General features: G+C 69.8%; 36 protein-coding genes. 21 read left to right on the plus strand and 15 right to left on the minus strand.

Annotation, left to right across the window (positions count from 1 at the left end; genetic code table 11):
* Window positions 1–11: 11 nt before the first annotated feature.
* Window positions 12–803, minus strand: coding sequence for an aldo/keto reductase (locus ACFQ7F_RS25585; protein ID WP_383274482.1), 792 nt, complete (start codon window positions 801–803; stop codon window positions 12–14).
* A 372-nt stretch (window positions 804–1,175) separates the two neighbouring features.
* On the opposite strand from ACFQ7F_RS25585, the gene pqqA reads away from it, so the two are divergent.
* The 7 genes from pqqA (at window position 1,176) to ACFQ7F_RS25620 (ending at window position 6,626) form a co-directional block, all read left to right on the plus strand.
* The gene (gene pqqA, locus ACFQ7F_RS25590; RefSeq protein WP_383274377.1) at window positions 1,176–1,304 is read left to right on the plus strand and encodes a pyrroloquinoline quinone precursor peptide PqqA; all 129 of its coding nucleotides are present in this window, start codon (window positions 1,176–1,178) and stop codon (window positions 1,302–1,304) included.
* Window positions 1,305–1,314: 10 nt separating this feature from the next.
* Window positions 1,315–2,217 carry a pyrroloquinoline quinone biosynthesis protein PqqB gene (pqqB, locus tag ACFQ7F_RS25595; RefSeq protein ID WP_383274381.1) on the plus strand — a complete coding sequence of 301 codons (903 nt, stop codon included), beginning with the start codon at window positions 1,315–1,317 and terminating at the stop codon, window positions 2,215–2,217.
* Window positions 2,214–2,921, plus strand: coding sequence for a pyrroloquinoline-quinone synthase PqqC (gene pqqC, locus ACFQ7F_RS25600; protein ID WP_383274385.1), 708 nt, complete (start codon window positions 2,214–2,216; stop codon window positions 2,919–2,921). Before pqqB ends, pqqC begins: the two co-directional genes overlap by 4 nt.
* Window positions 2,912–3,223, plus strand: a complete 312-nt coding sequence (pqqD, locus tag ACFQ7F_RS25605; protein ID WP_383274388.1) for a pyrroloquinoline quinone biosynthesis peptide chaperone PqqD — start codon at window positions 2,912–2,914, stop codon at window positions 3,221–3,223. Before pqqC ends, pqqD begins: the two co-directional genes overlap by 10 nt.
* Window positions 3,224–3,234: 11 nt before the next feature.
* Window positions 3,235–4,344, plus strand: coding sequence for a pyrroloquinoline quinone biosynthesis protein PqqE (pqqE, locus tag ACFQ7F_RS25610; RefSeq protein WP_383274391.1), 1,110 nt, complete (start codon window positions 3,235–3,237; stop codon window positions 4,342–4,344).
* Window positions 4,345–4,481: 137 nt separating this feature from the next.
* Complete coding sequence (locus tag ACFQ7F_RS25615; RefSeq protein WP_383274394.1) at window positions 4,482–5,525, plus strand: chitinase; 1,044 nt, start codon at window positions 4,482–4,484, stop codon at window positions 5,523–5,525.
* Between the two features lie 3 nt (window positions 5,526–5,528).
* On the plus strand, window positions 5,529–6,626 hold the full coding sequence (locus tag ACFQ7F_RS25620) for a PQQ-dependent sugar dehydrogenase (protein ID WP_383274397.1): 1,098 nt from the start codon (window positions 5,529–5,531) through the stop codon (window positions 6,624–6,626).
* Window positions 6,627–6,636: 10 nt separating this feature from the next.
* On the opposite strand, the gene ACFQ7F_RS25625 is transcribed toward ACFQ7F_RS25620, so the two are convergent.
* From ACFQ7F_RS25625 to ACFQ7F_RS25645, 5 genes are all read right to left on the minus strand, one after another.
* Entirely contained in the window at window positions 6,637–7,437 is an 801-nt protein-coding gene (locus tag ACFQ7F_RS25625; RefSeq protein ID WP_383274400.1) for an ABC transporter ATP-binding protein, read from the minus strand.
* Window positions 7,434–10,223, minus strand: a complete 2,790-nt coding sequence (locus ACFQ7F_RS25630) for an ATP-binding cassette domain-containing protein (RefSeq protein ID WP_383274403.1) — start codon at window positions 10,221–10,223, stop codon at window positions 7,434–7,436. Before ACFQ7F_RS25630 ends, ACFQ7F_RS25625 begins: the two co-directional genes overlap by 4 nt.
* Before the next feature lie 15 nt (window positions 10,224–10,238).
* Window positions 10,239–11,513 carry an ABC transporter substrate-binding protein gene (locus ACFQ7F_RS25635; protein ID WP_383274406.1) on the minus strand — a complete coding sequence of 425 codons (1,275 nt, stop codon included), beginning with the start codon at window positions 11,511–11,513 and terminating at the stop codon, window positions 10,239–10,241.
* A 144-nt stretch (window positions 11,514–11,657) separates the two neighbouring features.
* A complete protein-coding gene (locus ACFQ7F_RS25640) occupies window positions 11,658–13,481 on the minus strand; it encodes an AMP-dependent synthetase/ligase (protein WP_383274409.1) in 1,824 nt (607 codons plus the stop codon).
* Window positions 13,482–13,685: 204 nt separating this feature from the next.
* On the minus strand, window positions 13,686–15,203 hold the full coding sequence (locus ACFQ7F_RS25645) for an MFS transporter (RefSeq protein ID WP_383274412.1): 1,518 nt from the start codon (window positions 15,201–15,203) through the stop codon (window positions 13,686–13,688).
* A 120-nt stretch (window positions 15,204–15,323) separates the two neighbouring features.
* On the opposite strand from ACFQ7F_RS25645, the gene ACFQ7F_RS25650 reads away from it, so the two are divergent.
* Complete coding sequence (locus ACFQ7F_RS25650; protein ID WP_383274415.1) at window positions 15,324–16,343, plus strand: Lrp/AsnC family transcriptional regulator; 1,020 nt, start codon at window positions 15,324–15,326, stop codon at window positions 16,341–16,343.
* 6 nt (window positions 16,344–16,349) lie between these two features.
* On the opposite strand, the gene ACFQ7F_RS25655 is transcribed toward ACFQ7F_RS25650, so the two are convergent.
* Window positions 16,350–17,225 (minus strand): LysR substrate-binding domain-containing protein, encoded by an 876-nt coding sequence (locus ACFQ7F_RS25655; protein ID WP_383274418.1) that lies wholly within the window; start codon window positions 17,223–17,225, stop codon window positions 16,350–16,352.
* A 127-nt stretch (window positions 17,226–17,352) separates the two neighbouring features.
* Between ACFQ7F_RS25655 and ACFQ7F_RS25660 the strand changes: the two genes are divergently transcribed.
* A complete protein-coding gene (locus ACFQ7F_RS25660) occupies window positions 17,353–18,402 on the plus strand; it encodes a bile acid:sodium symporter family protein (protein WP_383274420.1) in 1,050 nt (349 codons plus the stop codon).
* On the opposite strand, the gene ACFQ7F_RS25665 is transcribed toward ACFQ7F_RS25660, so the two are convergent.
* The 3 genes from ACFQ7F_RS25665 to ACFQ7F_RS25675 form a co-directional block, all read right to left on the minus strand.
* Window positions 18,338–19,594, minus strand: coding sequence for a DUF4185 domain-containing protein (locus ACFQ7F_RS25665; RefSeq protein WP_383274422.1), 1,257 nt, complete (start codon window positions 19,592–19,594; stop codon window positions 18,338–18,340). The genes ACFQ7F_RS25660 and ACFQ7F_RS25665 overlap by 65 nt on opposite strands.
* A 10-nt stretch (window positions 19,595–19,604) precedes the next feature.
* Window positions 19,605–21,503: an exo-alpha-sialidase gene (locus ACFQ7F_RS25670; RefSeq protein ID WP_383274425.1), complete on the minus strand. Its 1,899-nt coding sequence runs from the start codon at window positions 21,501–21,503 to the stop codon at window positions 19,605–19,607.
* Between the two features lie 134 nt (window positions 21,504–21,637).
* Complete coding sequence (locus ACFQ7F_RS25675) at window positions 21,638–22,573, minus strand: zinc-binding alcohol dehydrogenase family protein (RefSeq protein WP_383274428.1); 936 nt, start codon at window positions 22,571–22,573, stop codon at window positions 21,638–21,640.
* 91 nt (window positions 22,574–22,664) lie between these two features.
* Between ACFQ7F_RS25675 and ACFQ7F_RS25680 the strand changes: the two genes are divergently transcribed.
* Window positions 22,665–23,108 carry a MarR family winged helix-turn-helix transcriptional regulator gene (locus tag ACFQ7F_RS25680; protein ID WP_383274431.1) on the plus strand — a complete coding sequence of 148 codons (444 nt, stop codon included), beginning with the start codon at window positions 22,665–22,667 and terminating at the stop codon, window positions 23,106–23,108.
* Window positions 23,109–23,228: 120 nt separating this feature from the next.
* Here the strand turns inward: ACFQ7F_RS25680 and fdhD are convergent, their stop codons facing one another.
* Genes fdhD through ACFQ7F_RS25705 form a run of 5 tightly spaced genes read right to left on the minus strand, consistent with a single transcriptional unit; the run spans window position 23,229 to window position 29,948 of the window.
* Window positions 23,229–24,092 (minus strand): formate dehydrogenase accessory sulfurtransferase FdhD, encoded by an 864-nt coding sequence (gene fdhD, locus ACFQ7F_RS25685; protein WP_383274434.1) that lies wholly within the window; start codon window positions 24,090–24,092, stop codon window positions 23,229–23,231.
* 5 nt (window positions 24,093–24,097) lie between these two features.
* Complete coding sequence (locus ACFQ7F_RS25690) at window positions 24,098–24,958, minus strand: 2Fe-2S iron-sulfur cluster-binding protein (RefSeq protein WP_383274437.1); 861 nt, start codon at window positions 24,956–24,958, stop codon at window positions 24,098–24,100.
* Window positions 24,955–26,994: an NADH-ubiquinone oxidoreductase-F iron-sulfur binding region domain-containing protein gene (locus ACFQ7F_RS25695; RefSeq protein WP_383274440.1), complete on the minus strand. Its 2,040-nt coding sequence runs from the start codon at window positions 26,992–26,994 to the stop codon at window positions 24,955–24,957. The genes ACFQ7F_RS25690 and ACFQ7F_RS25695 overlap by 4 nt, the downstream gene beginning before the upstream one ends.
* A 28-nt stretch (window positions 26,995–27,022) precedes the next feature.
* On the minus strand, window positions 27,023–28,948 hold the full coding sequence (locus tag ACFQ7F_RS25700; RefSeq protein ID WP_383274443.1) for a molybdopterin oxidoreductase family protein: 1,926 nt from the start codon (window positions 28,946–28,948) through the stop codon (window positions 27,023–27,025).
* A gap of 22 nt (window positions 28,949–28,970) precedes the next feature.
* A complete protein-coding gene (locus ACFQ7F_RS25705) occupies window positions 28,971–29,948 on the minus strand; it encodes a 2-dehydropantoate 2-reductase (protein WP_383274446.1) in 978 nt (325 codons plus the stop codon).
* 231 nt (window positions 29,949–30,179) lie between these two features.
* Here ACFQ7F_RS25705 and ACFQ7F_RS25710 point away from each other — a divergent pair, with 231 nt between their 5' ends.
* The 11 genes from ACFQ7F_RS25710 to ACFQ7F_RS25760 all read left to right on the plus strand — a co-directional run.
* Window positions 30,180–31,514, plus strand: coding sequence for an OFA family MFS transporter (locus ACFQ7F_RS25710; protein WP_383274449.1), 1,335 nt, complete (start codon window positions 30,180–30,182; stop codon window positions 31,512–31,514).
* Window positions 31,515–31,748: 234 nt separating this feature from the next.
* Window positions 31,749–32,696, plus strand: coding sequence for a beta-ketoacyl-ACP synthase III (locus ACFQ7F_RS25715; protein WP_383274452.1), 948 nt, complete (start codon window positions 31,749–31,751; stop codon window positions 32,694–32,696).
* Window positions 32,697–32,783: 87 nt separating this feature from the next.
* The gene (locus ACFQ7F_RS25720) at window positions 32,784–33,464 is read left to right on the plus strand and encodes a GntR family transcriptional regulator (RefSeq protein WP_383274455.1); all 681 of its coding nucleotides are present in this window, start codon (window positions 32,784–32,786) and stop codon (window positions 33,462–33,464) included.
* A 229-nt stretch (window positions 33,465–33,693) separates the two neighbouring features.
* A complete protein-coding gene (locus ACFQ7F_RS25725) occupies window positions 33,694–34,875 on the plus strand; it encodes an ROK family protein (RefSeq protein WP_383274458.1) in 1,182 nt (393 codons plus the stop codon).
* A 196-nt stretch (window positions 34,876–35,071) separates the two neighbouring features.
* Window positions 35,072–36,589, plus strand: a complete 1,518-nt coding sequence (locus ACFQ7F_RS25730) for a sugar ABC transporter ATP-binding protein (RefSeq protein WP_383274461.1) — start codon at window positions 35,072–35,074, stop codon at window positions 36,587–36,589.
* Window positions 36,586–37,605 carry an ABC transporter permease gene (locus ACFQ7F_RS25735; protein WP_383274464.1) on the plus strand — a complete coding sequence of 340 codons (1,020 nt, stop codon included), beginning with the start codon at window positions 36,586–36,588 and terminating at the stop codon, window positions 37,603–37,605. Before ACFQ7F_RS25730 ends, ACFQ7F_RS25735 begins: the two co-directional genes overlap by 4 nt.
* 26 nt (window positions 37,606–37,631) lie before the next feature.
* Window positions 37,632–38,672, plus strand: coding sequence for a substrate-binding domain-containing protein (locus tag ACFQ7F_RS25740; RefSeq protein WP_383274467.1), 1,041 nt, complete (start codon window positions 37,632–37,634; stop codon window positions 38,670–38,672).
* Between the two features lie 48 nt (window positions 38,673–38,720).
* On the plus strand, window positions 38,721–39,938 hold the full coding sequence (locus ACFQ7F_RS25745) for a Gfo/Idh/MocA family protein (RefSeq protein WP_383274470.1): 1,218 nt from the start codon (window positions 38,721–38,723) through the stop codon (window positions 39,936–39,938).
* Between the two features lie 12 nt (window positions 39,939–39,950).
* A complete protein-coding gene (locus ACFQ7F_RS25750; protein ID WP_383274473.1) occupies window positions 39,951–40,952 on the plus strand; it encodes a sugar phosphate isomerase/epimerase family protein in 1,002 nt (333 codons plus the stop codon).
* A gap of 329 nt (window positions 40,953–41,281) precedes the next feature.
* Entirely contained in the window at window positions 41,282–43,774 is a 2,493-nt protein-coding gene (locus tag ACFQ7F_RS25755; protein ID WP_383274476.1) for a PQQ-dependent sugar dehydrogenase, read from the plus strand.
* A gap of 18 nt (window positions 43,775–43,792) precedes the next feature.
* Window positions 43,793–44,979: ThuA domain-containing protein (locus ACFQ7F_RS25760; RefSeq protein ID WP_383274479.1), on the plus strand; the 1,187-nt coding region annotated here is incomplete at its 3' end.

Raw genomic sequence — 44,979 nt, forward strand, 5'->3', positions numbered from 1 at the left:
GGGTGACCGCCTCAGACCACGTCGAACTCGGCCGGGTCTGCTCCCAGCCGCCGGTCCTCGTTCAGCGCGCTGATCGCCGCCATGTCCTCGGGGTCGAGCTCGAAGCCGAAGACGTCGATGTTCTCCTTGATCCGCGACGGCGTCACGGACTTGGGGATCACCACGTTGCCCAGCTGGATGTGCCAGCGCAGGACGACCTGTGCGGGCGTGCGCCCGTGCTTGCGGGCGATCGCGACGATCGCCGGGACGTCCAGGAGGCCCTTGCCCTGGCCGAGCGGGGACCAGGCTTCCGTGGCGATGCCCTGTTCCGCGTGGAACTCGCGGGAGACGCGCTGCTGGAGGTGCGGGTGGAGCTCGATCTGGTTGACCGCCGGGACGACCGATGTCTCGGCGAGCAGCTGCTCCAGGTGCTCGGGCAGGAAGTTCGAGACGCCGATGGCCTTGGCGCGGCCGTCGGCGTGGATCTTCTCGAGCGCCTTGTACGTGTCGACGGCGAGGCCCTTGGAGGGCAGCGGCCAGTGGATCAGGTAGAGGTCCACATGGTCGAGGCCGAGCTTCTCCAGGGACACGTCGAAGGCGCGGAGCGTCGAGTCGTGGCCCTGGTCGGCGTTCCAGAGCTTCGTCGTGACGAAGAGCTCTTCGCGGGCGATGCCGGAAGCGGCGATGGCCTTGCCGGTGCCCTCTTCGTTGCCGTAGATGGTCGCGGTGTCGATGCTGCGGTACCCGGCCTCCAGCGCCGTCGCGACCGCCGACTCGGCCTCGTCGTCCGGCACCTGCCAGACGCCGAAACCGAGCTGCGGCATCTCGACGCCATTGTTCAGGATGATCGGGGGGACCTTGCTCACGAGCTCTCGATCCTTAAGTCGTCGGGTGGTACTTCCATGGTCAACGATCAGATGCGGTACTGCATTCCTGGACCACTCCCGAGTGAAGTCCGGGCGTTTTTTGGTCCGCACCATTGACCGCGTTCCGTCATGCCGCGACTCTATTGCACGTCACTGAACGCAGAACACTCATGTGAACGCCTGGTGAACACCCCGATGCACCCGCGTCATCCCTCGTCACGGGGGCCTCACGGGTATCTCACGGGGCCCTCACCGGAGCGGGCACCGGGCCACTCCGCGCACGGTGACTCCTGAATAACCCCCATTCTTCAGGAAGGCAGCCACACGCCCATGAACGATGACCAGAACCCCACCACGCCCGGAGTGGCGGAAGCCGTCACCACCGTATGGCAGACGCCCGAATACGAGGTCGTGGAGACGGCACTCGAAGTGACCGCGTACCGCAGCGCCGACCGGTAGACCCGCCGCCATGCTGCTGCAGGTGCTCGGCACCGCGGCGGGCGGCGGGCTGCCCCAGTGGAATTGCGCGTGTCCCGGGTGCACCGGGGCACGCGCCCACCCGGAGCGCCGCCGTCGGCACGCCTCACTCGCCGTTCGCGCGGGGGAGGGGCGGTGGTACGTCGTCAACGCCACCCCCGACATCGGTGAACAGATCGAGGGGGCGGCCGAACTCCGTCCCGGGCCCGGCGCCCGGCAGACCCCCGTCGCCGGCGTCGTCCTGACCGACGCCGAACTCGACCACACCCTCGGCATCGCCCGACTCCGTGAAGCGCACGACGGCGTCGACGTCCTCGCGACCCCGCCCGTCCTCGACGCCGTCCGGGAAGGGCTGCGGCTCGATGCCGTCCTCGGTCCGTACACGCAGGTGCGGTGGCGCGAGCTGACCACCGACGCCGGGTGCCCGCTGGACGGGGAATCCGGTCTCACCGTGAGCGCCGTCCCCCTCTCGGCCAAGAAACCCCGGTACGCCGCCAACTCGGCCGACCAGAGCAGCAGTTGGTCAGTCGCCCTTCGTCTGCACGATCCCGGCACCGGCCGGACCCTCCTCTACGCCCCCGCCCTCGCCCTATGGTCCGACGCCTTCGACGAAGCCGCGCGCGACGCCGACTGCGTCTTCGTCGACGGCACCTTCTGGGACGACGACGAACCCCTGCGCTCCGGCTTCTCCACCCGCACCGCGACCGGCATGGGCCATCTGCCCGTCGCCGGGCCCGGCGGCACCGCACACCGGCTCGCGCGACTGCCGGGCCGCTGCCTCTACACCCACCTCAACAACACCAACCCGCTCGGGAACCCGCACGCCGAACAGCACAAGCTCCTCGCGGAGTGGGGAATCGAAGTCGCGGCAGAACGGATGGTGATCGAGCTGTGACGGACCCCGGATCCACTCCATGGACACCCGGCGAGTTCACCGAGCGGCTGCGCGCCGTCTCGGCCGAGCGCTATCACGACCGGCACCCCTTCAACGTACGCATGCACGAAGGCGCCCTCACCCGCGAGGAGTTGCGCCGCTGGATCGTGAACCGGTTCCACTACCAGCGCCACATCCCCGTCAAAGACGCGCTGATCCTCGCCAAGTTCGACGAGCCGTCGCTGCGCCGCGGCTGGGTGCGCAGGATCCAGGACCACGACGGGGAGAAGGAGGGGGACGGCGGCATCGATCGGTGGCTGCGGCTCGGCGAGGCCGCCGGGATCGAGCGCGGCGAGCTCCTCGACGCCTCGCGGGTGCTGCCCGGTGTGCGGCTCGCGGTCGACGGATACGTCAACTTCTGCCGTCTGCGGCCCCTGCTCGACGCCGTCGCCGCCTCGCTCACCGAGCTGTCCGCGCCGGATCTCATGCGGACCAGGATCGACGCGTTCGAGCGGCACTACCCGTGGATCGACACGGAGGGCCTCGCGTACTTCCGCACCCGCGTGGAGCAGGGCAGCCGTGACGGTCAGGAGGCGCTCGGGCTCGTCCTGGAATGGGCGCGCACCCGGGAGGAGCAAGGGCGGGCCGTAGCGGCGCTCGGCTTCAAGTGCGACGTGCTGTGGACGCTGCTCGACGCGGTCGACCGGGGGCCGGTGTGCGGTTGACGGCGGAGGAGGCGGCGGCAGGTCCGGCAGACGGTGCCTTACGTCCTGACTGGCGGCCCGCGTTGGTGCGCTCGGTGCTCCTGCGGCACGACCGGGTGCGCGGAGTCGACCTCCTTGTGCTGCCCGAGCGTGTGGTCGTGCTGCGCGGGTCCGCCGGGAGCATCGTGGAGCTGTGCGACGGGGAGCGTGAAGTCGGCGTCATCGTCGAGGAGTTGGAACGTCGGAATCCTGGCTCGGCAGCGGTGGCCGAAGACGTGCCGCGGTTCCTCGCCGCGCTGCGGGCAGAGGGGTGGCTTCGATGACGGTGGCCTCGATGACGGAATCCCCTCGCCCCGCGCAGCCGCCCTGGGCCCTTCTCGCCGAGCTCACGCACGGGTGCCCGCTCCGGTGTGCCTACTGTTCCAACCCGACCGAACTGGTGGCGCGGAACGAGGAGTTGAGCGCCGAGCAGTGGAGTGACGTCATGCGCCAGGCTGCTGACATCGGCGTCGTGCAGACGCATCTGTCCGGCGGGGAGCCACTCCTGCGCCGCGACCTCGCCGAGATCGTCACGGCCGCCGACTCCGCCGGGATCCATACGCAGCTCGTGACCAGCGGCGTCGGCCTGCACGAAGCGCGCCTCAAGGCCCTCGTCGGTGCGGGCCTGCGCAGCGTCCAGCTGTCCGTGCAGCACGCAGACGCGGACAAGGCCGAACTCATCGCCGGAGCAAGGGCGTTCACCGCCAAGGAACGGGCGGCCGCGCTCGTGCGGGCGGCGGATCTGCCGCTCGGACTCAACGCCGTGCTGCACCGCGCCAACCTCGACGCGCTGGACGGAATCGTGGAGCTGGGCCTCGCCTGGGGCGCCGACCGGGTCGAGCTGGCCAACACCCAGTTCTACGGCTGGGCGCTGCGCAACCGGAGCGCGCTGCTCCCGGACCGCGCCCAGGTCGCGAGGGCCCGAGAGCGCGTCGAGCGGTGGCGGGAGCGCCTCGCGGGGCGCATGGAGCTGGTGTGGGTGGCGCCCGATTACGTGGACGGCATCGCGAAGCCCTGCATGGGCGGCTGGGGCGCCGTCTCGCTGACCGTCGCCCCGGACGGCACGGTGCTTCCGTGCCCCGCCGCCGGTGAACTCCTCGGGCGCGACGCGCCGAACGTCAAGGACCACCAACTGGGCTGGATCTGGCGGGAGTCGACGGCCTTCAACCGCTACCGGGGTGAGGGCTGGATGCGTGAGCCCTGCCGCAGCTGCGCACTGCGGACCGTGGACTTCGGCGGCTGCCGCTGCCAGGCGTACGCCCTGACCGGCGACGCGTCCCGCACGGATCCCGCCTGCCACCGCTCACCGGACAACGGGGCGGTGCGCGCTCTCGTCGACGCCGGGGGAGGCGCGACGGCAGCAACGGCGGGCGACTTCGCCTACCGGGCGTCCCCGAAGACGTAACCCCTCCTCTCGGCGCGGGACGTCATCCCACTCCTGCGTCCAAAGATCGTTAGGAACCCTTCCTAACAGCCCTAACAGCCCTAACAGCTCCTATCGACCCCTATCGGCTCCTGACAACGCAAAGGAGAACACCCCCCATGTCTCACACCCCCCGCAGAACGGCCACCGCGCTGGCCGCGGCCGGAGTCCTCGCGACGACGGCGTCCCTCGCCCTGGCCGCGCAGTCGTCGGCCGCACCCCCGGAGGCAACGACCAAGGCGGCGACGGCCAAGGCACCGACGGTGCAGGCGTCCGGCACCATCCACGCGGCCCCGTACGAGTACCTCGGCTGGGGCAGCCCCCAGAAGCCCACCGACGTGATGGCCGCGACCGGCGTCAAGTGGTTCACGCTCGCCTTCATCCTGTCCGACGGCGGCTGCAACCCGGCCTGGGACGGCAACCGCCCACTGAAGGGCGGCTCCGACGAGTCCGCCATCAAGTCCATACGCGGCGCCGGCGGGGACATCGTCGTCTCCGTCGGCGGCTGGAGCGGCGCCAAGCTCGGCGAGAAGTGCACCAGCGCCACCGCGCTCGCCGGGGCGTACCAGAAGGTCATCGACGCCTACAAGCTCAAGGCGTTCGACATCGACATCGAGGACACCGAGTTCAGCAACGCGACCGTGCGCCAGCGCGTCGTCGACGCCTTGAAGATCGTGAAGCAGAAGAACCCGGGGATCGTCACCTACGTGACCATGGGGACGACCCCGAGCGGTCCCGACGCCACCGGCAAGGACCTCATCAAGCGCGGCGCCGCGGCCGGTCTCGACAACAACGCCTGGGTGATCATGCCGTTCGACTTCGGCAGCCACAGCGGTTCCATGGGGGACGCCTCGGTCAGTGCGCTTGAAGGCCTGAAGGGCGCGGTCAAGAGTGCTTACGGCTACAGCGACGCCGACGCGTACAAGCGCATCGGTGTCTCCTCGATGAACGGCAAGACCGACGTGGCGGGCGAGACCGTCACCACGGGCGACTTCAAAAAGATCCTCGCCTACGCGCAGCAGCACCACATCGCGCGGTTCTCCTTCTGGGCCGTCAACCGCGACCGGGACTGCTCGTCCGGCGGAGGCGCCGGGGACTCGTGCAGCGGCGTGTCGCAAGCCCCGTACGACTTCACCAAAATCGTTGCTCAGTACGGGGGTTGAGACATGAACATCGGCAAGAGGAGAGCGGCCGTGCTCGGCGCAGCGGCCCTGGTCGTCGGGCTCACGCAGTACGTCACGTCCGCGTCCGCTGCTCCGGACCAGCCGAAGGCGGCGGCCGGCGAACCGACGGACATCAAGACGATATCCACCGGCTGGACCATCCCATGGGGTACGTCCTGGACGCCCGACGGCGCGTCCGCCCTGGTCACCGAGCGCGATGACTTCCGCGTCCAGCTGGTCTCCAAGGACGGCAAGGACAAGAAGCAGATCGGCACCGTGCCCGAGTCCCAGACCACCGGCGGCGAGGGCGGGTTGATGGGTGTCGCCGTCGACCCGCAGTGGGACACGAACCGCTATGTGTACGTCATGCACACCTCGTCCGAGGGCAATCGCATCGCGCGCATGACGTACGACGGAACGAAGCTGACCGACTACAAGGTTCTGCTCAAGGGAATCAAGAAGAACAAGTACCACAACGGCGGCCGCCTGGCCTTCGGCCCCGACGGCTATCTGTACGCCACCACCGGCGACGCCCAGGACGGCGCCCTCGCGCAGGACAAGAACTCCCTCAACGGCAAGATCCTGCGCCTCACCAAGGACGGCGACGCGGCCCCCGGCAACCCCTTCGGCAACTACGCCTACAGCATGGGACACCGCAACCCGCAAGGCATCGCCTTCGACGCTCAAGGGCGGCTGTGGGAAGCCGAGTTGGGGCAGAACGCGAAGGACGAGCTGAACCTCATCAAGCCCGGCAAGAACTACGGCTGGCCCACCTGCGAAGGCACCTGTGACGTCTCCGGCATGACCAACCCCAAGACGACCTGGGGCGTCGCCGAGGCCTCGCCGAGCGGCGTCGCCGTCGTCGACGGCGCGGTCTACATGGCGGCGCTGAAGGGCGAGCGGCTCTGGCGCATACCCATCAACGCCGACAACGAGGACGTCGGGACGGCGAAGGCGTTCTACGTCGGTGAGTACGGACGCCTTCGCGCGGTCACGGCCGTACCGGGAGCCGACCAGCTCTGGCTCTCCACCACCAACGCCGACAACAACGGCGGGAAGCCCGACGGTTCGGACCAGATCTTCCGCGTGACCATCGGCTAGCGGAGCGGTCCTAGACCGTGGTGGTGCCGAGGTACGCGTCCCGCACCCTCGGGTCGGCGCGTACCTCGGACGCCGTGCCCTGGGCCAGGACCTTGCCCAGATCGAGGACGACCACGCGGGCGCAGAGCTCCATCACGAAGGCGACGTTGTGCTCGACGAGGAGCACGGCGCAGTCCTCCTCGTCCGCGAGGTGCCGGATGACGGCCGAAAGGCGGCCTCGCTCGTCGGCCGTCATGCCGGAGGCGGGCTCGTCCAGGAGCAGCACCCTGGGCGGGTCCGCCACCGCGCGCGCCAGTTCCACCATGCGGGCCCGGCCGACGGGGAGCGCGCCCGCGTAGTCTTCGGCCAAGTGCTGAAGTTCGCACTCACGCAGCACAGTTGAGGCGCGGGCCCGTCTCTCCTTCTCATGGGTACGCCGGGTGGGCGCCGCAAGGAGATCGGCGGCGAACCCGCCACCGCCGCCCCGCCACTCCTGCGCGACGAGCAGATTGTCGGCGACCGTGAGCTGCCCGAAGAGCTGCTGACGCTGGAAGGTGCGGCGCATGCCGTGCCGGGCACGCCAGACGGGGGAGCGGCGTGTGACGTCGACGCCGTCGAGCAGGACGCGCCCCTGGTCGGGGCGGCGGATGCCGGAGACGACGTCGAACAGCGTGGTCTTCCCTGCCCCGTTGGGGCCGATGAGGCCGCAGACCTCGCCTGCGCGCAGGCTCAGGTTCACGTCGGTCAGGGCGTGGATGCCGCCGAAGCGGACACCGATGCCGGTGGCTTCGAGCAGGTGGTCGCTGGAGGCTTCGGGTACGCGGTCGCTCATGGCAGGCCCGCTCCTTCGGTGTGGCCCGTCGCGGCTATGCCCAGATAGGCCTCGGTCAGCTGGTCCGTCCGGACCTCGGAGCGCGGGCCGCACCAGGAGACCCGGCCCTGCGCGAGGTAGGCGACGGTGTCGGCGATGCCGAGGATCTCGGCGGCCTTCTCCTCCACCAGGAGCAACCCCGTCCCGGAGTCGCGGAGTTCGGCGAGGAGACGGAAGACCTCGTCGACCACCCGGGGTGCGAGGCCGAGGGACGGCTCGTCCGCGATCAGTACCTTGGGCGGGCGCTGGAGGAGGGGCGCGAGGGCGAGCATCTGCTGCTCCCCTCCGGAGAGGGAGCCCGCGGTGACCTTCCGCCGTGCGGCGAGGCCGGGGAACCGGGCGTAGACGGCGTCGCGCGCGTCTCCCTCCGGGAGGCGCAGGGCGAGGTTCTCCTCGATGGTGAGCGAGGGGAAGATGCCGCGGCCTTCGGGGGCGAGGAGGACTCCGTCTCGGGAGCGGTGTACGGGGCCGGTGCGCGTGGCGTCCTGTCCGGCGATGTAGATCTGCCCCTGGGCAGGGGAGATCAGCCCTGCCGCGACTCGGCATGTCGTCGACTTGCCTGCCCCGTTGGGGCCGAGGAGGGCGAGGATCTCGCCCGGGTGGACGGTGAGGGTCACTCCGTGGAGGACGGGGGTGGTGTCGTATCCGGCGTGGACGTCACGTAGGGCTAGGGAGGGCGGGTTCTTTTCCCCAATCCCGCCCCTTCCCGAAAACCCGCTCGGCGCGGGGGCCTTAGTGGCCGTCATCACCGGCTTCGCCGAGTTCGTCCTCAAACGCCGGACGGGCTGTGGAGTGCCATCCGCGGCGGAGCCGCCCATAGATGCGCCAGCCCCCACCACCCGTACCCGCCTCCGATGCAGCCGCACCGAAACCGCCGCACAGTACCCATCGGGATCATTGGCCAGGGCCAGCCCCGCCAAGCCGAACAGAATCACCGGCAACTGCACGGACTCCGTCACATAGTCGGCGACCAAGTGCGGCACGATCGCGAAGACAAGCCCCGCCACCACCGCGAACTGTGGCCGCCGCACCCCCGCGGCCACCACCACCGCCAACCAGATGAGCCCCGTCATCGCGGTGAAGTCCGTGGCCGTGATCCGCGTGTTGAACGACGCGTACATCACGCCGCCGAACCCCGCGAGCCCCGCCGACAAGGTGAACACAAGCAGCTTCGTCCGCACCACCGAGACCCCGGAGGCCATCGCGGCAGCCGGGGCGGACCGCACCGCAAGCATCGCCCGCCCCGTCGCGGAACCCCGCAGCGCGCTCAACGCGGCCACGGCCACCGCTACCAGAACGACCATCGCCACGCCCATCGCGCGGTCGTCGCTCAGGTCGACAGGGCCGAAGACGGCGCGCGGGATCTCCCACCCAGTGTCGCCGTTCCTCAACCAGCCCATCTGGAAGAGGACTTGATCGGCGAGGAAGGCCAGGGCGAGCGTGGCAAGGGCGAGGGACCGGCCGCCGAGACGCAGCGCAGGAAGGGCGACAAGCGCGCCGAGCATCGCCGCCCCGCACGTCCCCACAAGCGCCGCTGCGATGAACGGCCACCCATGGCTCATCAGCAGCCCCGCCACAAGGGCCGCGCCCGTCACGAACGTCGCCTGCGCCAGGGACACCATCGCGCCGAGCCCCGTCACCACCGTGAAGGAGATGAAGACCAGCGAGATCGCGAGCCCCTGCGCGAGGATGCCGCTCCAGAAGGGCGTGGTGACCGTGTAGAAGGACAGTGCGAGCAGTACGCCGCCCACGGCCCACGGGCCCCACCTGCGCATCCACGACTTCCCGGCGAGATAGTCGATCGGCGGCGCGTCCACCGCCGCCGTGCCCGCGGTCCGCTGCCGCCGCGTCATCAGAAGCAGCCCGGCGAAGAGGATCAGGAACGGGACCGCCGTACGGAACCCGGTGATCTTCTCCGCGAAATCCGCGTACCCGGCGACCAGATTCTGCAGGACCCCGAGCCCGAGCCCGCCCGCGAACGCCAGCGGAATCGACATGAAGCGCCCGAGGACGGCGGCCGTGGCCGACACGAACAGGAACAGGGTGAAGTCATGTGATGACAACCCCAGCAAGGGAGTGGCAAGGACACCCGCCAGGCCCGCGAGGCCCGACGACAGCATCCACGCCACCGACGAGAGCCGGTCCGCGCTCATGCCCCGCAGCTCCACGAGCGAGCGGTTGTCCACCGCGGCGCGCAGTCGGAGCCCCAGCGGCGTATGCCGCATCAGGATCCATAGGCCGACCGCGACCACGGCCGTCGCGACCCACGTGATCAGCTGGTCGGAGTCGATGCCGACACCGTCCATCAGCTGCCAGTTCTTGGCGGGGCTCGGCCCGACGCCCGGCAGCCCGAACTGGTTCTCGGCCGGTTTGACGGAAGCTCCCGCGTCCTCCAGGAGCTCCACCACCCAAAGACCGAGCGCGGGCAGCGCGACGAGCAGCCCGATCGTCGCCACGATCTGCGCGGTCTCGCCCACCCTCGCCAGCTTGCGGAACATCAGCCGGTCGAGGCCCCAACCGAGCGCGGGCGCCACGACACAGACGAGAAGCAGCGCCGTCGGCACGGCGGGCCAGCCGAAGCCGGAGTGGAGTTCGTAGAAGGCGAGCGCGCAGAGGTAGGCGGTCGCGCCGTGCGCGAAGTTGAAGAGGCCGGATGCGGAGTAGGACAGGACGAGGCCCGTCGCCAGCAGCGCGTACAGGGCGCCGGAGACGAGACCGCTCAGCACGAATCCCAGCAGGTCGGACATGGCTGACCTGCCCTTCTACTGGAAGGGGATGGGGTCGTAGCACGTGAAGGGCGAGGACACCGAGTACTTCCCGCCCTTCAGCTGGACGAGGGCGCCGCAGCCGAACGACTCCTTCTGCCCCTTGGGCAGGCTGCGGTCGCCGACCATCGTGTCCTTGTCGGAGAAGCCGTTCGCCGCCTGCTGGAAGGAGTCGAGGTTAAGCTCCTTGCCCGCCTTGTCGGCGACGGAGAGGAAGAGGTCCGCCGACATATAGCCGGTCATCATGTGCATGTTGAGCGGCACGTCCTTGCCCGCCGCCTTCCTGATGTCCGCCTTGAACTGCTTCATCGCCGCGGTGTTCTGCTCGAACGGCTGGAAGGCAAGGAGGATGTGCACGCCGTCGAGCGCCTTCTTCGTCGCGCTCTTGGCAAGGAGACCGGGGTCGTAGTCGGTCGGATCCGTGATCACGCCCTTGAAGCCGGAGCGTTTGACGGCCGTGAACAGGCCGATGTTGTACGGGGTCTGCATCACGGAGACGACGACGTCCGGCGCCTTGCCGCCGTCGGAGCGCAGGATCTCCTTCGTGTACGCCGACCAGTCGCTCGGCACGGAGGTCGCGGGCACGGTCGACTTGGCGTACGTCACCTTGTAACCGGCCGCCGCGAAGCTCTGCTTGTAGGTACGGATGGCGAAGGTGCCCGCGTCGTTGTCGTTGGCGAGGATCGCCACCGACTTGCCCTTCGAGCCGTCCGTCACCTTCTTCAGGCCCTCGGGCCAGCTCTGCGTGATGGTGCCGCCCGGCATCGGCACCATGCAGCCGCCGAAGCCGTACATGTAACTCGGGCCGCAGAAGGGCGGGATGGTGCCCCAGCCGAACGTCGGGACCTTCTGTTTCTGGAGGAAGTCGGCGCCGGAGAAGGTGACCGAGCTCATCGGAGAGACCGCGAAGACCTTGTCCCGCTGGACGAGTTTGCGCGCCGCCGCGAGATTCTTGCCGGGGTCCTGGCCGTCGTCCTCCGCACCCAGGTAGTCGATCTTCCTTCCGTGTACGCCGCCTTCGGCGTTCGCGCGGTCGAAGCGGGCCTTGGCGCCGAGGTCGGTGTCCTTCTTGCTGTAGCCGCTCGCGGTCGTCATGGAGACGATGCCGCCGACCTTGATGGAGTCGGCGCTCACACCGCGTACGGAGCCGCCCGCCTTGTCGTCGCCGCTCGAACCACTGCTGTTGGAGGCGGAGTTGCAGGCGGTGGCGAGCAGCAGTGCGACCACGGTGGCGGTGGTGGTGGCAGTGATGGTGCGGAACGATCGCGACACGGGCGAGCCCCCTCCGACGAAGTGAGGGTGATTCTGTGCGCGACCTGATGAACCGTCAATAAGTGACGCACCATCAGATGGGCGGTAACGGGTGAGTGGGCGGGAAAACACCGCCGCGAAGCGGCGTTCCTTGAAGCCCCCGCGTCAAGCGCGGTAAAGAGCCTCGACCTCAGCCGAGTAAGCAGTCTCGATCGCCTTACGCTTCAACTTCAGTGAGGGGGTAAGCAACCCGTGCTCCTCGGAGAACTGGTGAGCCAGTATCCGGAACGTACGGATCGACTCGGCCTGCGAGACAAGCGTGTTGGCGGCCACCACGGCCCGCCGCACCTCGGTCTCCAGATCCGGGTCGCGCACCAGGTCCGTGGGGGACATCGACGGCTTGCGACGCATGGTCAGCCAGTGCTCGACGGCCTCGCCGTCCAGCGTGACGAGCGCGGCGATGTAGGGGCGGTCGTTGCCCACGACGATGCACTGCGCGACCAGCGGATGGTCGCGGACCCGTTCCTCAAGCTGACCCGGCGAGACGCTCTTGCCGCCGGACGTCACCAGGATCTCCTTCTTGCGCCCGGTGATCGTGAGGTAGCCGTCCTCGTCGAGCGCGCCCAGGTCACCGGTGGCGAGCCAGCCCTCGTACAGGGTCGCGTCGGTGGCCTTGGGGTCGTTGAGGTAGCCCTGGAAGACGTTGCCGCCGTTCAGCCAGATCTCGCCGTCGTCCGCGATGTGCACGGTGGTGCCGGGGATCGCCTGGCCCACGGTGCCGTAGCGGGTGCGCTCGGGCGGGTTGGCGGTCGCGGCGGCCGTGGACTCCGTCAGGCCGTAGCCCTCGTAGATCTCGACGCCCGCGCCCGCGAAGAACAGGCCGAGGCGCCGGTCCATCCCGGAGCCGCCCGACATCGCATGGCGCACACGGCCGCCCATGGCGTCGCGCACCTTGGCGTAGACGAGCTTCTCGAAGAGCGAGTGCTGCATGCGCAGGGCCGCCGAAGGTCCTGGCCCCGTGCCGAAGGCCTTGGCCTCCATCGCGTCCGCGTACCGCACGGCGCACTCAACGGCCTTGTCGAAAGGACCCGACTTGCCGTCCTTCTCGGCCTTGCGCCGTGCCGCGTTGAAGACCTTCTCGAAGATGTACGGCACGGCCAGGATGAAGGACGGGCGGAACGCCGCCAGGTCCGGGATGAGCGCTGCCGCGTTCAGGCTCGGCTGGTGGCCCAGCTTGACCCGGCCGCAGACCGCGGCGACCTGCACCATCCGCCCGAAGACGTGGGCCAGCGGCAGGAAGAGCAGTGTCGTCGCCTCGTCGCCGCGCCGGGAGTGGAAGACCGGCTCCCAGCGCTGGATGACCGTCTCCGCCTCGAACATGAAGTTCGCGTGGGAGATCAGACAGCCCTTGGGGCGGCCCGTGGTGCCCGAGGTGTAGATGATCGTGGCGATCGAGTCGGGGGTGACGGCGCGGCGGTGGCGGTTGACCACCTCGTCGTCGACGTCCATGCCCGCACGGTTCAGTTCGTCCACGGCGTCGGCGTCCAGCTGCCACAGCCTGCGCAGCTGCGGCAGCCGGTCGATCACCGAGCCGATCGTCATCGCGTGGTCCTCGTGCTCGACCATGGCGGCCGACACCTGCGCGTCGTGCAGCATCCAGAAGACCTGCTCGGCGGAGGACGTGGGGTAGACGGGCACCACCTGGGCGCCGACCGTCCAGAGCGCGTAGTCGAAGAGCGTCCACTCGTAGCGCGTGCGGCACATGATGGCGACCCGGTCGCCGAAGCGCACGCCCTGGGCCAGCAGCCCCTTGGCGAGCGACATCACCTGGTCGCGGAACTCCGCCGAAGTGACGTCGTGCCATACGCCGTCGGTCTTGCGACCCATGGCGATGTGGAGCGGATCCTCAAGGGCATGGTCGAACACGACGTCGGCAAGGCCGCCCACCAGCGGCGCCGACGCCATCGGAGGGTTCGTGAACTCGCGCAATGATGCTCCTTGTGGCGCTCCGCACAGCGCCGGTGACGGTACCCCACCGAGGAGCCGGGCGGGAGAGGGGTGACCGACCCCTCGGTACGTACCATTCACGCTGGTCAGCCGGTTAAATCCGGCCACAAGGGGAGAGGCGGGACAGATTACTTACGGTTGAGTAAGTTTCGGTGGCGTAATCTCCACCGAATCTGTACGCAGCGGTTACTGCTGTGACTGTTCTTCGAGGACGCGTCCGGCAGGTGCCGGAACCTTCGCCTCCGGTGTCTCCGATACCCCCTTGTCCGGCGCCGTACGCGCGGACCGCACCATGACGAGCACCGCCGCTCCCGCCACCAGACCCACCACGCCCGCGACGACCGCCGCCGAGTTCAGACCGGAGGCGAACGCCGTCCGCACCGCATGATCGGAAAGCGTGCCACGCATGGCCGAGGCGCCACCGCCCGCGACGGTGTGAGCCGCGTCATGGCCGAGCGTGTCCTGCATGCGCGAGGTGAGCACCGTGCCGAAGACGGCGACGCCGAGCGCGTACCCGAGCTGACGGAACGTGTTGACCGCACCGCCCGCCATCCCCGAGTTGGCCGGTGGCACCGCCGCGAGGGCCGCGCCCCCGAGCGCCGGTGAGACCAGGCCGGTACCGATGCCCGCGAGGGTGAGCCCGGGAACGAGCGAGCCCCACGACGACCTGGCGTCGAGCACCGCGAGGGCGACCCCGCCCGCGCCGATCAGAAGCAGCCCCACACCGATCGTCAGCCGCGCGGGCACCCCGTGGAGCAACCGTCCGCCGATCGCGGCCACGACGAACGAGGTCGCGGCAAGCGGCAGCATGACGAGACTGCCGGAGACCGGGCTCATGCCGAGCACGGTCTGCAGCCAGATCGAGAGGTAGGGCATCAGGCCGAACGCGGCAGCGTTGTAGCCGATCGCGCCGACCAGTACGCCCGTGAAGGCGGGCATGCGCAGGAGCTTCAGGTCGAGCAGCGGGTGCGCGACGCGGCGTTCGACGGCCACGAAGGCGGCGAGCGCGAGCACCGCGACCGTGAGGGTCACCACGGTGGGCGTCGACGTCCAGCCCTCCGAACCGGCCCGCACCACTCCGTAGGTGAGTCCGCCCGCGAAGAGCGCGAACGTCACCGTGCCCGCCCAGTCGACCCGCCGGCCCGCCTGCCCCTTCGACTCCGGCACCACGCGCAGCGTCAGCCACATCGACGCGACGCTCACCGGCAGGTTCACGAAGAAGATCCACCGCCAGCCGGGCCCCTCGGTGAGCAGCCCGCCGACGATCGGCCCCATCGCCGCCGCGGCACCGCTGACCGCGCCCCAGACGCCGAGCGCGACCGACCGGTCCCGCCCCTGGTAAGCGGCGCCGAGCAGCGGCAGGGTCGTCGCGAACATCGCGGCGGCGCCGAGCCCCTGCAAAGCGCGGGCGGCCACCAGGACCTCCGCGTTCGTGGCGAGCCCGCAGCCGAGCGAGGCGAGCGCGAAGAGCGCGGTGCCCGCCACGTTGAGCCGCCGTCGGCCGAGCACGTCCGCCGCGGCCCCGACCCCGAGCAGCAGCGCGGCAAGCGCGAGCGCGTAGCCGTCGATCACCCATTGCAGATCGCTCAGCGAGGCGTTCAGGACCCTCGCCATGTCGGGCAGTGCCACGACCACGATGGTCACGTCAAGCAGCAGCATGAACGTCCCCAGGCATACCGCTGTGAGCGGCCCCCATGTACGCATCTTCAATTCTCCTCGTGCGATTCGTACGACGTGTACGGCGCGTGTGTGTGCCTCGTACGATGGAGGCCGACCGGACGATCCGGGTCACCACTTCTGGAACAGCGAAGGAATCCGACACCGATGGGCACTGTGGCAACGGAATCCCCCATATGGGGCGCGCAGGACGCGCAGAGCTCGCTCGACGTCAGACTCCTCCAGGCCCTGGAGATCGACGGGCGCGCACCCTTCAGCAAGATCGCCGCCGTCCTCGGTGTCTCCGACCAGACCGTGGCCCGCCGCTATCGCAAGCTGGTCTCCGACGGCAGCCTGCGGATCGTCGCCGTCCGGGACCACGGGAAGCTCGGCCAGGACCAGTGGATGCTGCGGCTGCGCTGCGCCCCCGACGGCGCCGAGGCCATCGCGAGCGCCTTGGCCCGCCGCCCCGACACCGCGTGGATCGGCCTCACGTCCGGCGGCACCGAGGTCGTCTGCTGCACCCGTCCCCGCACCCGCACCGACCAGGACGACCTGATGCTCGGCAAGCTCCCGCGCACCCCGCACATCATCGACATCCACGCCCAGCAGGTGCTGCACCGCTTCTTCGGCGGCCCGGACGGATGGCTGATGAAACACGGGCCGCTCAGCGCCGAGCAGTCCGCGGCCCTGCGCCCCGCACTGCCCGCGTCCGCCGTCCGCGCCGAGGGACCCCTGCGGATCGAGCCGGAGGACGAGCCGCTCGTCGCCGCGCTCGAAGAGGACGGCCGCGCGACCTACCCGGAGCTCCAGCGGGCCACCGGGCGCTCGGAGTCCGCGGTCAAGCGCCGCCTCGGCGCTCTCCGTGCGTCCGGCGCGATCTACATCGACATCGAGTACGCCAACACCCTCATCGATCTGCACGTCGGGGCGATGCTCTGGATCACCACCGCTCCCCGGGCCACGGACTCGGTGGGCAGGGCTCTCGCCTCCCACGCCGAGATCGCCCACGCGAGCGCCGTGGCAGGACCCTCGAACATCATGGCGACGGCGGTGACGCGCGACATCCCCGCGCTCTACGCCTACCTCAGCGGAAAGCTCGGCCAACTCGACGGCGTCCAGCACGTGGAGACCGCGCCGTTCATGCGCCGCGTCAAGCAGCTCACGTACCGGCCCTACCTCCGCTGACGCTCCCTACCTCCGCTGACGCCGCCGGTGCAGCCGGTCGCCGCCCGCCAGGATCGACGCTGCCAGCGCGTCCGCCGCGCCCTGCGCGGTAGCCCGCCGCTCGCCGTGCAGGAGCACGAAATCGACCGCGCCGAGCTCCGGAAGGCCCGCCCGCTCAGGGACGCGGACCAGGCCAGGCGGGATCAGGCCGTGGGAGTGCGCCATCACGCCGAGTCCCGCGCGCGCCGCGGCGACCAGGCCGTTCAGGCTGCCGCTCGTGCAGGCGATCCGCCACGCACGGCCGCGCCGCTCCAGGGCTTCGAGGGCGAGGGCGCGGCTGATGCCCGGCGGCGGGAACACGATGAGCGGTACCGGCTCTTCGGGGTCGAGCCGCAGCCGCTCGGCGCCGATCCAGACGAGCTCGTCGTGCCAGACCAGCTCACCGCGCGGGTCCTCCGGGCGCCGCTTGGCAAGGACCAGGTCGAGCTTGCCCGCGTCCAGCTTCTCGTGCAGCGTGCCGGACAGCTCGACCGTCAGCTCCAGATCGACGTCCGGGTGGTCGGACCTGAACGACTCGAGGATGTCGGTGAGCCGGGTCAGGACGAAGTCCTCCGACGCCCCGAACCGCAGCCGCCCGCCGAGCCGGGTGCCGGTGAAGAACGCCGACGCCTGCTCGTGCACCTCCAGGATCCGCCGCGCGAAGCCGAGCATCGCCTCGCCGTCCTCCGTCAGCTCCACCGAGTGCGTGTCGCGCGCGAAGAGCTGGCGCCCGGTGGCGTCCTCAAGGCGGCGCACGTGCTGGCTCACCGTGGACTGGCGCAGGCCCAGGCGCCGGGCGGCCTGCGTGAAGCTCAACGTCTGGGCCACGGCGAGGAACGTACGGAGCTGGGCGGGGTCGTACATGGTCACGAGGCTATCGCAGGTTATCGCGGAACGTGATGACAGTCAGTGCGGTATCCGGGATTCCCGATTGCGGTGATCAGGAGGATCATCAAGAGGGCACGATGTGAACCGAAACTGTTGGAGCGAAGTGAAACGCCCGAGCTGGCCCACCTGGATGCCGATCGACCCCTACATCCTGGCGTTGCTCGGCACAGTAGGTGTCGCCGCGCTGCTGCCCGCGCGCGGCGTCGGCGCCGACATCGCGGGCGGGGCGTCCACCGCGGCCGTCGCCTTCCTCTTCTTCCTCTACGGGATGCGGCTCTCCACCCGCGAGGCCCTTGACGGGCTCAAGCACTGGCGGCTCCATGTCACCGTCCTCGCCTGTACGTTCATCGCCTTCCCGCTGCTCGGGCTCGCGGCGAAGGGACTCGTTCCGTACGTCCTGACGCCCGCCCTCTACAGCGGATTCCTCTTCCTGACGCTCGTCCCCTCCACGATCCAGTCGTCGATCGCCTTCACCTCCATGGCGCGTGGCAACGTCCCCGCGGCGATCTGCGCGGGCTCCTTCTCCTCGCTCGCCGGCATCGTCGTCACGCCGCTGCTCGCCGCCGCCCTGCTCGGCAACAGCGGGGGCGGGTTCTCCGCGGACTCGGTCATGAAGATCGTGCTGCAGCTCCTGGTCCCGTTCCTGGCCGGTCAGTTGCTGCGCCGGTGGCTCGGCGGCTTCATCGCACGCCACAAGAAGGTGCTCGGCTACGTCGACCGGGGCTCGATCCTGCTCGTCGTCTACACCGCGTTCAGCGAGGGCATGGTGGAGGGCATCTGGCACCAGGTGACGCCGCTGCGGCTCGGCGCGCTGCTCGGCGTGGAGGCGGTGCTCCTCGCCGCGATGCTCGCCCTCACCTGGTACGGGGCCAAGCGGATGGGCTTCGACCGCGGGGATCGTATCGCCATCCAGTTCGCCGGGTCGAAGAAGTCCCTCGCGGCGGGACTTCCCATGGCGAGCGTCCTGTTCGGCGCCGAGGCCTCACTGGCCGTGCTGCCCCTGATGCTCTTCCACCAGATGCAGCTGATGGTCTGCGCGGTGATCGCCAAGCGGCGCTCGCGGGACCCCGAGGACGCTGAGGAGTTCGTCACCGAGCCGTCGCAAGCCGAAGAGACACGAACCGCGGTCGGTACAGGGACACGTTCCGGCTGACGTTCGCCTGCGCGCTCGCGGGCGCCGCGTCCAGCCAGTTGACGTCGTAGCTGAGCAGCAGCTGCCCGTTGCCGCTGAGCGCCGGATGGGCCTGGGGGTTGTACGCGGCCATGTCCTGCTGGGCCGAGCCGTCCTTCGGCAGCGGCGGCGCGAAGCCCTTCGCGGGGCCGTGCCAGGGGCCGGTGGGCGAACACGCCCAGTAGGACGTCACGTCGGTCAGACCCTCGGTGCCCGCGGCCATGGTGAACAGGACGTACGTCCCCTTCACCCGCACCACCGTGAACGCGCTGCCCACACCCTTGCGTTCGCCGTCACCGAGGACGTGCCGCGGCTTCCCGGACTCCGTCCAGTCCTTGCCGTCCCAGTACCGCCACGCGCCGGGCTCCGCGAGCCTGCCCTTGGGGACGCGTGCCACGTATGCGTGCGAGGCGGGGCGCGCTGCGGCCTTGCCGTCGTTGCCCCCGAAGACGTACGTCCAGTCCCCGTCGTCGACCGTCGTCGTGCCGTACAGGACGCGCTTGTCCGGGTCAGGCACCGATTGCTGGTCGGAGACCTTGACGATGCCCTCGACGCGCAGATCGGGCAGGGAGAGCGTGGCGACCTCGGTGGCGAGCGGGACGCCGTAGATCCACGGGCCCGTCCCGGTGGCGCGGGTCCACAGCAGGACGCGTACGACGTCCTCGGACGAGCCGGGGGAGCGGGGCTCCACCTTCGCGGCGACCGGCCAGCGCCACTGCTGCGGTGCCGGGTCGGGGAAGAGCGGGGCGGGCAGGGTGCGCTGCAAGGTGCCCGAACGCGACATCACCACCGCCGAGTTGCGGACCATGGGTGCGGTCGTGTCCCGCCATGTGTGGGGCTGGCCCACCGGGTTGGGCGGCGCGTGCACCTGACCGAGGAAGGTGTCGGAGAACAGCCAGAGCAGCCGCCCGTCCGGCAGGCGCACCGAATGCGTGCCGTCCCCGCCGGTCCAGTCGTCGGCCCGCGCGGTGTCGTCGCCGTAGCGGGCGAACGCCCCGGTGACCTTGTCGTCGGCGGTCCAGGACGAGACGGTGCGCGCCTCGCATGCGTCACCGCCCTCCCGGTCGTCCGGGAGGGCGGTGAGCAGCACGGCCGCGCAGGCCAGGGCGAGCAGCAGGACGATCCAGATCCTGCGCGCGCTCGGGCCGCCGCGTGGACCTTGGTCGACGGGCACGTGCGGGACGTTAGTTGCTCGCGCGCACGTGGTCCATGGGGAGCCATGCCACGGTGTCCCGCGTCACAGGAGACTTGGACCCGCTGTCCCCGCCGAGCTGCGCCAGCTCGGAGTCGCTCAACGCCCGGTCATAGACGCGCACTTCGTCCATGGCGCCCGTGAAGTGGGCTCGGCTGTCGACCCGCTGCCCGACGTGGAATCCATAGCCGGAGTTGCGGGTGACCGAGCCCGGTACGTCGGCGGTGGTGATCTGCGTGCCGTCGATGGACAGCGTCAGCTGCCCGCCGCCCCGGCGCAGCGCGATGTGGTGCCACCGGCCGTCGTTGTACGCGCCCGTGGTGCGCACGGACGCGGACTTCGGGGGAGCGGCGCCCTCACGTGTGGTGATCAGGCCCGTGACGCGGTTGCTCGCGGGCTCACCGCGCAGCCACACCTGGGGCTGGTTGGTGCCGATGCCGCCCATCCACAGCAGTGGCTGTTCCCCGCTTGTCGCGGAGTAGCGGAACCACAGAGATGCCGTGAAGTCCTTCGTGCCGAGGGGGAGTTGGTCGCGGTAGGGCAGACGTACGGCGTCGTTCGACCCGTCGAGGGCGATGGCCTTGCCGAACCGGCCGTCGGTCGTGGACGCCCCGCCGAGCACCGCCGCGGCCTTCGCGCGCGGCGCGCGGTCGGTGGTCGTCGGGTCGGGGCCCCGGCGCGGCTGCAGCCAGTCCTCGGTGAAGCGTGCGAAGCGGATCTCGTCGCGGGCGTCGACCGCACCGCCCTCGTACATCAGGCCCACGTGGTCGCCGTCGGCCCGCACCATGTCCGAGTAGCCGGACCAGTCCGCGGTCACCGTCGTGCCGCGGTCCACGCTGTCCCAGGTGCGGCCGCCGTCATAGGAGGAGCGGATCTGCATCGTGCGGCGGCGGTCGGGGTCACCGGGGCAGGCGAGCAGCATGCGCTTGCCGAACTGGAGCGTGGAGCCCTGTACTTGGGGCGTGTAGAGATCGGGGATGGCCTTGAACGGCGCGACGAAACTGTCGCCCCCGTCGCGGCTGACCGTGTGGGTGCGGTGCCCCAGATCGGTGCCGTCCTGCTCGCGACCGCTGACGTAGAGGGTCCCGTCCGGGCGCTCCGTGACGGTCATCTCCGACGGCTTCTGCCGGAAGGTGCCGTCGGCCGGTATCGGATATGAGTCCTTCGCGCCGATCTTCCAGTTGTCGCCGCCGTCGTCGCTGACGATCAGCGCCGCGTGGTTCGCGGTGACCCGACTGCCGTCCCACGTCTCGGTGTTGGCGGTGAAGACGAGCCGCCCCGCGTGCCGGCCACGGGTCAGCTGGAGTCCGTGTACGGGGCCTGTCGCGTACCAGGAGTTCCAGTCCTTGGGCAGGATCTGGTCGCTCAGGTCGCGCGGCGCCGACCAGCTGCGGCCGTCGTCGTCGCTGTACTGGAGGTGCGGGGTGCGGTCGCAGGGGACGGCGCAGTTCCCGCCGTCCGTGCGGCCCGTGTTGTACGTCTCCGCCAGGAGGATGCGGCCGGTCCCGCGGTCCACGACCGGCGCGGGGTTGCCGTGCGTGTCGCCCGCGCCCTCGTTGACGACCTGGAGCGGACTCCAGGTGCGGCCGCCGTCGTGCGAGCGCTTGACCACGATGTCTATGTCGCCCGCGTCGCTGCAGTCGTTCGTCCGTCCCTCGGCGAAGGCGAGGAGCGTGCCCTTCACCGTCTTCACGACGGCGGGGATGCGGTAGCAGGCATACCCGGGGTCCTGCGAGGCCTTGAAAAGCACCTGCTGCTCGAACCCCGTCGCACGGGCGTCCGGCGCGGCGTGCGCCGAAGGGCCGGGGAGCAGCGCCCCGACGGTCACGACGGTCAACGCGGCCACGGCAGCGCGTAAGGATCTGAGGCGTACACGGAGAGCTGATGGCATGGCGCGGTCCACCCTTCAAGGTGACTGGACATCCTGACATCCCACGTCCAACGTTCGCGCCTCAGACGCTACTGGGACGGCTCGACACCCCACAAGAAGCGTGCGTGGCACGAATGGGTGTGGCCTGGTCAGGCTCAGGGAATCAGGACGACTTTCCCGAGGTTGCTCCGCGCCTCGATCACCGCATGCGCCTTCCCGGCGTCCTCGAGCGTGAACTCCGCGTGTACGGCAGGGCGCAGGGCGCCTGTCAGGAAGAGCCGCCACAGCTCGCGCCGCCAGGCTTCGTACACCTCGGGCCTCCCGCGCGCGATCAGCGCCATCTGGAAGCCGATGACCGACTTGGCGCCCACGAGCAGGTCGTACGCCTGAATGGTGCCGCCGCCCGAGCTGTACGCGACGAGGCGCCCGTGCGGCGCGAGGGCCCGTACGGCGGGCGTGAGGAGCTCGCCGCCGACCGCGTCGAGGACGTAGTCGACGGGCTCGCCCCAGGTCTCTTCGCCGTACGTGACGACCTCGTCGGCGCCGAGCGAGCGCAGGAAGTCCGCCTTGCCGGACCCTGTTCCGTCTCCCGACGTGGCTCCCACGACCCGCGAGGCGCCGCGCGACTTGGCCAGTTGCAGCGCGAGATGGCCGACTCCGCTGGCCGCCGCCGTGATCAGCGCGGCCTCGCCCGGCGCGGGGCGCGCGGCGTCGAGCGCGCCGTACGCGACGAGTCCGCTGCGGACGAGTGTGACCGCGTCGACGGCGCTCGCCCCCTCCGGGACGGGCGAGGCCATCGTGGAGTGCAGGAGCGCGAACTCGGCGTAGCCGTGCCCGAAGCAGAGCCCCGTGACGCGGTCACCCGGCGCGTACCCGCTCACGCCGTCCCCGGCGGACACCACCTCCCCGGCGATCTCCCCGCCGAGCGGGATCGGATCGCGGGGTTCGCGGACCTTGCGTACGACGGGGAGCGTGACCCCTGCCGCCTCGACGCGTACCAGGAGCTCGCCGGGGCCGGGTGCGGGGACAGGCGCCTCCTCGGTGAAGAGGACCTCGGGGCCACCGTTGTGTTCGTACCGAACGCGACGCATGCGCACTCCAAGCAGTGGGAAATCGTTGGGAGTCCCAACAGTACTCGGATTTTCGTTGGGAGGTCCAACGATGTGTGGATAGGCTGGCCCCATGCAGCCGACCCCGCCCGCACCCAGCGGCATCCGCACCCTCCCCAGCTGGCTCCTCGGCCGCGCGGCGGCCCGTGGCCGCGCCCTCGTCGCCGAGGCGCTTGCGGACGAGGACATGAAGATGTGGCACCACGTGGTGCTCTCCGCCGTCGCCGATCAGGGCCCCGTCGCGCAGGCGGCGCTCGGCCGCAGCATCTCGCTCGACCCCAAGGATCTGGTCGGCGTCATCAACGACCTGCAGGACGCCGGACTCGTCCTGCGCGCACCGGACCCCGCCGACCGCCGCAAGAACGCGGTCACGATCACGGAGGACGGCGAGCGGACCCTCGACCGCTGTGCCGAGGTGGCGCGGCGCGCCAACGACGAACTCCTGGCGCCTCTCTCGGCCGCCGAGCGGGAGCAGTTCCTGACACTGCTCACCCGGATCTCGGGCACCGAGGCATAGGGAATAGGGATGGCATAGGGGCGTAGGGGCATAGAGACGGAGCGGGACCGGGACCCCGCCGGCGCAGGGGGCGCTCCCCGCCGGCCGGGGTCCCGCCGCCGTGCAGCGGGCAGCGGCCGGTCAGCCCTGGGAGGCCGTGGCCCGCACGGCGATCCGGTGCTCGCCCGCGTACACGTTCATGGAGGAGCCGCGCAGGAAGCCGACCAGGGTCAGACCCGTCTCGGCGGCCAGATCGACGGCGAGGGAGGAGGGCGCGGAGACGGCGGCGAGTACCGGAATGCCCGCCATCACCGCCTTCTGCGCCAGCTCGAACGAGGCGCGCCCCGACACGAGGAGCACGGCACGCGACAGCGGCAGACGGCTGTCCTGCAGGGCTCGCCCCACCAGCTTGTCGACCGCGTTGTGCCGGCCCACGTCCTCCCGTATGTCGAGGAGTTCACCGTCCTCGGAGAAGAGCGCCGCCGCGTGCAGACCCCCGGTCCTGTCGAAGACCCGCTGCGCGGCACGCAGCCGGTCGGGGAGGCACGCGAGCAGCTCGATTCCGAGCCGGACGGGGTCGGTGGCGCCGCCGTCCGTGTCGTCGATCGCCCAGCGGGCCGTCGTACGGACCGCGTCCAGGCTCGCCTTGCCGCACAGGCCGCAGGACGAGGTGGTGTAGACGTTGCGTTCGAGGGTGATGTCGGGCAGGACGAGCCCCGGAGCCGTCTTCACGTCGACCACGTTGTACGTGTTCGAGCCGTCCGCGGTGGCGCCCGCGCAGTAGACGATGGACTGGAGCTCCTCCGCCGAGCCGAGCACCCCCTCGCTCACCAGGAAGCCCGCCGCGAGCGCGAAGTCGTCACCCGGCGTGCGCATGGTGATGGCGAGGGGTTTCCCGTTGAGCCGGATCTCCAGCGGTTCCTCCGCGACGAGGGTGTCGGGCCGTTCGCTGACGACCCCCTCGCGGATGCGGATGACGCGGCGGCGCTCCGTGACTCGTCCCATGTCGATCAGTCCCGGTTCTGTACGTGCTGGTAGCCGAAACGGCCCTTGATGCAGAGGTTGCCGTGGGTCACCGGATTGTCGTGCGGTGAGGTGACCTTCACGATGTCATTGTCCTGCACGTGCAGGGTCAGGTTGCAGCCGACTCCGCAGTACGCACACACCGTCGTCGTCTCGGTCTGCTGCTCCTCGTCCCAGGTGCCCGCGGCCCGCATGTCGAACTCGGACTTGAAGCTGAGAGCTCCGGTCGGGCAGACCTCGATGCAGTTCCCGCAGTACACGCACGCGGAGTCGGTCAGCGGACCGTCGTGCTCGACGGCGATCCGGGCGTCGAAGCCGCGGCCCGTCACGGAGATGGCGAACGTGTTCTGCCACTGGTCGCCGCAGGCGTCGACGCACTTGTAGCAGAGGATGCACTTGTCGTAGTCGCGCACGTACAGATCGTTGTCGACCTTGGGCTCTTCATTGAGCCGGGCGGCGTCGGGGCCGAAACGGTCGGGCTTGGCGTCGTACTCTTTCAGCCAGCCCGCGACCTTCGGGGTCGTCGACATGTCGACGGACGACGCGAGGAGTTCGAGCACCACCTTCCGGCTGTGCCGCGTGCGCTCGGTATCGGTGAGGACGGTCATGCCCGGTTCGGCCCGGCGCGAGCAGGCCGGTGCGAGGGTGCGGGCGCCCTCCACCTCGACGACACACACCCGGCAGGCGTTCTTCGGGGTGAGGGTGTCGCCCTCGCAGAGGGTCGGGACGTCCTTGCCCGCGGCCCGGCAGGCGTCCAGGATGGTCGCCCCTTCGGGCACTCTGGCGTCCTGCCCGTCAAGGGTGAACTCGACGAGGCGGCGCGGGATTCCCAGCGGTACGGCGGTCACTTGTACGCCCCCAGGCGGTCGATGGCGGATTCCACGGCGTTCCACGCGGTCTGGCCGAGCCCGCAGATGGAGGCGTCGCGCATGGTCCGCCCCACCTCGCGAAGGAGAGCGATGTCACCGGCGGCCTCGGCCCCGGTCCGCTCGAGAATGCGGTGCAGAGCCTCCTCCTGCCGGACGGTGCCGACCCGGCAGGGCACGCACTGCCCGCAGGACTCGTCGCGGAAGAACTCGGCGATGCGCAGCAGGACGCGGGGGAGCGGCACGGTGTCGTCCAGGGCGAGCACGACGCCCGAACCGAGCGTGGCGCCCGCGTCCCTCGTCCCCTCGAAGGTGAGCGGGATGTCGAGCTCGTCAGGCCGTACGAAGCCTCCGGCCGCGCCGCCCAGAAGGACCGCACGGAGGTTGTCCGGCATCCCGGCGATGCCGAGGAGCTCGCCGAGGGTGGCGCCGAAGGGGAGCTCGTAGATGCCGGGGCGTTCGACGCTTCCGGAGACGCAGAAGAGCTTGGGCCCGGTGGACTTCTCCGTGCCGATGGCGGCGTAGGCCTGTGCGCCCATGGTGAGGATGGGGAGCACATTGACGAGGGTCTCGACATTGTTCTCGGCGGTGGGCTTACCGAAGAGCCCCTTCTCCACGGGGAAGGGCGGCTTGGACCGAGGCTCGCCTCTGTACCCCTCGATGGAATTGAAGAGGGCGGTCTCCTCCCCACAGATATAGGCGCCAGCGCCACGCCGGATCTCGATGTCGAAGGCGTACCCCTGCCCCAGGACATCGTCCCCGAGCAGTCCACGCGCGCGGGCCTGGGTGATGGCGTGGTTCAGCCGCTCCAGGGCGCGGGGGTACTCGCCGCGCAGATAGAGGTAGCCGAGGTGGGCGCCGGTCGCGTACCCCGCGATGGTCATCGACTCGATGAGCGAGTACGGGTCGCCCTCCATGATCACCCGGTCCTTGAAGGTACCGGGCTCGGATTCGTCGGCGTTGCAGACGAGGTAGTGGGGGTGGTCGGGCTGCGAGGCGGTGGCCTGCCACTTCCTTCCCGTGGGGAAGGCGGCGCCTCCTCGGCCCAGGAGGCCGGAGTCGGTCACTTCGCGGATGACGGCGGCGGGGCCCATGGCGAAGGCGTGCCTCAGGGCGGTGTAGCCGCCGTGCGCGCGGTAGTCGTCCAGGGAGGTGGGGTCGACGGTGCCGATTCTGCTGAGGAGCAGGAGGCCGTCCTGGCCTGCTTGGGGGACGGCGAGTTCTGCCGGGGGCTCGGCGGGGGCGGTCTCCGGGGCGAGGGCGGCTTGGGCGAGGGGGTCGGGTGCGGCGGGGGCGATGGTTGCGGTGAGGTACGAGGCTTCTCGTTCCCCAATCCCGCCCCTTCCCGAACTGGGGCTCCGCCCCAGACCCCGCTCCTCAAACGCCGGAGGGGCTGAAAGATCACGGCTGGGCGGAAGGGTTTCAGCCCGTCCGGCGTTTGAGGACGAGCCGTCAAGGCGATCGGCGGCAACGCCAGGCCCCTGCGCCAGCGGGTTTTCGGGAAGGGGCGGGGTTGGGGAAAGAGGCGCCGCAGGCGCACCGGACCGCACCACCAACGCCGCCGGCGCCCGCTCGCACAGCCCCAGGCAGGGGCTCTGCTCGACGGCGACCCCGGACGCGGGGCCAAGGCGGGCCGAGACCTCCCCGCACAGCTCGGCCCCGCCCCCGCAGGCGAGGTCCGTACACACCCGCACCACCGTCGCGGGACGGGGCCGCACCGAGAACATCGAGTAGAACGTGGCCACCCCGTACCCCTCCGCCGGCGGCACCATCAGCCGTCGGCAGAGGTAGCCCAGGCCCCCCTCGCTCACCCACCCCACGCGGTCGTTGAGCGCGTGCAACCCCGGCAACAGCTCATCCCGCCGCTCCCGCGCCGCACGGCCTCCCCGCGCCCACCGCAGATCCGCGTCGCTGCGGTCGTCGGCGCCATCCCACGCGGACTCGGGCGGCCCGAGCACCGCGTCGACGGCCGCTCGCTCCTCGTCCGTCGGCTTGCTGTCACCGAAGTGCAGATCCATACGTCACCCTCACCTCACTGGTGAAACATCACTGGCGAACTGGCGCGGCCAGCTTGTCGATACGTATCGCCGACGCCTTGAACTCCGCCGTGCCCGCGATCGGGCAATTGGCCTCGATCGTGAGCTGGTTGGTGTCGACCTCGTCGGGAAAGTGCATGGTCATGAAGGCCAGACCGGGACGGAGTCCGGTGTCCACCCACACGGGCGCCGTCACCGCACCGCGCCGCGACGACACCCGGACCTGCTCGCCGACCACGACCCCGTACCGCTCGGCGTCCTCAGGGCACAGCTCGACGAACTCGCCGCGCCGCAGCGGCGAGGCGAAACTCCCGCTCTGCACCCCGGTGTTGTAGGAGTCGAGCCGCCGCCCCGTCGTCAGACGGATCGGGTAGGTCTCGTCCGTGAGGTCCACCGGCGGATCGTGCGCGACGAGCCCGAAGGGCGCGAGCACACCCCGCCGCTCCGGGTCCGCGTCCCACAACCGCCCGTGCAGGTAGGTCGGTTCGACCCGGTCCTCCGACGGGCAGGGCCACTGGATGCCCTGCAAGGATTCGAGGCGGTCGTACGTCATGCCCCGGTGGTCCGGCGACACCGACCGCAGCTCGTCCCAGACCGCCTGCGCGTCCGCGTACTTCCAGTCGTGGCCGAGCCGTTCGGCGAGGTCGCAGAGGATGTCGATGTCCTCTCGCGCCTCACCGGGCGGCCGCACGGCTTTGCGCACCCGCTGCACGCGCCGCTCGCTGTTGGTCGTCGTGCCGTCGGTCTCCGCCCAGGCGGCGGTCGCGGGCAGGACGACATCGGCCAACTCGGCCGTCTTCGTAAGGAAGATGTCCTGGACGACGAAGAAGTCCAGGGCCCGCATCCGCCGCGTCGCCTGCTCGCTGTCCGCCTCCGACTGCGCGGGATTCTCGCCGATGCAGTAGACGGCCTTGAGGTCGCCCTCCTCCATGGCCTCGAACATCTCCGTCAGGTTCAGTCCGTAGCGCGGCTGGATGACCGTGTCCCAGGCCGTCTCGAACTTCAGCCGGGATTCGGGGTCGAGGATGTCCTGGAAGCCGGGCAGGCGGTTGGGGATCGCGCCCATGTCGCCGCCGCCCTGCACGTTGTTCTGGCCGCGCAGAGGCTGCAGGCCCGAGCCGAAGCGCCCCACGTGGCCGGTCAGGAGCGAGAGGTTGATCAGCGCGCGGACGTTGTCCGTGCCGTTGTGGTGCTCGGTGATGCCGAGGGTCCAGCACAGCTGCGCCCGTTCGGCACGCGCGTAGGCGTGCGCCAACTCCTTGATGGCGGCGGCCGGTACGCCCGTCACCTTCTCGGCGAGCGAGAGCGTCCACGGCTCGACCAGGGCCGCGTACTCCTCGAAGCCGGACGTGGCCCGCTCGACGAACGCCCGGTTGGCCAGGCCCGCGTGGATGATCTCGCGGCCGATCGCGTGCGCCATCGGGATGTCCGTGCCGACGTTCAGGCCGAGCCAGCTCTCCGCCCACTCGGCGGTCTTCGTGCGGCGCGGGTCGACGGCGTACATGCGGGCGCCGTTCCTGATCCCCTTCAGGACGTGCTGGAAGAAGATCGGGTGCGCGAAGCGGGCGTTGGAGCCCCACATCACGATCAGGTCGGTGTGTTCGACCTCTTCGTAGGAAGAGGTGCCGCCGCCCGATCCGAAGGCGGCGGACAGGCCCGCGACGCTCGGTGCGTGGCAGGTGCGGTTGCAGGAGTCGACGTTGTTCGTGCCCATCACCACGCGGGCGAACTTCTGTGCCACGTAGTTCATTTCGTTGGTCGCGCGGGCGCAGGAGAACATCCCGAACGCACCGCGCGCGGCCTGCAGTCCGGCGGCTGTCCGGGTCAGCGCCTCGTCCCAGGTGGCCTGACGGAACGGCTCGTCGCGCGAGTCGCGGACGAGGGGGTGGGTGAGCCGGGTGTATGTCTTGGGCACCCGGTCCCGTTTCCTGCTCATGCCGGGTTCCCGATGGTCTCGTTCATGCCGCGCTCCTCATGCGGTCGGCCAGCAGATCCGAGATGGCGTGGACGGTGCGGAGCGTCGGCACCGGGACCCCGGTGATCTCCGCCAGCTCCACGACGGCCGCGAGCAGCACGTCGAGTTCCAGCGGTTTGCCGCGCTCCAGGTCCTGGAGTGTGGAGGTGCGGTGGTCGCCCACGCGTTCGGCGCCCGCGAGGCGCCGCTCGACGGAGATGTCCGGGCGGCAGCCGAGGGCCGCCGCGACGGTGAGCGTCTCGGTCATCATGATCTCGATGACGCGGCGCGTGCCGCCGTGCAGGCACATCTCGCGCATGGTGGCGCGGGCGAGTGCGCTGATCGGGTTGAAGGAGATGTTGCCGAGCAGCTTGATCCAGATGTCGCCGCGCAGTTCGGGCTCGACGGGACACTTGAGGCCGCCCGCCTGCATCGCGTCGCTGAAGGCGAGACAGCGCTCCGAGCGCGAGCGGTCGGGCTCCCCGATGGAGAACCGGGTTCCTTCCAGGTGCCGGACAACTCCCGGCCCCTCCAGTTCGGTTGCCGCGTACACCACGCATCCGACGGCCCGCTCGGGCGCGATCACCGCACTGACCGCGCCGTCGGGGTCCACGCTCGCGACGCGGTGGCCGTCGTGCGGGCCGCCGTGCCGGTGGAAGTACCACCAGGGGATGCCGTTCTGGGCGGCGATCACCGCCGTCCTGTCATGCAGGAGGGGCCCGATCAGCGGCCCGCACGCCGCGTACGAGTTGGCCTTCAGGCCCAGGAAGACGAAGTCGACGGGGCCGATGTCGGCCGGGTCGTCGGTGGCGTGGGCCCGCGCGGTGAAGTCGCCGCGCGGGCTGTGGACACGTACTCCGTGCTGCCTCATGGCCGCGAGATGCGGTCCACGGGCTACGAGATGGACGTCGGCACCGGCGCGGTGCAGCGCGGCTCCGACGTAGGCGCCGATCGCACCGGCGCCGAGGACTGCGACTTTCACGGTGGCGCGCTCCGTTCGGTTGAGGGATCCGAAGAAGGCTCAGGAGAAAGAGAAGGCTCCAGAGGAGGAGAAGACTCAGAATCGACATCGCACGTCATGAACTGTCGATGGAATATTGTCTACAGTATGGAAGTTGACCCAGCAAGAGGTCGCGCGACAGATTGCATACCGTCGACGGAATCGGCTCGACCCCCTTCACAACTCCTCACTTGATTCCTACTGTTCGGGATCATGAAGCCTCCCGTCGCACCCCCGGGATGGAGTCGCTGGCTCGTACCGCCCGCCGCCCTGTCCGTACACCTCTCCATCGGCCAGGCCTACGCCTGGAGCGTCTTCAAACCCCCGCTGGAATCAGCGCTCCACCTCAGCGGTACGGAGAGCGCGCTCCCCTTCCAGCTCGGCATCGTGATGCTCGGCCTCTCGGCGGCCTTCGGCGGCACGCTCGTCGAGCGCAACGGGCCGCGCTGGGCGATGACGGTCGCCCTCGTCTGCTTCTCGTCCGGCTTCCTGATCGCGGCACTCGGCGCGGCGACCGGTCAGTTCTGGCTGATCGTCTTCGGCTACGGCTTCGTCGGCGGTATCGGCCTCGGCATCGGCTACATCTCGCCCGTATCGACCCTGATCAAGTGGTTCCCCGACCGCCCCGGCATGGCTACCGGCATCGCGATCATGGGCTTCGGCGGCGGCGCGCTCATCGCATCGCCGTGGTCGGCGCAGATGCTGGACTCCTTCGGCAGTGACAAGGACGGCATCGCGCTCGCCTTCCTCGTGCACGGCCTCACGTACGCCGTCTTCATGGCGCTCGGCGTGTTCCTGGTGCGGGTGCCGCGTACGGAAGGGGCGCGGGCGCCCGGTGCCCCCGGCGTGCTCGACGGGCCGCAGGTGTCGGCGCGGGCCGCCGTGCGGACACCCCAGTTCTGGTGCCTGTGGATCGTGCTCTGCATGAACGTGACCGCGGGCATCGGCATCCTGGAGAAGGCGGCGCCGATGATCACCGACTTCTTCTCCGACACCTCGACGCCGGTCTCGGCCGCCGCCGCCGCGGGCTTCGTCGCGCTGCTCTCCGCCGCCAACATGGCCGGACGCATCGGCTGGTCGTCGACCTCCGACCTGATCGGCCGCAAGAACGTCTACCGCGTCTACCTGGGCGTCGGCGCGCTGATGTATCTGCTGATCGCCAGCTTCGGGGACACCTCGAAACCGCTCTTCGTCGTCTGCGCCCTGGTGATCCTCTCCTTCTACGGAGGCGGCTTCGCGACGATCCCGGCGTATCTGAAGGATCTCTTCGGGACGTACCAGGTCGGCGCGATCCACGGCCGTCTCCTCACCGCCTGGTCCACGGCGGGCGTCCTCGGGCCGCTGATCGTCAACTGGGTCGCCGACCGACAGGAAGAGGCGGGCAAGCACGGGGCGGGGCTCTACGGCGTCTCGCTCACGATCATGATCGGCCTCCTTGTCGTCGGCTTTGTCGCGAATGAGTTCGTTCGTCCCGTCCATGCCCGCCATCACATCGCCGCTCCGAAGGAGGCCACCCATGACGACACCGACGAGCCCGTCACCAAGTAGTCCGCCCCGTCGCCGTGCGCTGATCGTCGGCGCCTGGCTCTGGGTGGGGGTTCCGCTCGCATATGGGCTGTATGAGCTCGTACACAAGGCCACTCAGCTCTTCACCGGGTGACGTGATGATGAGAAGTGTCCAAACCCCGCGCCCGTTTCCTGTTGCTTTACTTGTCTCGTTACTGGCGAGTCGCTGACCAGACTGGACTGTCCCGCATCTCCGGCACCAAGGGGGACCCGTTCATGCACGGCTCACGCATCGCCGCCGTCGGCCACTACCAGCCCGCCAAGATCCTCACCAATGAGGACCTGGCGGGCATGGTCGACACCAGCGACGAGTGGATCCGCTCCCGCGTGGGCATCCTCACCCGCCACATCGCGGGACCCGAGGAGCCGGTCGACGAGCTGGCCGCGCACGCCGGGGCCAAGGCCGTCGCCGCCGCCGGCCTCGCGCCCGGCGACATCGACCTCGTCCTTGTCGCCACCTCCACCGCCATCGACCGCTCGCCGAACATGGCGGCGCGGGTGGCGGCCCGCCTCGGTATCCCGTCACCGGCCGCCATGGACATCAACGTCGTGTGCGCGGGCTTCACGCACGCGCTCGCCACCGCCGACCACGCGGTACGGGCCGGGGGAGCCACCCGCGCCCTGGTGATCGGCGCGGACAAGATGTCCGAGGTGGCCGACTGGACGGACCGCACCACGTGCGTCCTGGTCGGGGACGGCGCAGGAGCGGCCGTCGTCGAGGCGTGCGAACCGGGCGAGGTCCCCGCCATCGGCCCCGTGCTCTGGGGCTCGGTGCCCGAGATGGGCAACGCCGTCCGTATCGAGGGCACGCCCCCGCGGTTCGCGCAGGAGGGGCAGAGCGTCTACCGCTGGGCGACGACGCAGTTGCCGCCGCTCGCCCGCAAGGCCTGTGAGCGGGCCGGTCTCACCCCGGCGGACCTGGCGGCGGTCGTCCTGCACCAGGCCAACCTGCGCATCATCGAGCCGCTCGCCGAGCGGATCGGCGCGGTCAACGCGGTCGTCGCGCGCGACGTCGTGAACTCGGGCAACACGTCGGCGGGCAGCATCCCGCTCGCCCTGTCCAAGCTGGTGGAGCGCGGCGAGATCGTCCACGGTGATCCGGTGCTGCTCTTCGGCTTCGGCGGGAACCTGTCGTACGCGGGCCAGGTCATCCGCTGCCCGTAGCTGTGTGACGGGCCCGACTCCCCCTGGTGCTGGCCATTGTGCTCAGTAGACTGTAGACAAAAGGCAATCGTCGACGAGGGGACCGCGATGTTGTCCACAGGACTGCCGCAGGGTGCGGTGCCCAAGCTCGAACGGCCAGGTCCGCTCCGTGAGCGGGTCTACGAAGCGCTGCTCGAGCTCATCACGACCCGCGCGCTCCAGCCGGGCCAGCACCTGGTGGAGAGCGAACTGGCCGGACACCTGGGAGTGTCACGGCAGCCGGTGCGCGAGGCGCTGCAGCGGCTCAACACCGAGGGCTGGGTCGATCTGCGCCCCGCGCAGGGCGCGTTCGTCCACGAGCCCACCGAGGAGGAGGCGGACCAGCTGCTCACGGTCCGTACGCTCCTGGAGGCGGAGGCCGCCCGGCTCGCCGCGGCCAACACGGGCACCGCGGGGATCACCGCCCTGGAAGAGCTGTGCGCCAAGGGAGAGCAGGCCGTGGCGGACGGCGAGGTGGACCTGGTGGTGACCACCAACGCCGCCTTCCACGCCAAGGTGATGGAACTCGCCGGCAATGTCGTCCTTGCCGAACTCGCCGGGCAGGTGGACCGCCGGGTGCGCTGGTACTACACGCCGGTGGCCCGTCGGCGCGGCAAGCAGTCCTGGATCGAGCACCGTGCGCTGATCGCGGCGATCGCCGAGCGCGACGAGCGCAGGGCCACGGAGATCATGCGCGCGCACACGGAGCACACGCGGGAGACGTACCACCGGCGCGAGCGCGAAGACTGACGCGTCAGCCCGTCCGGCCCGCGAGGACCGGCTGGGGCAACGCCTTGTCCGCTTCTTTGTCCTGTGACTGGAGAAAGTCATGGGTAATTCCTGCGCAACTTCTTCCCACTCCCGGCAGGCGCTGCTACGTTCCCCTCGAAAGCCCGACGCGACGGCGAAAATCCGCCGCTGCGGGACGAGTGGGACGACATGAGTTGCCCAAAGAGGCGGGGAGGGGCGCGTGAGACGTATGACGGCTCGACCCGCCAATGCGCACCAGGCGCGACTGCTGCGGCTGCTGCGTGACGGAGGGCCCAACTCCCGTGCCCAGCTGGGCGACCAGGTCGACCTCTCGCGGTCGAAGCTGGCCGTCGAGGTGGACCGGCTCCTGGAGACCGGACTCGTGGTCGCCGACGGACTCGCCGCCTCGCGCGGCGGCCGTCGCTCCCACAACATCCGCCTGGCCCCGGGCCTCCGCTTCCTCGGCGTGGACATCGGCGCGACCTCGGTCGACGTAGCGGTGACCAATGCCGAGCTCGAGGTCCTCGGTCACATCAATCAGCCCATGGACGTGCGTGAAGGCCCCGTTGCCGTCTTCGAGCAAGTCCTCGCCATGGCGGCCAAGTTGAAGGCATCCGGGCTTGCGGAAGGGTTCGACGGCGCCGGAATCGGCGTCCCGGGTCCCGTCCGCTTCCCCGAGGGTGTCCCGGTCGCCCCGCCGATCATGCCGGGGTGGGACGGCTTTCCCGTACGGGAGGCCATCAGCCAGGATCTGGGCTGCCCCGTCATGGTCGACAACGACGTGAACCTGATGGCGATGGGGGAACAGCACGCGGGCGTCGCACGCTCCGTGGGCGATTTCCTCTGCGTCAAGATCGGTACCGGCATCGGCTGCGGAATCGTCGTCGGCGGTGAGGTCTACCGAGGGGTGACCGGCAGCGCGGGCGACATCGGCCACATCCAGGTCGAACCGGACGGGCGGCCCTGCGCCTGCGGCAACAAGGGCTGCCTCGAGGCGTACTTCAGCGGCGCGGCACTCGCCCGCGACGCGGAGGACGCCGTCGGTCAAGGGCTCCTCCAGGAGCTCGCGACCCGGCTTGAAACCGCCGGGAAGCTCAGCGCGGTCGACGTCGCCGCGGCGGCCGCCGCGGGTGACGCCACCGCACTCGACCTCATCCGCGCGGGCGGCAACCGCACAGGCCAGGTCATCGCGGGCCTCGTCAGCTTCTTCAACCCGGGCCTCGTGGTGATCGGCGGCGGCGTGACCGGCCTCGGCCACACGCTGCTCGCCGCCATCCGTACGCAGGTCTACCGCCAGTCGCTGCCCCTGGCGACCGGCAACCTCCCCATCGTCCTGGGCGAGTTGGGGCCGACCGCCGGCGTCATCGGCGGCGCCCGGCTCATCAGCGACCACCTGTTCTCACCGGCCTGACCGGTACGTTCTCGCCCGGCCTGACCAGTACGTACGACCCTTAGCACGTAGCACGCCCCGTACGAAGTCACGCACCACACCTCACTCAGTACAGCGCGCAGCCTCGCCCTGCTCCGAAACAGGCCCTGCCCCTCATGGCCATTGCCCTACCCCGCCCTGCCCTGTAACCGGCCGCACCCGCCTTAGGGAACCTGTCATGGCACCAGAACCACCACTGCTCACCATGTCCGGCATCACCAAGTCGTTCCCCGGCGTCCGCGCTCTCGACGGCGTCGACCTTGAGGTCCAGGCCGGTGAAGTGCACTGCCTCCTCGGCCAGAACGGCGCCGGGAAGTCCACGCTCATCAAGGTCCTCGCCGGGGCCCATCAGCCCGACGACGGCGAGATCACCTGGCGCGGCGAGCGCACCACGCTCAAGTCGCCCATCGCCGCCATGCGCCTCGGCATCGCCACCATCTACCAGGAGCTCGACCTGGTGGAGCACCTGTCCGTCGCCGAGAACGTCCATCTCGGGCATGAGCCGACCGCCGCCGGTTTCGTCGTCAAGGGGCGAGAGGCGAAGGCATCAACCGCCGCGCTGCTCAAACGACTTGGCCACGCCGAGATCGACCCGGGAACGCTCGTCGGTGACCTCTCCGCCGCCCATCAGCAGATCGTTTCCATGGCCCGCGCGCTCTCCCACGAAGTACGTCTCATCGTCATGGACGAGCCGTCGGCCGCCCTCGACCCGGACGAGGTCGACAACCTCTTCCGTATCGTCGCCGACCTCACGGCGGACGGCGTCGCCGTCGTCTACATCTCCCACCGCCTCGAAGAGATCCGCCGCATCGGCGACCGCGTCACCGTCCTGAAGGACGGCCGGGCGGTCGCGGGCGGACTCCCGGCGAAGGAGACCCCGACCAGCGAGGTCGTCGCCCTGATGACGGGCCGCAACGTCGAGTACGTCTTCCCGGACCGGCCCGCCGAACCACCGACCACCGAACCGGTGTTGAAGGTGTCGGGCCTTGCCCGCGCCGGTGAGTTCGAACCCATCGACCTCGAACTGCGCCCCGGCGAGATCGTCGGCCTGGCCGGACTCGTCGGATCCGGGCGCTCCGAGATCCTGGAGACCATCTACGGCGCACGCAAGCCCACCGCCGGTCAAGTCACCCTCGACGGACAGACGTTGCGGCCCGGCAGCGTACGCGCCGCCGTGCGCGCGGGGCTCGGACTCGCACCCGAGGAGCGCAAGGCGCAGGCCCTGCTGATGCTGGAGTCCGTCACCAACAATGTTTCGGTCTCCACCATGTCCCGCTTCTCGCGCGGAGGCTGGCTCGACCGGGGCGCCGAGAAGAAGGCCGCTCAGGCCGCGACCCGCGAGCTCTCCCTGCGGCCCGACAACCCCTCGGCGCCGGTGCGCACGCTCTCCGGCGGTAACCAGCAAAAGGCCGTCCTGGCCCGCTGGCTGCTCCGCGGCTGCCGCGTCCTGCTGCTCGACGAGCCGACCCGCGGAGTGGACGTCGGCGCCCGCGCCGAGCTGTACGCCGTGATCCGCCGCCTCGCCGACGACGGCCTCGCCGTCCTGCTCGTCTCCAGCGAAGTCCCCGAAGTCCTGGGCCTCGCCGACCGTGTCCTGGTTCTCCGCGAGGGCCGCGTCGTGCATACGGCGCCCGCCCGTGACCTCGACGAACACCGCGTACTCGACCTCGTACTCGAAGGGAGCCCGGCGTCATGACGCAGCCCGCATCGCCGCCACGGCCCGCCGCATCGAAGACTCAACCGGCGGACGGCGCAAGCCCGTTGCGGACGGTCATCGCACGTGCCGACGTGCGGACGCTGTCCCTGCTCGGTGTGCTCGCCGTCCTCGTCCTGATCGGCGGCATCACCCAGCCCGACTCGTTCCTGGACACCGACAACGTCCAGCTGATCCTCACTCAGGCGTCCGTCATCGGCGTCGTGACGGTCGGCATGACCTTCGTGATCATCTCCGGCGGCATCGACCTGTCGGTCGGCGCGATCGTCGCGCTCGCCTCGGTGTGGGCGACGACGGTGGCGACCCAGGAGTACGGCTTCGCCGGCATCCTCTTCACCGCGGTGATCGTCGGCATGGCCTGCGGCCTCGTCAACGGCATGCTCATCGCGTACGGCGCGATGGTGCCGTTCATCGCGACGCTCGCGATGCTGGCCGCGGGCCGGGGCCTTGCCCTGCAGATCACCGACGGCAAGACGCAGATGGTCACCGTGGACAGCGTGCTCAAGCTCGGCGAGCGCGACTCCTACGTCCTCGGCATCCCGCCGCTCGTGCTCGTCTTCGCCGCCGTCACCGTCGTCGGCTGGCTGCTCCTGAACCGCACCACCTTCGGGCGCCGCTCGGTCGCGGTCGGCGGCAACGCGGAAGCGGCGCGGCTCGCAGGCATCGACGTACGCAGGCAGCGTCTCTACCTCTACCTGCTTTCCGGCCTCTGCTGCGGCATCGCGGCCTTCCTCCTCATCATCCTCTCCGGGTCGGGCCAGAACACCAACGGCAACCTCTACGAGCTCGACGCCATCGCCGCCGCGATCATCGGGGGCACCCTGCTCAGCGGCGGCCGCGGCACCATCATCGGTTCCGTGCTCGGCGTGCTGATCTTCACGACGATCCAGAACATCTTCGCGCTCAACAACCTGGAGACCGCCGTCCAGCAGATCGCCAAGGGGGCGATCATCGTCGCCGCGGTGCTCGTCCAGCGACGTACGTCCTCAACTCATTGACCCGCAGACCCGAAGGGTTCACCGCCATGCCAGACATCACGAGCCGCAGAGGACTGCTCTTCGGAGCGGCCGCCCTGTCCACCGGCGCCCTCATAACGGGCTGCACCAGCAACGAACCCAAGGACGAGGGCTCGGACGACAAGTCCCAGCCGGTCGCCGACGACAAGCCGGGCAAGAAGGTCACCATCGGCTTCGCCGGCCCGCAGGCCGACCACGGCTGGCTCAACGCGATCAACGACAACGCCAAGGAGCGGGCGAAGAAGTACTCGGACGTCACCCTTGAGGCCACCGAGGGCTCGAACGACACGGCCGCCCAGATCGGCCAGGTCGAGACGCTGATCAACAAGAAGGTCGACGTCCTGGTGATCCTGCCGGCCGACGGCAAGGCGCTCACCCAGGTCGGCCTGAAGGCGATGAAGGCGGGCATACCCGTCGTCAACCTCGACCGGGTCTTCGCCTCGCCGCAGGCCTACCGTTGCTGGGTCGGCGGCGACAACTACGGCATGGGGCTGAGCGCGGGCCACTACATCGGCGAGAAGCTCAAGGACAAGAAGAGCGCCAAGGTCGTCGAGCTCGCGGGTCTCGACAACCTGGAGCTGACCAAGCAGCGCTCGAAGGGCTTCGACGACGCCCTGAAGAACTACTCGAACATCGAGAAGGTCGCCCGGCAGGCCGCCGACTTCACCGTCGAGTCGGGACAGTCGAAGATGTCCCAGCTCCTGCAGGCGCAGAAGAACTTCGACGCCCTGTGGAACCACGACGACGACCAGGGCGTGGGCGCCCTGCGCGCCATCAAGCAGGCGGGTCGCGACGACTTCCTGATGGTCGGCGGCGCGGGCGCGCTCTCCGCGATGCAGGCCATCGAGTCCGACGACAGCGTGCTCAAGGCCACCGTGCTCTACCCGCCGACCATGGCCGCGTCCGCGATCGACCTGGCGCGTGCGCTCGGGCAGGGCAAGGGCATCAGCGGCATGGCCGAGTTCGAGATCCCGGCCTTCATCACCCTCTACTCGGCCGTCGTCGACAAGGAAAACGTCGGCAAGTACATGTCCACCGGCTTCAAGTGATGCGCGCGTCCGCACCCCCCACCGAGCTTTTACCAGGAGGAGTACCGCATGCGTGAGACGGAACACGAGGCTGAGACCGGTAAGCGGCCATTGGGGGTGGGCATGGTCGGATACTCCTTCATGGGCGCCGCCCACTCCCAGGGCTGGCGCACCGTCGGACGCGTCTTCGATCTGCCGTTGCGGCCGGTCCTCTCGGCGGTCTGCGGACGCGACGGCTCCGCCGTGCGCGCCGCGGCGGACCGCCTCGGGTGGGCGGCCGCGGAGACCGACTGGCGCGCACTCGTGGCCCGTGACGACGTCGACATCATCGACATCTGCACCCCCGGCGACAGCCATGCGGAGATCGCGATCGCCGCGCTCGAAGCGGGCAAGCACGTGCTGTGCGAGAAGCCGCTCGCCAACACCGTCGAGGAGGCCGAGGCGATGGCCGAGGCCGCCGAACGGGCCCGCGCACGGGGGCAGGTGGCGATGGTCGGCTTCAACTACCGCCGCGTTCCCGCCCTCGCGCTCGCCCGGCAGATGGTCGCCGATGGCCGGCTCGGCACGCTGCGGCACGTGCGGCTCACCTACCTCCAGGACTGGCTGGTCGACCCCGGCTTCCCGCTGACGTGGCGGCTGAGCAAGGACCGCGCGGGTTCCGGCGCGCTCGGTGATCTGGGTGCGCACATCGTGGACCTCGCGCAGTACCTGGTGGGGGAGCCGGTGGCGGGGGTGTCGGCGCTGACCGAGACGTTCGTACGGGAGCGGCCGCTGCTCGAAGGGGCGTCGAGCGGTCTCACGGCGGAGGGGAGCACCGGGGTCGGTCAGGTCACGGTGGACGACGCCGCGGTCTTCACGGGACGCTTCCCGTCGGGCGCCCTGGCGTCCTTCGAGGCGACCCGGTTCGCCGCGGGTCGCAAGAACGCCCTGAAGCTCGAACTCAACGGCTCCGACGGCTCGTTGGCCTTCGACCTGGAGCGTCTGAACGAGCTCTCCTTCCACGACCACACGGAGCCCGCCACCTCCTCCGGCTTCCGCCGCATCCTCGTCACCGAGCCGGGCCACCCGTACCTGGAGGCCTGGTGGCCGCCGGGTCACGGCCTTGGCTACGAGCACACGTTCGTGCACCAGGCCCGCGACCTGCTGCACGCCATCGCCACGGGTGAGCAGCCCGAACCGTCCTTCGCCGCCGGTCTCTCGGTGCAGCGGGTGCTCGCCGCGGTGGAGGAGAGCGCGGCGAAGAACTCGGTCTACACCTCCATAGCTTCCACCCCCGTCACGGTCTGAGGAGGCCTGTTCATGCCCCGCGACTTCACGCTCTTCACCGGCCAGTGGGCCGACCTGCCACTTGAGGAGGTCTGCCGCCTCGCCCGCGACTTCGGCTACGACGGCCTCGAACTCGCCTGCTGGGGCGACCACTTCGAGGTCGACAAGGCGCTGAGCGACCCTTCCTATCTGGACTCGCGCCGCCAGCTCCTCGACAAGTACGGCCTCAAGTGCTGGGCCATCTCCAACCACCTGGTCGGGCAGGCCGTCTGCGACGCGATCATCGACGAGCGGCATCAGGCGATCCTGCCCGCCCGCATCTGGGGCGACGGAGAGGCGGAGGGGGTCCGGCAGCGCGCCGCCCGCGAGATCGAGGACACGGCACGTGCGGCGGCCGCCTTCGGCGTCGACACGGTCGTCGGTTTCACCGGCTCGGCGATCTGGCATCTGGTGGCGATGTTCCCGCCCGTGCCGGAGACGATGATCGAGCGCGGCTACGACGACTTCGCCGAGCGCTGGAATCCGATCCTCGACGTCTTCGACGTACAGGGCGTGCGCTTCGCCCACGAGGTACATCCCTCGGAGATCGCGTACGACTACTGGACGACGAAGCGCGCTCTGGAGGCGGTCGACCACCGCACGGCCTTCGGCCTGAACTTCGATCCCTCGCACTTCGTGTGGCAGGACCTGGACCCGGTCGGTTTCCTCTACGACTTCCGGGACCGGATCTACCACGTCGACTGCAAGGAGGCCAGGCGCCGCCTGGACGGCCGCAACGGCCGTCTGGGCTCGCACCTGCCGTGGGGCGACCCGCGCCGCGGCTGGGACTTCGTGTCGGCGGGCCACGGGGACGTCCCCTGGGAGGACGTGTTCCGGATGCTGCGCTCGATCTCCTACGAGGGCCCGGTCTCGGTGGAGTGGGAGGACGCGGGCATGGACCGTCTCCAGGGGGCGCCGGAGGCGCTGAAGCGTCTGAAGGCGTACGACTTCGAGCCCCCGACGGCGTCATTCGACGCTGCGTTCGGAGGCAATTAGCCCGTCCGGCGTTTGAGGACGAACTCGGCGAAGCCGGTGATGGACGGCACCTGGGGTCTTCGGGGTCCAGGGGCCGGCCCCTGGTTAAGGGAAGGGGCGGGGTGGGGTGAATCTCCCTGCCCGCACCCCCAACCCACTCATCCACTTTGTCCCGCGCAAGGTAAAAGCCGAACTCTGATGCAGTGCAAGGGCTTTCCGCCACGGACAAACGTGGCTACCGTCCCTGATGTGTACAGGACATGAATCTTTCCCGGGGTGACGGCGCACCCCGGTACCCAGCGCCACCGCACCACACCCGCGTACGACCGTCCCCCTTCCGGAGGAACCCCGTGCACAGGAAACGCCTGAGATTCCGCAAGACCCTCGCGCTCTTCACCGGCACTCTGCTGGCCGGCGCCAGCCTCACCCTCGTCGCCCCCACCGCGAACGCCGCCGACCCGGAGGCCGTCCGCGCCGCCCAGGCGCAGGCGGACAAGGCGGCGGACGGCAAGGCCGCCGCCGAGGACTTCCAGCAAGTGACCCTCGCCAAGGGCGGGGAGGAGACGGGCGAGCCGATGACGCTCGCCGTCCTGCCCGACCGCTCGGTCCTGCACACCTCCCGCGACGGCACACTCCGCCTCACGGACGCCGCGGGCAACACCAAGATCGCGGGCAAGATACCGGTCTACTCGCACGACGAAGAGGGCCTCCAAGGCGTCGGCCTGGACCCGAAGTTCAGCGAGAACCGCGCGATCTTCCTCTACTACGCGCCCCCGCTCGACACCCCCGCGGGCGACGCCCCGGAGAACGGCACGGCCGAGGACTTCAAGAAGTTCGACGGCGTCAACCGCCTCTCCCGCTTCGTCCTGAAGGCCGACGGCACCCTCGACAACGCCAGCGAGAAGAAGGTCCTCGACGTCCCCGCGAGCCGCGGCACCTGCTGCCACGTGGGCGGCGACATCGACTTCGACAAGGACGGCAACCTCTACCTCTCGACCGGCGACGACTCCAACCCCTTCGCCTCGGACGGCTTCACGCCCATCGACGAGCGCGCGAGCCGCAACCCCGCCTTCGACGCGCGGCGCAGCGCGGGCAACACCAACGACCTGCGCGGCAAGATCATTCGCGTCAAGGTCGCCGACGACGGTTCGTACACGGTCCCGGACGGCAACCTCTTCGCGCCGGGCACCGAGAAGACCCGCCCCGAGATCTACGCGATGGGCTTCCGCAACCCCTTCCGCATGAGCGTCGACAAGCCGACCGGCATTGTGTACGTCGGTGACTACGGGCCCGACGCGGGCGCGGCCGACCCCAAGCGCGGCCCCGCCGGGCAGGTCGAGTTCGCCCGTGTGACCAAGCCGGGCAACTTCGGCTGGCCGTTCTGCACCGGCAAGAACGACGCGTACGTCGACTACGACTTCGAGACCAAGACCTCCGGCGCCGCCTTCGACTGCGCAGCGCCGAAGAACGAGTCGCCGCACAACACCGGCCTGACCGACCTGCCGCCCGCGCAGGAGGCCTGGATCCCCTACGACGGCGGCTCTGTCCCGGAGTTCGGCTCCGGCTCCGAGTCCCCGATGGGCGGCCCCGTCTACCGCTATGACGCGGCGAACACGTCCCCGGTGAAGTTCCCGGAGGCGTACGACGGCGACTTCTTCGCGGGAGAGTTCGGACGGCGCTGGATCAAGCGCATCGAGCAGAGCGCGGACGGCACCGTCCAGTCCATCAACCCGTTCCCGTGGACGGGCACGCAGGTGATGGACATGGAGTTCGGCCCGGACGGCGCGCTGTACGTCCTGGACTACGGCACGGCCTGGTTCGGCGGCGACGAGAACACCGGTCTCTACCGCATCGAGAACGCCACCGAAGGACACTCCCCGGTCGCCGAGGCGAGCGCCTCCGTGACCAGCGGCCAGGCCCCGCTCAAGACCAAGTTCACCGCGAAGGCCACGGACGCCGACGGCGGGACGCTGACCTACGCGTGGGACTTCGGCGACGGCGGCAAGTCGACCCAGCAGAACCCCTCGTACACGTACAAGAAGAACGGCGTCTACACCGCGACCGTGACCGTCAAGGACTCCACCGGGCGCACCGGTTCGGCCAGCGCGCACCTCACCGTCGGCAACACCGCACCCAAGGTGACCCTGGAACTCCCCGGTGACGGGCAGCTGTTCACCTTCGGCGACAAGGTGCCCTTCAAGGTGAAGGTGACCGACAAGGAAGACGGCCCGATCGACTGCACGAAGGTCAAGGTCACCCACATCCTCGGCCATGACAGCCACGGCCACCCGGTCACGTCGGCCAACGGCTGCGAGGGCACCATCCAGACGTCGGCGGACGGCGAGCACGACCCGAACGCCAACATCTTCGGGGTGTTCGACGCCGAGTACACCGACAAGGGCGCCAACGGCCAGCCCGCGCTGACCACCCACGACCAGAACGTCGTCCAGCCCAAGAACCGCCAGGGTGAGCACTTCGACGACTCCAAGGGCGTGTCCGTGGCCAACCACACTCCGGCACACGGAGGCAAGACGGTCGGCGACATCAACAACGGCGACTGGATCTCCTTCAAGCCCTACATCCTCGGCAACGCCACCAAGCTGACCGCGCGCGTCGCGTCGGCCGGCGCGGGCGGCACGCTCGAGGTACGCAGCGGATCGGCCACCGGCAGGCTCCTGGGCAAGGCCAAGGTCGCGCCGACCGGTTCGTGGGAGACGTACGCGGACGTGAGCACCGCCATCAGCAAGGCACCCAAGACGACCACCACGCTCTTCCTGGTCTTCAAGGGCACGGGCACCGGAGCCCTGTACGACCTCGACGACTTCACCTTCACCACGAGCTGAGAAAGGGGCCACCCCACCATGCGCGCATCCGCACGCATCACCATCGCCACCGCCACGGCCGCCCTGCTCATCGGCTGCGTATCGGGACCGGCCGCCTCCAAGCCGGAAGGGCCACAGGGCAAGGCCGACGGCGAGAAGGTCCTGGTCTTCTCCAAGACCGCCGGTTTCCGGCACGACTCCATCCCCGAGGGCATCGCGGCCATCAAGGAGCTCGGCGCGGCGAACGGTTTCGCCGTCGACGCGACCGAGGACGCCAAAGCCTTCACGGCCAAGAACCTCGCGAAGTACGACGCCGTGGTCTGGCTCTCCACGACCGGTGACGTCCTCGACGCCAAGCAGCAGAGCGCGTTCGAGGGCTACATCAAGCAGGGCGGCGGGTACGTGGGCGTGCACGCCGCCGCCGACACCGAGTACGACTGGCCCTTCTACGGCGGGCTCGCGGGCGCGTACTTCCAGTCGCACCCCGCGATCCAGCCCGCGAAGGTCCAGGTCGAGGACCACGGGCACCCGTCCACGGCGCATCTGCCGGGGGTCTGGGACCGGACCGACGAGTGGTACAACTACCGCTCCAATCCTCGGGACAGCGCCCACGTCCTCGCCTCGCTCGACGAGTCGTCCTACACGGGCGGCTCGATGTCCGGCGACCATCCCATCGCCTGGTGCCAGGAGTACAAGGGCGGCCGCTCCTTCTACACGGGCAGCGGCCACACCAAGGAGTCGTTCGCCGATCCCGCGTACCGCAAGCATCTGCTCGGCGGGATCCGCTGGGCGACGGGTGCGGTGCAGGCCGACTGCCGTCCGGAGAAGGGCTACACGCCGGTCTTCGACGGCACGGCCAAGTCCCTCGACGCCTGGAAGCAGGCGGGCCCCGGCTCCTTCGAGCTGAACGAGAAGGACGGGACCCTCACGACCGTCGGCGGCATGGGCATGCTCTGGTACGGGGCGAAGGAGCTCGGCTCCTACTCCCTCAAGCTGGACTGGCGCATGGACGGCGACGACAACTCGGGGATCTTCGTGGGCTTCCCGCCGTCCGACGACCCCTGGTCGGCCGTGAACAACGGCTATGAGATCCAGATCGACGCCACCGACGTACCGGAGAAGACTACCGGCTCCGTCTACGGCTTCCAGTCCGCCGACCTGAAGAAGCGCGACAAGGCGCTGAATCCGGCGGGGGAGTGGAACACCTACGAGCTCCGGGTCGAGGG

It is taken from the genome of Streptomyces sp. NPDC056486 (genome assembly GCF_042795295.1).
GTDB lineage: Bacteria > Actinomycetota > Actinomycetes > Streptomycetales > Streptomycetaceae > Streptomyces.

Bases quoted from the DNA above. Each gene is read 5' to 3' on its own strand.
- ACFQ7F_RS25710 (WP_383274449.1), top strand. From the start codon at position 30,180: ATGAAGCCTCCCGTCGCACCCCCGGGATGGAGTCGCTGGCTCGTACCG.
- ACFQ7F_RS25645 (WP_383274412.1), bottom strand. From the start codon at position 15,203: ATGCGTACATGGGGGCCGCTCACAGCGGTATGCCTGGGGACGTTCATG.
- ACFQ7F_RS25650 (WP_383274415.1), top strand. From the start codon at position 15,324: ATGGGCACTGTGGCAACGGAATCCCCCATATGGGGCGCGCAGGACGCG.
- ACFQ7F_RS25585 (WP_383274482.1), bottom strand. From the start codon at position 803: ATGCCGCAGCTCGGTTTCGGCGTCTGGCAGGTGCCGGACGACGAGGCC.
- pqqE (WP_383274391.1), top strand. From the start codon at position 3,235: ATGACGGAATCCCCTCGCCCCGCGCAGCCGCCCTGGGCCCTTCTCGCC.
- pqqA (WP_383274377.1), top strand. From the start codon at position 1,176: ATGAACGATGACCAGAACCCCACCACGCCCGGAGTGGCGGAAGCCGTC.
- pqqB (WP_383274381.1), top strand. From the start codon at position 1,315: ATGCTGCTGCAGGTGCTCGGCACCGCGGCGGGCGGCGGGCTGCCCCAG.
- ACFQ7F_RS25630 (WP_383274403.1), bottom strand. From the start codon at position 10,223: ATGTCCGACCTGCTGGGATTCGTGCTGAGCGGTCTCGTCTCCGGCGCC.
- ACFQ7F_RS25745 (WP_383274470.1), top strand. From the start codon at position 38,721: ATGCGTGAGACGGAACACGAGGCTGAGACCGGTAAGCGGCCATTGGGG.
- ACFQ7F_RS25680 (WP_383274431.1), top strand. From the start codon at position 22,665: ATGCAGCCGACCCCGCCCGCACCCAGCGGCATCCGCACCCTCCCCAGC.
- ACFQ7F_RS25735 (WP_383274464.1), top strand. From the start codon at position 36,586: ATGACGCAGCCCGCATCGCCGCCACGGCCCGCCGCATCGAAGACTCAA.
- fdhD (WP_383274434.1), bottom strand. From the start codon at position 24,092: ATGGGACGAGTCACGGAGCGCCGCCGCGTCATCCGCATCCGCGAGGGG.
- ACFQ7F_RS25625 (WP_383274400.1), bottom strand. From the start codon at position 7,437: ATGAGCGACCGCGTACCCGAAGCCTCCAGCGACCACCTGCTCGAAGCC.
- ACFQ7F_RS25715 (WP_383274452.1), top strand. From the start codon at position 31,749: ATGCACGGCTCACGCATCGCCGCCGTCGGCCACTACCAGCCCGCCAAG.
- ACFQ7F_RS25655 (WP_383274418.1), bottom strand. From the start codon at position 17,225: ATGTACGACCCCGCCCAGCTCCGTACGTTCCTCGCCGTGGCCCAGACG.
- ACFQ7F_RS25730 (WP_383274461.1), top strand. From the start codon at position 35,072: ATGGCACCAGAACCACCACTGCTCACCATGTCCGGCATCACCAAGTCG.
- ACFQ7F_RS25740 (WP_383274467.1), top strand. From the start codon at position 37,632: ATGCCAGACATCACGAGCCGCAGAGGACTGCTCTTCGGAGCGGCCGCC.
- ACFQ7F_RS25675 (WP_383274428.1), bottom strand. From the start codon at position 22,573: ATGCGTCGCGTTCGGTACGAACACAACGGTGGCCCCGAGGTCCTCTTC.
- ACFQ7F_RS25615 (WP_383274394.1), top strand. From the start codon at position 4,482: ATGTCTCACACCCCCCGCAGAACGGCCACCGCGCTGGCCGCGGCCGGA.
- ACFQ7F_RS25620 (WP_383274397.1), top strand. From the start codon at position 5,529: ATGAACATCGGCAAGAGGAGAGCGGCCGTGCTCGGCGCAGCGGCCCTG.
- ACFQ7F_RS25720 (WP_383274455.1), top strand. From the start codon at position 32,784: ATGTTGTCCACAGGACTGCCGCAGGGTGCGGTGCCCAAGCTCGAACGG.
- ACFQ7F_RS25670 (WP_383274425.1), bottom strand. From the start codon at position 21,503: ATGCCATCAGCTCTCCGTGTACGCCTCAGATCCTTACGCGCTGCCGTG.
- ACFQ7F_RS25695 (WP_383274440.1), bottom strand. From the start codon at position 26,994: ATGGATCTGCACTTCGGTGACAGCAAGCCGACGGACGAGGAGCGAGCG.
- ACFQ7F_RS25700 (WP_383274443.1), bottom strand. From the start codon at position 28,948: ATGAGCAGGAAACGGGACCGGGTGCCCAAGACATACACCCGGCTCACC.
- ACFQ7F_RS25750 (WP_383274473.1), top strand. From the start codon at position 39,951: ATGCCCCGCGACTTCACGCTCTTCACCGGCCAGTGGGCCGACCTGCCA.
- ACFQ7F_RS25725 (WP_383274458.1), top strand. From the start codon at position 33,694: ATGACGGCTCGACCCGCCAATGCGCACCAGGCGCGACTGCTGCGGCTG.